We start from the raw sequence: 57,671 nt of genomic DNA on the forward strand, positions 1-57,671 counted from the left end.
GCGGCAGTCGTACCGACGCTCGAGAACGGCGGTATCAGTCGCGACGGCTTGACGCTAACGTATCATCTGCGCCGGAACGTGCGCTGGCACGACGGCGCCCCGTTTACCAGTCACGACGTGGTGTTCACCTGGCACGCGATCATGAACTCGCGCAACAACGTGGTAGATCGCCGCGGGTTCGACCTCGTAGCTTCGATGGACGCACCCGACGCGTACACGGTCGTGATGCATATGAAAAAGCGCTTCGCGCCGGCCATCGACACGATCTTTGGCGAGAGCGACATGCCGGCACGTATATTGCCGGCGCATCTGCTCGAGAAATATCCCGATCTTAATCACGTCGCATTCGACGCAGCTCCGGTCGGCACGGGGCCGTACCGATTCGTGCGCTGGCTGCGCAGCGACCACATCGAGCTCGAAGCCAATCCGCAATATTTCCGCGGCGCTCCACACATCCAACATCTCACGCTGGCGATCGTTCCCGACGACGCGACGGTCGGCGCAGAATTACGGTCGCACGAAACCGACTTAGGCCTCGAGATATCGGCGCCCGTGTATCAGGCCTTAGCCAACGCCGACGGTATCACGCGCCAGTTGGCTCAGACTCCAGTCTATACTGCGGCCGACTTCAATACCCAACAACCGATAATGCAAGACGTGCGCGTCCGGCGCGCACTGGCGCTTGGGATGGATCGAGCGACGATCGTGCGCGACGACACCTACGGAACGTCGATGCTGGCGGTCGCGGATCTGTCGCCATATTACTATTGGGCGTTCGACCGTTCGCTCAAACCGATTCCCTACGATCCGGTTCAAGCCAAGGCGCTTCTGGATGCCGCCGGCTGGCATCCCGGCCCCGACGGAGTTCGCTCGCGCAACGGTAAGCGTCTATCGTTGTTACTCGTGTACGGCATTGGAAGCCAACTGATACGCAACATCGTTACGCAAATTCAACAAATGTACCGGCCGCTCGGCGTCGAGGTCGAGCTGAAGGGCTACGATTACGCCAATCTCTACGCGGCGGCCGAAAGCGGCGGAATCATCAACGGCGGCAAGTTCGACATCGCGATGTACTCGTGGATCTCCGGCGCCGACCCCGACAACTCATCGCAGTGGACGTGCAACGCCATACCACCGGCCGGCAACAACGTGGCGCGCTACTGTTCGCCCGCGATGGATGCGCTGCAACGCATCGCGACCAGTAGCTTCGATCGATCCGTGAGAGCGCACGCCTACGCCGGCATCGAAGCGCTCTTATTGCGAGATGCGCCGGCGGCTTTTCTGTACTACCAGCCGCTGCGCTATGCCCGTGTCTCCGACTTACGTAACTTTGCACCCAACGGCACCAGTGAAGCCTGGAACGCCCAGGAGTGGGCCCGCTAAGGGCCGTCGAAGCGTCGAGCATGACGACTTTGACGACTCCCACGGCGACTACAAAGAAAGTGCCGGTAACCGTCGCATACGGCGACGGCATCGGACCGGAAATCATGGACGCGACGCTGCGAATCATCGACGCGGCCGGTGCGCAACTCGATCTCGAACGCATCGAGATCGGTGAAAGCGTCTATAACAAAGGGTTGAGTAACGGCATCGAGCCGTCGTCGTGGGATTCGTTGCGCCGCACAAAAGTATTCTTGAAGGCGCCGATCACGACGCCGCAAGGCGGCGGGTTCAAAAGCCTTAACGTCACCGTTCGCAAAACGCTCGGCATGTATGCCAACGTACGGCCGTGCGCGTCGTTGCATCCGTACGTTTCGACCAAGCATCCGAATATGGACCTCGTGATCGTTCGCGAGAACGAGGAAGACGTCTATGGCGGCATCGAGCACCGCCAGACCGAGCAGGTCACGCAATGTCTTAAATTGATTTCGCGCCCGGGCTGCGAGCGAATCATTCGCTACGCGTTCGAATATGCGCGCGCCAACAAGCGCAAAAAAGTTACGTGCTTCACCAAAGACAACATCATGAAGATCACGGACGGATTGTTCCACCGGACCTTCGACGACATCGCGCGCGAGTACCCGGACCTTGAGAACGAGCACTGGATCGTCGATATCGGCGCTGCGAAGATGGCCGATACCCCCGAAGTCTTCGACGTCATCGTCATGCCGAATCTGTATGGCGACGTGCTGTCCGACGTCGCAGCGCAGATCACCGGATCGGTTGGACTCGCCGGTTCGGCCAACATCGGCGATCACTGCTCGATGTTCGAAGCGATTCACGGATCGGCACCGCGCCGCGCCGGACAGAATATGGCGAATCCGTCGGGCTTGTTCCACGGGGCGCTCTTGATGCTCGTGCACATCGGTCAAAGCGAAGCGGCCGAACGCGCGCACAATGCCTGGCTACGAACTATTGAAGACGGCATCCACACCTACGATATCCATGCCGACGGCGTCTCGAAGAAGAAAGTCGGAACGCGCGAGTTTGCCGACGCCATCATCGAACGCATGGGTCAACGTCCGCAGCATCTGCACCCCGCCGTGTATGCCAAAGACGCGACGATGGATATTTCCGCTCGTCCGGCCGGCAAACGTGCTGAAAAGCGCCACGTCGGCGTCGACGTCTTCATCGATCGTCCGGACGGTAATCCCGACGAGCTCGCGGCCGCGCTCGAAAAGCTCAGAGTCGATGGGACGAAGCTGTCGGTCATCAGTAATCGCGGCACCAAAGTATGGCCGAATGGAAATCCCGACACGTTCTGGAGCGACCATTGGAGCTGCCGTTTCGAAGCGCCCCACGGCGGTTCGTTCGGATCCAAACAGGTCGCGGACTTAATCGCCGCGATTGGCGGCGCGGGATTCGACGTCGTCAAAACCGAGGGACTGTATACCTTCGACGGCGAGCGCGGCTACTCGCTCGCTCAGGGAGAGTAAGACCGCAAAGATCGATCGTGCGTATCGTAAGCCTATTGCCCAGCGTCACCGAGATTCTCTTTGGAATCGGTGCCGGGCCCGAGGTGGTCGGCGTTACGCACGAATGCGATTTCCCGCCTGAAGCGCTCGTTTTGCCGCGGCTAACGGCATCGGCGATTCCGGCGTCCTCGTCACCGGCAGAGATCGATCGGCACGTGCGCGCCGGACTGCACTCTGGATCGAGTCTGTACTCGCTAGATGACGTCGCGCTAGCGCGGCTCGAGCCCGACTTGATCGTCACCCAAGAATTGTGCGACGTCTGCTCGGTGTCCTACGAGCAGGTCGCGACGGCGGTGCGCCGTCTCGGCAACGATCCGCGCGTGGTTTCGTTGGAGCCGTCGTCGCTCGAACAAGTGTTGGGCACGATCGTGACGCTCGGAGAACTCACCAATCACGCGGACGGCGCGCAAACGCTCCTTGCGTCGCTACGTCGGCGCATCGAAGGGCTGCGCGAATCCAATCAAGTGATGAAGAGTCACTTGGTCGAGCGCGTATTGTTCTTAGAGTGGACCGATCCACCGATGAGCGCGGGACATTGGATCCCCGAACTCGTCGAGCTTGCCGGCGGTGACCCGGTGCTAGCCGATCCATTGCGCAACTCGCGCCGTTTGCAATGGGACGAGATCGCCGCGAGCGACCCAGACGCGATCGTCGTAGCCCCGTGCGGTTTCGGTATAGAACAAACGCGCGAAGCGATCGCGCTACTGAATGGAAATGCAACGTGGCGCGGATTGCGGGCCGTTCGCGAAGGTCGCGTCCTCGCCATGGACGGAAACGCCTACGCGAGCCGGCCCGGACCTCGTTTGGTCGACACCGCAGAAATTATGGCGGGCTGGATTGAGGAGTTGCGGGCCTAGGGATAGGCTGCGACTCCGACCGGTTCGTTTACTCCGTTTCCGCGCAGGGCCTTTACGAACGTGCCCTTTGGATAATTGTCAACGCGAACTTCGCGCGCGCATGCGACGTACAGCAACGTATTCTTTTTATTCAATGCGACGCCAAACGGACCGCGACAGCCGGGGATCGTTCTCGTAATCGACGAGTATGGCGGGGCTATAATATCGACGGTGCTCGATTCTTGATCCGCGACGACAAGGTTCTCTTGTAGGTCCACCTGCAGTTTACCGGTGTACGGCCCCTTGAGGGTCGCCTTGAGCACTTCTTCCTTGCAACTGTTCAAGCCATGTTCGAACTCAACGATTCCGCCTCGTCCGCTCGAAAAACCATTGAATGAGACGAAGACGTGATCGGCATTGGCGACAGACACTCCGACCGCGTAGCCTGGAATCGTGCACGCGTGAATCGGAATGTTTTGCTGTTGCCGATACTCCGTTATCCCCTTAAGGTAATTAGCGACGTACACATCATCATGCGAGTCGGTGGTAACGCCGACCGGGCCGCTAACAAGCGTGGTGTACTCAAACGTCGGGGCCGTTTGCCCTTTGGCGTATTCATTGACGACCGCATTGTCCATATCGGTGACATACAGGTTTCCGTGGCGATCGTACCGGTCGTCGTAGATGGCTCCAGTGGCGTAGCCGGTAATGGTTTCGACCGGCTTATAGGCACCGTCGTAAACCACTATGGATCCGCTTTTTTGTCCCGCAACCGCGAGCAGCGACGAGGCCCCGGCGTCACTCGAGTCTGGTTGTCGTACCGCCGGCCCGGTGGCCCCCGGCGGAACGGAGGCTGAAGTCGTTCCCGAGCAACCGCCGATTAGAAATAAAGCGCAAATCATAAGAATACTGTTTCCGATTTTTCCGAACGTTCGCATCTAGCCGCTCCCTTCTTCAAAGCATTGAGCCGCGCGAAGTAGTCCGGTAAAGCCATTCTCCTACGGCTGCGCACCGCACCTGGGGCGCAGCCCCTCGTTTGCTCGATATCCAGAAAGGCTACAGTCGCGTCGCTTGTCGGCTCGCCTCGTGCCAATGCGAAGAATCCGAATCGAGATGGCTTGCGTTGCTCAGAGATGTCACCCGGCCCGAGCCGTCCGCATCGAACACGACGCGCGTTAGAGAAGTCGGCGCAAATCGAAAACGCCCGGCGGTTACCGCTTCGGAACCGTGAGGTGCCATCGCGCGCATCGCAGCGTGCAGCATTCCCGCGTGTGTTACGACGAGCACGCGGCCGGAGCGCTCGCTCAACACATCTCGTTGAAAAGAGCTCCAGCGCGCGATCACATCGGCGAGTGTTTCGCCGCCGGGCGGAGCGTAGGCCGCAACGATATCGGATCTTGAGTTCAGGTCGGGATGCAACGCCGTGATTTCCGGCCACGTTAGGCCTTCCCAATCGCCGAAGTGAAACTCGCGAAGACGAGCGTCCGTGGTAACTTGCAACCTGCGAGGTAATGCGATTGTTTCGGCGGTCTCGCGCGCGCGTTGTAAATCGCTCGCATAGATGCGATCGAAAAGATCGGACCGCAGGCGATCGGCGATTGCGCGCGCTTGCCGGCGGCCGAGCTCGGAGAGTTCCACGTCGCTCTGCCCTTGGTAACGCCCGGAGGCGTTCCATTCGGTGGCCCCGTGGCGGACCAACGTCAGTTCGATCGGTTAGCTAACTTTTTCCAGCAGGTCGTGCATGTCGTTGGCGTGCTCTTCTTCCACCGCCAAGATTTGTTCCATCAAGCGACGCGACGTAACGTCCTTGTCGCCGAGATAGCGGATGATCTCGGTGTACGACTCGATCGCGATGCGTTCTGCGATCAAATCTTCTTTGATCATGTCCCGCAGCGACGAGCCTTCTTTGTACTCCGAGTGGCTACGCGACGCCATTCCCTCGGGATTGAGGTTCGGCGAACCACCGAGCTGCGTAATGCGCTCGGCAATACTGTCGGCATGCCCCTGCTCGTCGTTGGCATGCTCGAGGAATTCGGCCGCAACCGCATCCTTATTCAAACCGGTGGCCATGAAATAATGACGTTTATACCGTAGGACGCAGATGATTTCGGTTGCGAGGGCTTGGTTGAGGATTTCGCAGACCGTGTCGACATCGAGCGCGTAACCTTCGGTAATCGCGCCCTTGTCGATGTTTTCGCGCGCGCGACGGCGCAGCTCCTGAACGTCGGTCAAAAACGGCTTATCGGTTTTGGAAGAAGTATCTTTGCTCACGTCGCTCCTTTTCTAGCAAACGGCGCCGTAGGCCCGTCCCCTGGCCTTCCTATCCGGGACCCGCGAGGAAGCGCGGACGGCCCCTCGAAAACGGCCCGCCGGTCGCGGAGAGGTGGCAGAGTGGTCGAATGCACTCGCTTGGAAAGCGAGCATACCGCAAGGTATCGGGAGTTCGAATCTCCCCCTCTCCGAAGCCCTATGCGCCGCCGGGCCGGAAGACCATCAGCGCCAGGATGACGAGCGCGATCAGGAACAACACTCCCCCAACGATATTTTGCCGCTTATCCAGTGCGACGTATGCCGGATCGTCCGGGGTGCCGGTCTCGAGCATTTTGATTTGCTTACGTAGGCCCGGTGAATACATTCCGTAGGCGAGCGCGGCCAACACGACCCACAGCAGAATCGCCCATTCCAGCCACGTTTGATGAAACGTTCGACCGGAGATCAGCACCTGCGCGATGCCGGTGATCAGCAGCAGACCATATGCGGGATTTGCTACCCGTCCGTCGATCAGTTTTATGCCGCGCAACACGAACAATAACTGATCGCGCTGCATTTTTCCGCGCGCCAGCCAAACGGGATACGTGCAGTTCGCGCCGACCGCAATGACGGCGCACAAGACGTGGATGAAGACGAGCCCTTGATACATGTTCAACTCCAAGATGCGCGGGCGCCTATTCGACAGCTCCTCGCATCGACGTTAGCCAGAAATCGAAACTCGCGTGCGCTTGCGCGCGCAACATCGCTCTGCCGTCGAACACTTCGCGGTTGAGGCGCGCACCCATCGTGGCACGCTCGCCGTAGTTTACATCGAGAATCGAATCCGACGAACGTAGCTGTTCGGCTAGCCGGTCGGGAATTTGCGCCTCCGGCGGAAGCGTGCTAATCACGAACTCGGGCGACTCATCGCGCGGCCACGGCGCAGCTTCGTAGTCGGCGCACACCGCCGCTACCCGCTGTGGGTCGCGACCCCAAACAAACGTGTAGACATCGTTATCGTGTAGTTCGACTAAGATCGCGCGCGCGGTCGCGCCGTATCCCAATATACCGACGCGTTTCAGCGCCAGCGGCTGATCGACCGCGGCCTCGAAGGCGACTCGCGCTCCAATTCCATCGGTGTTCGTGCCAACGATTCGCCGCCCAAACGCGATCGTGTTAACTGCGCGGGCGCGCCGGGCTTCCTCAGTAAGCTGGTCGCATGCCGACAGCGCTTCTTCTTTAAGAGGGAACGTAACGTTGCAGCCTACGTAACCCTCAGCCGCCAGGCGGCGGATCGCAGCCGCACCCTCGCCTTTTTGAACCCGCAACGCCGAATAGCTGCCTTCGATTTCGGCTCGCTCGAGAAACTCGCCCTGCAACAGCGGGCTTGCGCTATGGGCGACCGGATCGCCGATTAGTGCGAGTTTCACGGTCGCATGTTGCGCAACATAATCCGTTCGAAAAATCGGAAGAACGACGTCAGCGGCAGATCTTTCGCTTCGATCGGCTCGGTCAAAATGGTGTACAGACCGCAAAACTTGGCCCCGAGGACATCGGTGAACAACTGGTCGCCCACGACGGCGATCTGACTACGATGCAGATTCAGCCCTCGCATCGCCCGCATGAAGCCGAACGGCAACGGCTTGAGGGCATTGGGGATGCACCGGACGTTCAGCTGGGCGGCGATACTGGTGACCCGCTCGCTGAAGTTGTTCGACAGCATGATGATCTGGAAGCCGCGGTCGTGCGCCCGCTCGACCCAGGCGATGTGCTCCTGGGCCAATTCCGTCTCTCGATAGCCCAGCAGGGTGTTGTCGAGGTCCACGATGAGCCCCCGAATGCCGGCGGCTTCGAGATCCTCATGCGCGACGTCGTGCAGGCGCGGAGCGAAGCGGTCGGGTCCGATCATCTAGGTCCCCCTTGCACCGGTTATCCCCGGTATCCTCGGGTCTGTCCACATGTTGCTCTGCTCGGAGACGACTATCCGCAGCTTATCCGCCGGCCGTCGAGGTTGTTCGCAGCTCTCCCCACAAGGAATATTGACTTTACCCCAATATCTTGTGGTTCCCGGCCAAACGTGGCACAATAGATACTCCAAGGAGCGACCGACCATGAAGTTTGAGCGCACGTATTCCTCCGTCGACAACGCATATGCCGGCGTCGATTTCAGTCCCCGGACCTCGCGGATCGTCAATCCCGATGGCTCGGTGATTTTCGAAGCCAAGGACGTCATGGTCCCCTCCGTTTGGAGCCAGGTCGCCGTCGATGTGCTGGCCCAGAAGTACTTTCGGAAGGCCGGCGTGCCGAGTGCCACCTCCCGGGTGGCCGAGGAGGGCGTGCCCGAGTGGCTGTGGCGTTCCATCCCCGATGAGGCCGCTTTAAGCGAAGTCTCGCGCAACGATCAGTTCGGCCCCGAACGTGATGCTCGGCAGGTGTTCGAGCGACTAGCCGGTTGCTGGACCTACTGGGGCTGGAAGAACGGCTATTTCGACTCCGAGACCGACGCGAAAGTCTATTTCGACGAGATGCGCGCCATGTTGGCGCGCCAGGTGGGCGCTCCGAACTCTCCGCAGTGGTTTAACACGGGCTTGCACTGGGCGTACGGGATCGCCGGCCCGTCGCAGGGTCATTTTTACGTCGACCCGGCCAGCGGCAACACGAAACGCTCCACAAGCACCTACGAGCACCCGCAAGTATCGGCGTGTTACATTTTGTCGATCGAGGACGACCTCGTTAACGAAGGCGGCATCTTCGATGGCGTTCTTCGCGAAGCACGCATTTTTAAGGGCGGCTCCGGATCGGGCGCCAACTTTTCCCGACTTCGCGGCTCCGGCGAAAAACTGACCGGCGGCGGCACTAGCTCCGGCTTGATGTCGTTTTTGAAGATTTTCGACCGCGCGGCCGGTGCGATCAAATCGGGCGGTACCACGCGCCGCGCGGCCAAGATGGTCGTGCTCGACGCCGATCACCCCGACATCGAAGACTTCGTCAATTGGAAAGTTCGCGAGGAGCGCAAGGTTGCCGATCTCGTTCTCGGATCGCGCATTTTCGAACAGCAGATCAACGCAATCGTTTCGGCCGCCCACGACACGCGCGTTCCCGAACATGCGCGAATGGATCCCGCGCTCAATTCGAATCTGCGCCGCACGATCCGCGAAGCGATCGCATTAGGCGTCCCGAGCGGCGCGACGCAGAACGCGCTCGACTATGCGAAACAGGGTTATACACGCGTCGAAATCGAGCAATACGACACGGCCTGGGATTCCGAGGCATACATCACGGTTTCCGGCCAAAATTCGAACAATTCGGTGCGGTTGACGAACGAGTTCTTCCGCAAACTCGACGCGGATGAAGATTGGAATCTCACTGCGCGCACGACCGGTGACACGATCAAGCGCCTCAAAGCCAGCGACCTGTGGGAGCAGATCGCGCTCGCTGCCTGGCAGTGCGCCGATCCCGGTCTGCAATTTGACGACACAATTCAAGACTGGCACACATGCGCCAACGACGACCGCATTAATGCAACGAACCCGTGCGTCACGGGCGAGACGCTCGTTGCGACTGCCGACGGCCCGAAACGCATCGCTGACATGGTTGGTAAAGCTGCGTTCGTCATGGGCGGCGACGGCCAGCCGCACTTTGTTTCGCGCATTTTCAAGACGGGCACCAAGCCGGCATATCGCCTTCGCACGAAAGCCGGCTACGAGCTGAATGTGACTGCGGATCACCGCATCTGGACCGAAAATCGCGGCGACGTTCCGGCAAGCGAACTTCGCGCCGGCGATCGCATCGGACTAGGCGGCTCCGGCTTTGGTTCGCGTACGCTCGATGAGCGGATTGCGCTCGGTATCGGTGTCGCAGTTGGAGACGGCTGCGTAACGAACGGTCCTCGCCCCGGACTCATCCTGACCATGGCTCACCACGAAGCGCCCGTTTTAGAATCGATTGCCGATGGAATCAACGATTCAAAGTCGACCGCACTAGATGGGCGAGGTAGACGTGTCACGTCCGTCACACACCCGCCGAGTGCGTCTTGCGCTCGTATCTCTGTTGGGAATCGCTCCGTTATCGAGACCTTCTCTCGATATGTGGTGCTTGATCAAGGAAGCGCCGAGAAACGCTTTACCGAAGCGATCTTCGAGCTCGATCGCGTTAGCACCGCGCACATTCTTCGAGGTCTATTTACCGCCGATGGAACGGTCGCAAACTACGGTTCGAAGTCGCAGTACGTATCGCTCGATTCGTGTTCGCTCGACCTTCTCAAACAGACGCAGCATCTTCTTCTGTCCTTTGGCATCAAGGCGAAGCTGTACCAAAATCGTCGCGTGGAGCTAACCAGCCAATGCCCCGACGGAATGGGCGGCGTGGCCACATATAATGTTGCCCAGATGCACTCGTTGCGAATTTCGCGGTCCTCTCGTCTTCGGTTCGAGCAAGAAATTGGATTCGACATCGGATCGCCGAAGGTTCAGGCACTTCGCGAACTTAACGCGACAGTGGCGTGCTACGCCGACGCATTCTCCGATGAGTTTACGTCGCTCGAACTCATTGGTGATCGCGATGTTTTCGATCTTACAGAGCAGGATACAAATCACTTTGTCGCGAATGGATTAAAAGTCCATAATTGCTCCGAGTATGTATTTATAGATGATACAGCTTGCAACCTGAGTAGCCTAAATCTCGTTAAATTTCTCAACGATGATGGAAACTTTGATGCTAAACGCTTCGCAGCAGCATCACGTATTTGGACGACCACTCTTGAGATCTCCGTGACGATGGGGCAGATGCCGTCGCAGCAGATTGCTGAAAAGAATCACGGCTATCGCACGCTTGGCCTCGGCTACGCAAATATGGGCACCTTATTAATGCGTATGGGTCTGCCGTATGATTCCGAGGAAGGCTACGGTTGGTGCGCTGCTATTTCCGCGCTTATGACGGGCGCCGCATATCGCGCATCGGCTGAGATGGCGCAGCAGCTTGGGCCGTTCGCTCGGTTCGAAGCGAATCGCGACTCGATGCTTCGGGTTATCCGCAATCATCGCCGCGCTGCGTACAACGCGCCCAATGCCGAATACGAAGCGCTTGGTGCCAAACCGGTAACGCACGCGCCGACGTTGTTCACGCAAGAAACGTGGGCGCTCGCTCGGCGTATGTGGGACGATGCGTTGTCAATCGGTGAAGTTGCAGGCTACCGAAATGCACAAACCGTTGTGATCGCGCCGACTGGATGTTTAACGGGCAATACGCTGGTTGCGACCGACCGTGGACTCGCGCGCTTAAACCGTTTGGGCAACCCGGACGGCAACCAATGGCAGGATGTCGACTTCCGCGTGCTCACCGACGACGGCGAGCAACACGCGACCAAGTTCTTCATCAATGGCATCGAACCGACGCGTCGGATCACGACGAAGAGCGGTTATGTGATTCAGGGTACGCCGACGCACCGCATCAAAGTCGTCGATCCCGAATCGGGGGACCTGGTCTGGAAGCGCATGGCTGACGTCGCTCCGCACGATCGCGTAGCGCTGTCGATGGGTAAGTTCGTGGGACAACTCCGTTCCGTTACGCTGCCCGCACTTGGCGAAGCGTACTGGACAGGCGACTACACGACCGTCGTCCCGCGAATGATGACGCCCGATCTGGCCGAACTCGTTGGATACTTCATGGGCGACGGTTCGTTCCATAGCAAGGGTCTACGTTTCTGCGTTGCACAACCCGACGAAGACGTTGCGAACCGCCTGTGCGACCTCGCTAGGACACTCTTCAACCTCGACGCAACTCGCACGCAGAAGACCGGCTACGTCGAAGTCGCGATTAACTCGGTACCGCTCGTCCTCTGGTGGGAAGCGTGCGGCTTTAGAAAGCTGCCCCCGTCGGTGGGCCATCGTGGAAAGGGCTACATTCCGCGCATCCCGGATGCGCTGTTAGCGACGAACGACCCGGCGATCTACGGTGCGTTCCTTCGTGGGCTGTACGAAGCCGACGGAACCGTCACGAACGAAGTTCCCACTTGGTCGTCGGCATCGGCTGATTTCTCGGAAGAAGTCAAGACGCTGATGCTCATGCTCGGCCTTCCCACGACGACTAAAATCGATATCTCGGGCTGGGGGCAATCGAACCTGTACTGCTCGCGGCTACTCAACCTCTCATACGGCCGCCGGTTTGTCGAAGCGGTCGGTTTCATCGGTGCGCGTAAAGCGAATGCAGTGGGCGCACGCGACGGTTGGCAAGCCCGCCGTCACGACAATGTGTACGTGGGCGAGATCGCATGCCGCGAGCTCGTTTCTGCAGGCGCGATCGCCAAAACCGATCTCCACAACGCTCATTCGCGCAATCCCGGCGCGCTTTCTCGGCAGCTCGTTCAAAGGGCACTCGACGCCAACTGGCAATCTCGCCTGGCGTCGTCGCTCGAGTTCTATTACGACAGCGTTTCCGCAAACGAAGACGGCGGCGAGCAACTCACCTACGATTTGTCCGTACCGGCTAACGTGACGTACGTTGCCAACGGCTTCATCTCGCACAACACGATCGGCCTGGTTATGGATTGCGATACTACCGGTATCGAGCCCGACTTCGCGCTCGTGAAGTTCAAGAAACTCGCCGGTGGTGGTTACTTCAAGATCGTCAACCAGTCGGTCGAGGCTGCGCTGCGCAAGCTGGGATACTCCGACGAACACATCGACGCGATCGAGACGTATGCCAAGGGAACCGGAACGCTCGAAGGCGCGCCGCACATTAATCGTGCGACCCTGAAAGCCAAAGGCTTCGACGATGCCGCGCTCGCCAAGATTGAAGCGTCGTTACTCGGTGCGTTCGAGTTGCCGTTTGTTTTTAACAAGTTCGTTCTCGGAGAAGAGTTCTGCACACAAAACCTCGGTATTCCGGCCGACAAGCTGAATGACTGGAGCTTCTCCCTTCTTCGTGACGGATTGGGCTTCACGAACCAGCAGATCGAAGAATCATCGGCGCATATTTGCGGCCGCATGACCGTCGAAGGCGCGCCGTACCTCAAGGACGAGCATCTCGCGGTGTTCGACTGTGCGACACCGTGTGGACGCTACGGTGAGCGGTACATCCGACCGCTGGCACACGTCGACATGATGGCAGCGGCTCAACCCTTCGTCAGCGGCGCAATTTCAAAAACGATAAACCTTCCGCAGAGTGCGACGATCGCCGACGTCAAGGAAGCCTATCGCTATTCGTGGGAGCGAATGATCAAAGCGGTGGCACTCTACCGCGACGGATCGAAGCTATCGCAACCGCTAGCTGGTAGCTACGACCTCGGCGGAAACGACGACGAAGCGTCGCCGGCTGTTGCCAACACCGATTTCGCCACGCCGATGCAAATCGCCGAGAAGATCGTGTATCGTTACATCGCCAAGCGCCGGCGCATGCCGGAGCGCCGCAGCGGCTACACGCAGAAGGCGATCATCGGCGGACACAAAGTCTACCTGCGGACCGGCGAGTACGAAGGCGGACAGCTCGGCGAGATCTTCATCGACATGCATAAGGAAGGCGCCGCCTTCCGATCGTTGATGAACAACTTCGCGATTGCGATTTCGCTGGGCTTACAGCACGGCGTTCCGCTCGAGGAGTTCGTCGAAGCCTTTACCTTCACGCGTTTCGAGCCCAACGGTCCGGTGACGGGTCACGACCACATCAAGATGGCGACCTCGTTACTCGACTACATCTTCCGCGAGTTGGCCGTGAGTTATCTCGGCCGCTACGATCTCGCGCACGTACAACCTTCGATGCACGTCGATGCGATGGGTCCCGAACCCCACGACGAGTATCTGTCTGAGGAGGACGGCGGTACGAACGTCCGGCCGGTAGGAGTCGACGAGAAGCTGCATCCCGTCAGCTCGCACTTCCGGCCAGGACAATCTACCCCGTCGGATGCCGGAATGGCAGGCGCGCACGCCGTCTCAACCGTTGTTTCCCTGACGGCTACAGGCGGCGTGCAGGCTTCCGTCGCGACGGCCACCGTAACGCTGTCGCGCACCGAAGCCGTCAACGCGTCGAAGGCCAAAGGCTACACCGGTAACGCCTGCTCCGAATGCGGACAGCTCACGATGGTACGCAACGGGGCGTGCGAGAAATGTGACTCGTGCGGATCCACGAGCGGCTGCTCGTAAAATGGCCTCTCGATAGCTCGCTCCTCTTGAAAGGCTCCTAGCTCGCGCTAAACAACATTGCGAGGGTTATGAAGCGAACGCCGCTGCTTGCCGCAGTCCTTTGGACGCTGAGTGCTTGCAGCGGCGGTTCTTTTGTGGGCGGCGCGTCGAATGCGGCCGAAGAGGTCGCGCACGGCCTAGGCCACGCAGTCTCGCCGATTCAACACGTCATCATCATTGTCCAAGAGAATCGAACGCCGGACAATCTTTTCCAGGGTCTGCCGGGCGCCAACATTTCGAAGACCGGATTGGATTCGGAAGGTGAAACCGTTACGCTAAAACCGGTCTCATTGGCTGCGTCGTTCGACCTCGGTCATAACCGCGCATCATTCCTGACCGATTACGACGATGGAAAGATGGACGGTTTCGATCGAAACCTTCCGGAGAAGTTTCATCTCCGACCGTTCAGCTACGCCCCGGCTTCCGAGGTGCAACCGTACCTCGATATGGCGAGCCAATATACGTTCGCAGATAACATGTTTCAGACGCAGCAAGCCGGCAGTTTTCCGGCGCACCAATATTTGGTCAGCGGAACGTCATCGGCTCTACCGGCGACGACGTACAGCGCTGCGGATAATCCGTACGACGAACGCCAACCGACGAAAACGGCTCCGGCCGGTTGTGACGCCCCCGATTACTCGCTAGTCGCGACGTTAAGCCGGGGCAACGGAGACTCCGGAGCGGGCGTCTTTCCATGCTTCGATCGCCCGGCGTTGTCCGATCTATTGGATTCTGCGCATCTAACCTGGCGCTACTATCAGCATCTATACGGTACCGGGCTTTGGCACGCATTCGATGCAATCCAGCACGTCCGCTACGGTCCAGATTATGCGAATGTCGTTTCTCCGTCGCAAACGATATTGGCCGACATCTCGGCGGGACAGTTACCAGCAGTGTCGTGGGTCATGCCCGCGTCCGACGCGTACTCGGACCATCCGGGTAGTCGAAGCGCGAAAGGGCCGTCATGGGTCGCGGCAGTCGTGAATGCGGTCGGGGAAAGTCAATATTGGAACTCGACGGCGGTCTTCATTACGTGGGATGACTGGGGAGGCTGGTACGATCACGTCCCGCCGAAAATGTACAACCATTTCGAACTAGGATTTCGCGTCCCATTAGTTATCGTTTCGCCGTATGCCAAGGCCGGCTTCGTTTCGCATCGACGGCACGAGTTCGGAAGCATCCTCCGGTTTGCAGAAACCGCATTCGATCTCGGTTCGCTCGACACGACCGACAAGCGATCCGACGACCTCGCCGATGCTTTTAACTTCAAGAAACCGCCGCGCCAGTTCGTGCCGATTCAAGCGCCGCCGTTTAATCCCAGTAGCGATACGACCTCCGGTCCCGACATCGAGGATCGGGAATAGCCGACGTAACCCCTACGCCTTCGGCGGCTGCCAGAGCTCGATCGGATTTCCTTCGGGATCGTGGAGCCGTGCGAATGCCCCGATGGAATGAACCTGTCCATCGAAGTCCACGGGAATTCCCGAGGCGCGCAACTGTTCGACCATCTTTTCCATGTCGCGCACGCGAAAGTTGATCATCCACACTTTGCTCGCGTCGCCAAAATAATCGCTCGAGTCGGGAAATGGACTGAACACCGTCTGGCCCGCCTCTTGCTCCCAAACCGTTTCGCCCTCATTCGTCGGCGCGGGTGAGATCCCAAGATGTTGCTCGTACCATTTCGTCAACGATTCCGGATCGCGCGCGCGAAAAAACAGGCCGCCAATTCCCGTAACTTTTTCCATGTCGCCCTTCTTCTGCTCGGCCTGCCATCACCCGCCTTGCGCCCCAGGGCGGAAAGAGCCAGTCAAGCGGCGTAGCGACCCGTGTGGGCCCTTCCGCCTCGCGCTTTTTCTGCATCTTAGTAGCGCTCGTCACGAGCGGCTGCAACCTGGATGTCACCCAAACGATCGACGCGACGTCACCGAATCGCGAAACGATCACCTATCAAGAAACGTTCGACGACGAGGCGTACTCGCACGCGCCGGATCTCGGCGCTCCGGCCGCGTTCGGCCTCACTTCCGCGAAAGCTGACGGATGGAGCGTCACACACACGGACGCTCCGGATAAACACATCCTCACGTTCACCAAATCGATGGCTCCCAACGACGCGCCCGCGCAACTAACGAAAGTCGCTACTGACGCCACCGCCGAAGCCTCAAAAGGCGGCGGCTTTTTGCTCGGGCCGACGGCGTTCATCGGATTGCCGCTCGTGCGAGCCGGCGCAAACGGCCCGATTCTGCGGTCGGTTCCAGCGCTGCTCCGGCCATCGGAATCTATCCCCTTAACCACGAAACCCGACCCTGCATTTCAACTCGCAAATGCGCGCGTCAACGCCGCTGCCGTGAACACCATCGTAACGGTTGCCGTCATCGTGCGAGACGCGAGCGGCGAACATCGCCTGCCCCTTGACTTCGCACATGCCGTGACGGTACCGAGCGCGCTGCGCATCTATGCCGGCCATCTTTGGCGCCTGTCGAGTATCCTCGCGACGTGGCAAGCCGTCGGCGACTACGGCCTCTTCGATTACGAGCATTCCGCACCACCGCTGTGCAGCGCGCAACCGCAATATCGCAAGTCACGAATGTTCGGGGCCGGCGTGTACGCCGAAGGCGCGCGGATGCCCCCAGACCTCATGCGCAACGCCTTTACGCTCGCCGACGAATGGTTGAGTACACACCCGGTGCAATGCACGCCATCGCAGCCCTCGTAACGCTCGTAGGCGTGCTTGCAACCGCCGCGCCGACATCGGCGAGCGAAACTGTTGCGCCGCACATTCTCGAGCACTTCGTCGATCAACAGTTCGTACCGCCATTGCGCTCGTACGACCAGCACTTGACGATCGGCGATGCTCGATGCCCGCGTGGGCTCGACCGGCGCGCAGCGCAAAAAGTATACTGCACCATAACCGTCGACGGCGTTCCGGTCTCCGTCGGCGTTATCTCGAATGACGCCTCGCATCTGGCCTTGGTGCAGTCATCATTTTTCGATTTTCTAGGGGTCGCGAGCCTCGAAAAGACGGAGTTGCTCGAACAATGCGATGTAACAGCGAGCGATGTGCGTTGTCCTGGTCCACGCTTTCGCAATCTTGACGTCGGCGCTACCGTATCGTGTTACGCCGACGGTTCCTTTGGCCGCAAGCCGCTCAGCCTGACCGTCTACGCGAACGGCGTAATCTACATGCAAAAACCGGCCGGATCGCTCGCTCCCGCGTGGATGAGGTCCGCAATCGACGCGCACGCTGCCGGCAAACGAACGATCGTCGATGGTCCCACGCTCGCGCTGTGGCAGCAACAGGCCAATGAAGCGGCCTTAGCAGCCCGGCATCAAGCCGGGAGCATCAGCGTGCAATGCCCGCCAACGGTCGACCTCAGCGGCTCAAAGCACGCGATCTGCAGGTACCGGTTTCACGGATCCTCGATAAGGCTCGACGTACATATCGATCCGGTTCGCGGAGTCTCCAGCATCCCACTCGACGCGATCCTCGATTGGGATAAGCTCGAGAGGACCGCGCGCGAATCGATCGATTCTAGCCTGCGTGCTAACGGCCGGACTCCCGATGCGTCGGTTCGTTGCGACCGGACTGCGCTCGTGGCGACACCACCGGCAATCTTCTACTGCAGCATCGTCGCCGGCGGGAAGAGTTATAAGGCCCAGGTCACGCTCAAAGACGGCCTCGGCAACGCACAATTCACGATCGTACCGTAGCGCTGCGAAGTTACTCGTCGTCCATCGGCTGGTTGTCTATGTGATGGCTATGCTCGATAAAGTAGTCTTTCTTGAGGTCCGACTGGATCGTCGTAAATTTGCGCGGCTTTTGCGTGAAGTTGAACATGTCGACCATCGATGTCGAACGCGCATCGGTGGTATTCATTGACGGTAAGCCGAAGTTCTGCTCCACGAATTTGAGGATGCTGCCGAACTCGTATTGCGTGTGCGTGACCTCGCCCTTCGGAACGTACGGCGAGATGACCAGCATCGGAACGCGGAAACCGAGACCGCCCATATTGTCGAACAGCGGCGGCGGCTCGTGATCGAAGAACCCGCCGAAATCGTCCCACGTGACGATCACGGCAGTCGAGTTCCAATCGTTGCTTTGACCGATCGCGTTCACGACCGATGCAACCCACGACGGGCCGGTGTCTGCCTTGCCCTTACCCCAGGGGTGATCCGAAGCGTACGTCTCGGGAACGATCCACGAAACCGCCGGCAACGTGTTATTCGTGATGTCGTTAAAGATATTCGTCTCCGGCCACGAAACGTTGGAGCCCCACTCGTTCGGGTCGCTATACACGTTTTTGATTGCGGCAAACGCGTTCCATAGCGCTCCGGCGCTACCCGGCGCGTACGTGGGCGTATAGTACTTCCACGAGATACCGGCCGTATCGAGCAAATCGCGCATAGTTTTCGTCGGGAACGTCAGGCATGGAAACGGACCCTTCTTCGGCTCGTATTTACCGGCCGTCGTTAGGAGCGACGTGTACGTGCCGGCCGGAGCCCCGCAACCCCAATCCGTAAAATTGGACGGATAGTCGATCAGCGTCGACGAGCTCTTAATCTGGCTCCCACCGGCGACCAGATCGAGATGGGCGGTGAAACTGCCGCTGCCTTGCGTCGTGAACAGATGATCGCTCAGGCCATATTGCTTGGCCATCGTCCAGTACGGTTGAATGTCAGCCGGGTTGACGTACATGTAGGCGTAATTGTGGGATGGGTTGTTACCGTCAACGCCGATGAAGTTAAAGCCGTCCATATCGCACGAGGTTTTCGGATATTTGTCGTTACCGTCGCACGCGAGATTGTACGCCACCGAATTATGATTCAAATCTTCCTCGCCCGCTAAATCGCGCATCACGAGGTTGATCGGCGTCTTGACGTATTTCTTACCAACCGGCTTCAAGTAGTATCCCGACGTCGCGCCATCGGCTCCCGGGTACGTTGCGAATAAATTGTCGAACGTCCGGTTCTCTTGAACGATGATAACGACGTGTTTGATATACTGGCCGCTCGTCGCATTCATCGACTGGGGACCGGAAGGTGCGAACGAAGACTCTCCGCTGCCCGGCTGAGAGCAGGCGCTCAGCGCGGCGATCGTGCCGGCAATAACGAATGGTCGCAAACGCAACATACGAGTGAACGTTCCTCCGGGCAAAGTCTCGTTGCGCTTAGTCGCTCGCTGTTGCGGCACCTCCCTTCTACGAATTAAGCAACCTACGTCAGTGAAGCGACGGCGTCTTCGAGTATTGATAATCCACGCTCGACGTTTGCGCTCGATACGATTAGCGGCGGTGCGACGCGGATCGTGTTGCCGCCGGCGGTGCCGATCAGCAATCCAAGTTCGCGCGCTCGCGTCACGACATCGCTCGCTACAAACGGTCCTCGGACGTCGACTCCAAGCAGTAAACCAACTCCGCGAACTTCGCCCAGCAAGCGAGCGTTACGCAGCGCGATAGCTTCGAGTCCGGCGCGCAGCTGATGCGACCGCTGGGTAACGGCGTTCTCGAGCGCGAGTTCGTCGCGTACGCGCAGATGGGCCAACGCCGCTGCGCACGGAATCGGCGAGCCGCCGAACGTCGAACCGTGGTCGCCCGGAGCGAATCCCGCGGCCGCACGACCGCTCGCCAAAACCGCGCCGATTGGGAGCCCATTGGCCAGAGCTTTTGCCATCGTCACGACGTCGGGCACGACGCCGAAATGTTGAAACGCAAACGTCGGTCCGATCCGTCCCATGCCGCATTGCACTTCGTCGAATATCAATAACGCGCCGCGTTCGTCACACAGGTGGCGTGCGCGTTCTAAGAATGTACGGTTCGCGACGTGCACGCCGCTCTCGCCTTGCACCGGCTCGACGATGAATGCTGCGACCGAAGCGTCGATCGCGCTATCTAGCGCGTCGACGTCGTTAAACGGCGTAAACGCAAAACCACCCGGCAACGGGTCGAACCCTTCGCGGTACGCCGCGTTGGCGGTTGCCGCCAGCGCGCCCATCGTGCGTCCGTGGAAGGATCCCGTACAGGCTAGGATGGTGCGCCGCTTCGGTTCGCCGTTGCGGAAGGCGCGCTTGCGCGCGAGTTTGATGGCCGCTTCGTTGGCCTCGGTCCCCGAGTTGCAAAAGAACGCGCCCGATAGGCCCGATCGCCGCACCAACTCGCGTGCTAGCGTGCCGGCCGGCTCGTGGTGGTACAGGTTGCTGGCATGCACCAGCCGCCGCGCTTGCTCCGAAACCGCGTCCGCGATCGCCGGATGCGCGTGACCCAGCGCGCACACCGCGATACCCGCCAAGAGATCGAGATACCGGCGTCCGGTATCGTCGATCAACTCACAGCCTTCGCCCGCAACGAACGTCACCGGCGCGCGATTGTAAGTCAGCAGCAACGCCGCCGGCTGGGTGGCGGCCGTCACGTGCGGTAGCTCGCATTAATCCGCACGTAGTCGCGCGAGAGATCGCAACCCCATGCCGTCGCGCTCGCAGAGCCGAGGCCGAGCTGCAGTTCGATATAAATGTTGGCGAGTTCCAGCTCGCGCCGGGCGTGCTCTTCCGACAGCGCTTCGGCCGCGCCGGCCGTCACCCACGCGCGCCCGTTCAGCGACAGCGACCAACTGCCCGGAACCAATCCGGCCCGCGCAGATCCGGCCGACGAGATAATTCGTCCCCAGTTTGGATCTTCACCGTACAGCGCCGTCTTCACGAGATTGCTGTTGACAACCGCGCGCGCGATCGAGCGTGCCTGCGCGCCGTCGATGGCGCCCGTCACGCGCATCTCGAGCTTCTTCGTGGCACCCTCGCCATCCGCGACCATGGCTTGCGCCAAGTCGAGGCACACGCGCCGTAACGCTTCACGCACGACGTGCGGCGCGGCGTTGCCGCCGTCCGGCGCGAACGCATACACCGCATCGTTGGTCGACATGTCGCCGTCGACCGAAATCATGTTGAAGCTCTCGTCGACGCTCTCCGACAACGCCGCCTGAAGTGCGCCCCGATCCAGCGGGAAGTCGCTCGCGATAAACGCGAGCATCGTCGCCATATTGGGAGCGATCATCCCGGAGCCTTTGGCGATCCCGCCGATCGCGTACCGGCGCTCCTCGTGATAGAACGTGTAGGCCGAAAGCTTCGGTACCCGATCGGTGGTCATGATCGCTTCGGCAGCATCGTTGGCGGCCTTGCCGCCGCCCTCCAACTGCTGCGCGGCCCGATCGAGCCCCTCGAGCAAGACCTCCATCGGCAGCGGCACCCCGATCACCCCGGTCGATGCGACGATCACTTGCGATGGGCGCACGTCGAGTAAGCGCGCGACGCGACCGGCCGTCACGGCCGCGTCGGCCATGCCCGCGTCGCCGGTGCAGGCGTTCGCGCAGCCCGAGTTGCACGCCAACGCTCGCATCGGTACGCACGCCTCGAGATGCGCCCTACTCAGCAACACCGGAGCCGCCTTTTCATCGTTGGTCGTGATCACCGACGCGCACGCTTGCGGCTGCTCGAATGCGATCAGCGCGAGATCGCGCTTGCGCGGCTTGATGCCGGCGTGCACGCCCGCCAGCAACACGCCCGGAACGGCGCCCAGCCCTCCGCGCTGCGCGATCAGCCGCAGGGATTCGTCAACAGAGTACGGTGCGAGCGTCAAGACCGGTTGCCTCCGAAAAGCCGAGCATAATGTTGAGATTTTGCACGGCTTGTCCGGCCGCGCCCTTACCGAGATTGTCGATGGCGCAAACCGCCCGCACGACGTTCTCGCAAACATCGACGTGCAGTTCCGCCTCGTTCGTGCCGACGACCGATGGAACGCTCGGTACGCGCCCGCCCGAAACGAACCTTACGAACGCGCTGCCGCTGTAGGCGCGCACGTACGTGTCCCGCACGAGCTCGCGATCGACGGTGCCGTCGAAGATGGCATACGCATCGACCAGCATGCCGCGCACGATCGGCACAACGTGCGGCGTAAACACGACCGAAGCATCGATGCCCGCGAGGGCCAGCGTACGCTCGATTTCCGGTTGATGCCGGTGGCCGTCTAAACCGTACGGTCGAACGTCGCCGCTTACTTCGGCGAACAACGTGTCCACGCGCGGCGTCCGGCCGGCGCCGCTCACGCCGCTCTTCGCGTCGATCACCACGGTGTGCGGCCGTCCCGCCGACGCCAACGGCAACAATGCGAGGGCTGCTGCCGTCGGATAACACCCCGGGTTCGCAACGACCGCCGCGCTCGCGATTCGCGCGCGATTCCATTCCGAAAGTCCGTAGACGGCCGAGGAGTCGAAACGATAATCCGATGACAAGTCGATGACCCGCGCGTTGCGTTCCAGCAACGCCGGCACCAGCGCGCGCGCATCGCCCGAATTGCCGGCCGTGACGACGATGTCGCCGGGGCGAAGCTGTTCGAGCACGCTGCCGGGCGCATCGAAGCGCAACGAACTGTTACGCAATGCCGAGAAATGGTCGCCCGCCGCTTCGCGCGCATGCGTGCGGCTCTCGAGCACGCCGAGTTCGAGCGCCGGATGCCGGCTGAGAATACGAATGACTTCGGCCGCCGCGTATCCACTCGCGCCCCACACGTGAACGCGGGTCACGCGCCCGCCGATAAATGCGTTAACTCATCCTGCAGCGACGCGATCTGATCGCCGACCATCGCCCATCCCGTCGAACCCGCGGTTTGCTTTGCGGCGATCGACGCCTCCGGCGTTAGCGGCGCATGGATGTCGCTTGCGCCGAGCTGCACGGCGGCCTCTGCAACGTCCGATTCGTCCAACGCGCGCCCCAACGACTCGGCACGCACGACGGCCGCGCCGGCCAGCATGTGCGCGACGCGGGCTGTCGCGCCGTTCGCGATCAGCGCGTCGGCCACGTCGGTCGCGATGGTATATCCGTCCCCTGCCGTCGACGACATCCGCTGGCGATCGAACGTCACCGCATCGAACGCTCTACCGAACGCATCGAGCGCGCTCGACGAACGCTCGACGATCGAGATAACCGCCGCTTTGGTTTCTTGTAGATCGCGCTGATATGATGTCGCCAACCCGCACAACGTGGCGAGCGCGCCGGCGTACGCTCCAACCATCGACGATGCGCGCGCGCGCACCAGCTCGAACGGATCGGGGTTACGCTTCTGCGGCATCAAGCTCGAGCCGGTCGACGCCCGATCGGCCAAGCGCACGAATCCGTAGGCCGGCGCGCTCCACGCGATGAGTTCTTCGCAGATACGCGACGCATCGACCAGCGCTCGTACGTACGAGTGTGCCAGATCGAGGGCAGCGTCGCGATTGCCGACGGCGTCCAGCGCGTTGCGCGACGGCGCTGTAAAGCCTAGCGCTGCGGCGGCACCGGCGCGGTCCAGGGGTAACGTCGAGCCCGCCAATGCACCGCTGCCCAGCGGACACACTTCCGCCGCGATCGACCCAACGGCCGCAAAGCGGCGTGCCGCCCGGACGAACTGTTCCGCCCATGCGATCAACACGAATGCAAGCAACACCGGTTGGGCGGGTTGTCGATGCGTACAGCCTGCCAGCATCGTCCCGGCATCGCGCTCCTCGCGGGCACGCTGCACGATCGAAGCGGCGGTCGCGCGGGCCGTCGCGCCGGCGCTCGAAGCACGGTCGCGCGTATACAGCAGCAGCGTCGTCGCAACCTGATCGTTACGGCTCCTTCCGGCATGCAGTAGTTCACCCGCCGCGCCGGCCAACTCACGAACTCGTGCGTCGATCGCTCCATGCACGTCCTCCGCACCGGCGGCGCGCGCACGCGCGGCAAACGCACCGGAGTCAATCTCGCGGGCAACCACCTCTAACGCACCGATCAGCCGCGCCGCATGTTCGTCGGAGATCACGCCGCCGCGCAACGCGCGCACGTGCGCCATCGAGCACGTTACGTCGAACGGCGCGAGCACCAGATCTTCTTCTAACGACGAGCCGAAAGCGAGCAGCGACTCGTCCGGAGGTGCCGTGAAGCGTCCGCCCCATTGCAGTTGCGCCACCGTCAGGTCGGCGCCAAAGCGCCGTTCGCGCGCCGTGCGCTGGCCGCCACCGGCAAGCCGTGCAAGGCGATGAATCCGGTTGCGGCCGAGTGATCGAACGCGTCACCTTCACCGTACGTGGCGAGCGACGCATCGTAGAGCGCGTGCGGCGACGCAACTCCCGTGACGGTCGCGACTCCCTGATGTAACCGAACGCGCACCCGTCCCGACATGCGAGACGAGCCGGCCGCGTTGAATCCGTTCAGCGCGACACGCAACGGATGCATCCACAGACCGTCGTAAATCAATTCCGCATAGCGCTGATCGCAGCCGGCTTTAAAGCGTAGTTCGTCGCGTGTTAATACCAAACGCTCCAGCGCTCGATGGACGGTCAGCAGCACGGTCGCGCCCGGACACTCGTAGATTTCGCGCGACTTCATGCCGATCACGCGATCCTCGACCAGATCGATCCGTCCGACGCCGTGTTTACCGGCAATCGCGTTCAGCCACGCGACGAGCGCAAAGCCCGCTCGTCCGTCGCACCTCGGTTCGTTACGCTCGAACTCGATCGTTACGTCATCCGGAACGGATGGTCGTTCCGCCGGCGCCGCCGTCCACGCATACGCATCTTCGGGTGGCGCGTTCCACGGATCTTCCAGCACGCCGGCCTCGATCGAGCGGCCCCACACGTTCGCGTCGATCGAGTACGGTTTAGCGACGGTGTGAGCGACCGGAATGCCGTGCTCGCGCGCGAACGCGATGGCGTCCGGCCGCGACAACGGCCGATCGCGCAACGGTGCCAGACAGGTTATCGATGGGTCGACGGCGCGCGCGCTTACCTCAATGCGCACTTGGTCGTTGCCTTTGCCGGTGCAGCCGTGCGCGACCGCCGTCGCCGAATAGTGCGCCGCCGTTTCGACCAGCAACTGCGCGATCAACGGACGCGAAAGCGCCGCCGAGAGCGGATAGATGTTTTGATACATCGCGTTGGCGCGCATCGCCGGGAAGGCGAACTGCTCGACGAACCGCTCCTTGACGTCGATCACGATCGCGTCGTACGCACCGAGCGCCAGCGCCTTCTGCCGTACGCCCTCGAGCGCGGCGGTGGCCTGGGCGCCGGCTAACGCATCGCTTTCGCCGAGATCGACCGTCATCGCGACGACCTCGTGCCCATCCAGCAGCAGTTGCTTCAACAACACCGATGTATCCAGACCGCCGGAGTACGCGAGAACGATCCGGCTCATGCGGCGTCGGCGTTCTTCAGATCGAGAAACCGCTGCTTGACGTGCGGAACGTCTTCGATCGATCGCACGATCGCGAGCACCGTGTCGTCTCCGCCGATGGTGCCGATCACTTCCGGCCACGCGGCTTCGTCCAGCGCCGACGCGATCATCATGCCGCTGCCGGGCGCCGAGTGCAATACGATCAAATTGACGCTTTCTTGTATCGAGATGACCAATTCCGAAACCGCGCGGTGCAGACGGCTCACGTAGTTGACCGTTGCCGCCGGAACGACGTATTTGAAGATATCTTCACCGCGTTCGGATTTGATCGGCACCTTTGCCAAACCCAATTCCTTGACGTCGCGCGACACGGTGGCTTGCGTGACGACGAAACCCTGACTGCGTAATAGCGCGACGAGTTCGTCTTGCGAGTGAATTGGGCGGGTCGCCACCAGCGTTAGAATCGCTCTCTGCCGACGGTCCTTCATACCGGAAACCCCCTGCGATCGGTTAACAGCGCCACCAGTAGCGCTTTTTGTGCGTGCATTCGATTCTCGGCTTGATCGAAGACGGCGCTCCGTTCGCCGTCGATAACGGCGGCGGCGACTTCTTCTCCGCGATGCGCCGGCAAGCAGTGCAAAAAGATTGCGTGCGGCGCTGCGTTAGCCAACAGTTCTTCGGTGACCGCGTACGGGCGTAGCAACGCCTCGTTCCGCTCCCGGTACCGTTCCTCGCCCATGGACGTCCACACATCGGTGTACACCGCGTCCGCATCGCGCACGGCCCGCGCCGCGTTCGCGAACGTGCGTGCCGTTCCGCCGCTTCGCCGTCCAAGATTCCCAAGGTGGGCCAGCAGTTGCTCGGGCGGCCGGTGCGACGGCGGCGCAGCGAAGTGTACGGCGCCGCCCATCATCACCACCGCTTCCGCGAACGAAACCGCAACGTTGTTTCCCGCATCGCCCACGTAGGCGACACGCAAGCCGGCGATCTCGCCGAAACGCTCCTGTAACGTCAAGGCATCGGCCAGACCCTGACACGGATGTGATGCCGCCGACAAACCGTTGACAACCGGCACCGTACTCGACCGGGCGAACCGTTCGAGCGGTTCGTGCGCGTGGGTACGAACCACGATCGCATCGACGTAGCGCGAGAGCACGCGCGCTGCGTCTTCAGGTGTCTCGCGCGATCCGATCGCGAACTCCGCGCCGTGCGCGAACAACGCCTGGCCACCCAGTTGATTCACCGCGACTTCGAACGAAACGCGCGTGCGCAAGCTCGGCTTCTCAAACAGCAGCGCAACGGTGCGACCACGCAGCGGACTATGCTGAACGCTCGAGGGCCGAGCTTTGAGAAACCCGGCCAGGCGCAGGACGTCGGCCAGTTGGTCCGGCCGCAGGTCGCTGACGTTGAGCAAATTACGCCCCTGGAGGCCACTATTGGGGATGGGGGCTAGCGCGAGGCTGGTCATCTCTTGTATATTTATGCATATGACGCATAAACTTGCAAGTGGAGATCGGCCACTCGTCGTGAAATACGGCGGAAACGGGATGGGCGCCGATCCCGACGCACTCGATCCGGTGATCGACGAACTAGCCGGTCTCCAGCGCGCGGGACAAGCGGTCGTCCTGGTGCACGGCGGCGGACCGGATATCGACCGTGCGCTGCTGCGTCAAGGCGTCCAGACAAGCCGCATCGCCGGGCTGCGCGTCACGGATGCGGAGACGCTCGAAGTGACCGAAGCCGTGTTGTGTGCCACCTTGAACAAGCGTCTGGTGCGCGCGCTCACGCGCTCGGGATCGCGGGTCGCCGGTGTCAGCGGGCAAGACGGCGGAACGTTAGTCGCAACAAAAACGCAAGCGTCCGACGGAAGCGACCTCGGCTTTGTCGGGACGGTGATCGAAACGGATCCGGCGCTGCTGTTCGCGTTGTTACACGCCGGCTTTCTGCCGGTCGTCGCGCCGCTAGCGCTTTCGAACGGCGCATCGCACGCATATAACGTTAATGCCGACGCAGCTGCTGCCGCGATTGCCGACGCCCTCGATGCGAGCGCGCTGGTGATGCTGACCGGCGTACCGCGCGTCTTGCGCGATCCAAGCGATCCGTTATCGTCGATACATCGTCTTTCGCTGCACGACGCGATCGCATTCGTGGACGGGCCGGCCTGTCGCGACGGCATGCGTCCGAAACTCAACGCCGCTATTACCTACGTGTCGGCGAGAAGCGGTTCGGCCTACATCTGCGCCACCAAGCCCGGCGCCATCGCCGCCGCGCTCGATGGCGACGCGACGATCGTCGCCAATGCCTCTTAGGCTGCCGCCGATCGCCGGCGCACGCCATCGCGTCGTACCACGTGCGTTGTACCGGTGCGAAAATCGTAGGTTACGACGCCGGAAATCCGTTCGCCGCGCCCGGTGGTGCGTTCGGGAGTCACGGTCGGAAGCGCGGCCAGGCGCTCCGGGCCAGACGGCAAACGGCGCAGCGACAACCCGTATGGGGAGCCGTCCCGCCCGCGAACGATGGCATCGAATGGTCGCGCCTGCGCGCCCGCGGCGAGAACGTTCCGGCGAGCGATTCCGAAGCACCGCGACGCTAACCGCGACGACGCGAAACGGCGCAGCTCCGAGACGATTCGGTCGCGTTCGGCAAAGAGCGCGGCGGGCCGCACGCCTTCGGCTGCGGCTGCCTGCACCAGCGACTCGAAGCGCACCAGAGCCTCGTTGGCCAGCGCGCTGACCGTCGGCGGGCGGTTGCGATGCAAAAGTACGTGGCGCACGGCGTCACGCATGGCCGTTTCACCCAGCTGCGGAAGCGTTTTGGCGAGCAGAACCGGATCGTTCACCATCACACTATCGGGGTTTCTTGTGCCATACGCCTGGCACTATCGCTAAAATAGAACTCCGGTCATTTATAGATTTCGTGCCGGCGCCTACGAGCGACAGGTTCGGGCGGTCGAAGTTGGCAAATTCGAAACCCACCTATTTCGGAGGCCAGTTCGTGCAATTATTGTACGCGAGATCTATCGCCTTGGCTGCTTGCATCGCATTTCTAGCAGCTTGTGCGGGTGGCGCCGGGACCTCCCCAATGCCGGGTTCGCCGGCGCACCGGGCGGCCGGCTCGAAGGCGCACACCATCGATCACATCGTCATCATCGTTCAAGAAAATCGCAGCTTCGATAACCTCTTCGCCACATTTCCGGGCGCCGATGGAGCGACCTCGGGATATTACCTCAAGAAGAACGTTCCGACGCTCGTTCAACTCGTCGCAAGACCCCTGGACGACGGCCGCGACATCAATCATGCATCGCAAGCGTACAACGATGCCTGCGACGGCGAAAACACCTATCCGAAGACGGCCTGTGCGATGGATGGATTCAACCTCGAGGGGATCGACGGCAACAGCCCAGCCGGTACGTATCCGTACCAATACATCAAACCGTCCGACATCAAAGCATATTGGTCCTTAGCCAAGCATTTCGGACTCGGCGATCATATGTTTCAGACGCAAGGCAGCGGCAGCTTCACCGCGCATCAAGATCTCATCGCCGGCGGGAGCACCATCGACGACGCAAACTGCGGCAGTTCGCAAGCGACCTGTGCGATTATCGACTATCCGGGTCCGAAGAAATTTATCAACTGGGGATGCGCCGCGCCGGCTGGAACGACGACGTCGCTGCTAACCCAGCAGGGCCAATATCTTACGGGTGCGGGGCCGTTCCCGTGCTTGACGTATCCAACGCCGACGATGCGCGACCTCCTCGATGGAGCCGGCGTGACGTGGAAATACTACACGCCCCCATACGTTAGCAAGACGAGCGGCGCGCTGTGGAATGCCTTCGCTGCAATCTCGGCCGTGTACAACGGGCCGGAATGGCAGACCAACGTCTCGATTCCGGAATGCAACGTCTTTGCAGATATTTCAGCCGGCACGTTACCGCAAGTTTCATGGGTGATCCCAGAAGAGGAAGACTCCGACCATCCGCGTGGCCCGGGTAAGCCCGATTACGGGCCGCAGTGGGTCGGAGCGGTCGTAAATGCGATTGGGAAGAGTGCGTATTGGAAGTCGACTGCGGTGATCGTTACGTGGGATGATTGGGGTGGCTTTTACGATCACGAACCGCCGGCATTCTTCGACGACATGGGCGGACTCGGATTTCGCGTACCGTTGCTCGTCGTTTCACCGTACGTTCCAAAGAACGAAATCTCGCACACGCAGTACGAGTTCGCAAGCATCCTGAAGTTCGTCGAAGAAACGTTCGCGTTGGGATCTATGGGTACGACCGACGTGCGCGCGACGTCGATCTCCGACATGTTCGATCTCAATCAGAAACTGCGACGGTACGTCGCGGTGCCCGCCCCGCCGTCCAATACGTTCTGCACCAGCCCCCAATCGCTTAAGGAGCCCGTCGACCGCGAATGACCGCTCGTTTCATCCGATCGCTTGCCTTTATCGCTTGCGTTGCAACCGCCGCTTGCGGAGGAGGTACCGGAACGGCTCCGCCGCTTTCCGGCGGTCTCATGCCGGCGGCCGCAGCGTCGCCCGGCCCGATCCAACACATCGTGATGATCGTGCAAGAGAATCGCAGCATCGATAATCTCTTTGCAACATTTCCTGGGGTAGACGGAGCGACATACGGCTATTACCTCAAACCCAGCGGTAAGACGTACGTCAAAACCAAGGTGAATCTGAAAGAGCGGCCGCTCAACGGCGGCCTCGACATCAATCACGCATCGCAAGCTTACAACGACGCGTGCGACGGCAAAGACACGTATCCCAAAAAGTCGTGCGACATGGACGGCTTCAACCTCGAAGGCATCGATGGCGCGAACTACGCCGGTACGTATCCGTACCAGTACATCAATCCAAACGACATCAAACAGTATTGGGCGTTCGCGAGAAACTACGGTATCGGCGATCATCTCTTTCAGACGCAGGGCAGCGGCAGTTTCACCGCCCATCAAGATCTCGTCGCCGGCGGTTCCAACATCGACGACACACATTGCGGATCGACCAAAGCCTGCGCGGTGATCGATTACCCGTCGAACTTTGCCAACTGGGGCTGCGGTGCGACGTCCGTAACCGTTACCTCGCTGCTAACCAAAGCCGGAAAGTACGAGCCCAACCTCGGACCCTTTCCGTGCCTGACGTACCCGACGCCGACCATGCGCGACTTGATGGACGCGAAAAACGTCACCTGGAAATACTACTCGCCGCCGTATTCCGGTGATACCGCCGGTGCGATGTGGAACGCCTTCGCGGCGATTTCGGCCGTATACAATGGCCCGGAATGGAAAACCAACGTCTCGATGCCGGAATGCAATATATTTTCGGACCTTTCGGGCGGCACACTCCCCAACGTTTCGTGGGTGGTTCCCGAACAGCAAAACTCCGACCACCCCAGTGGTCCGAGATCGATCGATCACGGGCCGCAGTGGGTCGGCGCCGTGATCAACGCGATCGGAAAAAGCCGGTATTGGAAGTCGACTGCCGTGATCGTTGTGTGGGACGACTGGGGCGGCTTTTACGATCACGAACCGCCGCCATTCTTCGATGAGATGGGTGGCCTCGGGTTCCGCGTTCCGCTGTTGGCGGTTTCGCCGTATGTCGCGAAAGGCACGATCTCGCACACGCAATACGAGTTCGGCAGCGTCTTAAAATTCGTCGAGTCGACCTTCAACCTCGGTTCGATGGGAACGACCGACGCGCGCGCCACGTCGATTGCAGATATGTTTAACGTCAAGCAAACGCCGCGCTCGTATATCAAGGTTGCGGCCCCTGCGTCGGATACGTTCTGCACCAGCAAACAACAAGAGCAGATTCCGGTCGACCGCGAATAGCGGCGCATTGCTATTCGCGCGACTCGGCAGGCTGGCCGAGCGCGAACAGGTACACGGTCGAGTGGTTGACGCCATCGATCTGCAGCAACTCGTCGATCGCATAATCGAAGAAGCCACCAATAGGCGTTCCCGCCAACCCGAGCGCGGCCGTGCACAGCGCCATATTCTGAGCCGCGTGCCCGGCCTCGATCAGCGCAAATCTGTATCCGCGTTCGCCGTATTTTCCAATCGTTCGCTCGAAGAGCACCGTCGTGAACACGGTCGCAGCCGCTCGCGCCAATTCCGGCTGTGCGAGCGAAGACGCGAGTCGATCGCTACAATCGCGATCGACGAAGCGTCGTAGTACGCCGAGCGCCGGCTCGAAATGATAGATGCCGGGGGCGAGGCCGGCCACCGAAGCGGCGTGTACGTACAATTCCAGCGGGTACAGCGCTCCCGCAGAAGGCACGCTTCTGGATCCAAACGGAAACTCGCCGGACGTCGACGACGGCCGGACGATTCCATACGCATGATGTAAGATCGTCGCGAGATTTTCGAGCGATACGTTCGACTCCGCGAACGCGGCGGACGTCGCTCGTTCGGCCAAGGCCCGGTCGAGCGGGCACGTTAATGCTCGCGGCGGCGGCAACGTTGCGACCGGGTGCCCATCGTACGATAGCGACGGCGCCAATCTCGATTGCCATTCTAATAGCGTGGCCTCGGCGACGGGCCTGCGAAAACGCGTACCTTTAGAGTTTTCGTGGTACAGCTGCCAAACGGAATTCGCAGCGGGGATCCGGTGTCGATCCCATACTTCTCGACTCATGCGTAATCCTTAGGGAAACGGGTGCGGATTTGTCGGATCGTCGAGTGGAAACTCCGGCGTGTCATAACCGAGGCGCGCGGGGACCTCGTACAAGCGGTGGCCGCCCAGTGCCCGGCGTCGATGTCCGATAACCAATGGATGCAAACCCGGAACGATTGCGCGAACCACGTGAAGCCCGAGTGCCCGGACCTCCGGCGTCGTTACGTCGGCGCACAACATACGGAGACCGGCGCGTTGGAGTGACTCGCGCACCGAGCGCAACATTGCGGTCGCATCGTCGGAACTCCGTACGGCGGCCGATAGCGGCCGTTCCAACTTCGACTCAAACAACCAGCCGGCTCGATGGCGGTTAGAGAGCTCGGCCCAAAAACGAATATGCTGTTCTTGCTCGTAGATCTGGTCGACTCGATTTGGGTCGATCGGTGCTACCGTCGCTTTCACGCGCCTGGCGTAGAATCTGGTGTGCTCGAGTTCCTCGAGACATTTTCGCACGGCGACGTCTGCAACCGGATGCGATGCTGCCGCGACCGTCAGCGCTGGTTGACTGGGATCGTCGTGGCATGCGACCGCCATGGCGCTCGGAACGGATAGATCGGTTGTGATATTCAACAGCGCGATGTCGAAGCGCGCGCGTTCGAATCGATCGAGCAGTTCGCGATTCTCCGCATCCAGCGAAGCCCGCGGGATGCGTGGCGGCGGTAACTTCGCCTGCCAAAAAATGGTAAACGCATCCCGTTCGATCGCCTCGCATACCGCCGAGAGCAGTGCCATGTCGAAATCCTCACCGCACGCAAGTCCGGTCGATATGGGCTGCATGAACGGCTCCTCGGCCCCTCGATATACGTAGGGCAGATACACGGCTGCGGCGGGGACGTACGACGTTTCCGTGGTCGTACAATCGATCGCTTGGGTCCAGCGCACGGGTAATTCGTCGGTGAAGGGAACGAATTCGGTCGTACCGGCGGCATATTGATCGGGGCGATTGAGTGCAAACGAGCTGGGATCCACGTGCGCGAATGTGGCGTCTGCAGCGCTTACCAGCGGCAGATCGGCACGACGAAAAAATGCTGCGCAGTAGCGCTCGACGACTTCTCCAACCGCCTTGGCCATGGCGCGGTCACGATCCAGGGACGCTCCGCCTCCCAGATCGAATCCACCCTCCGCACCGAGCGCCGCAGTGTTGGTGCCGCGGGCGAAATAGTGGAACAGCTGCGGCATGCCCGGCTCGTGCGGAGTTTCCGCTAACTCCGTGATGATCCCAAAACGCGGGTCCAACAGCCGGGCGAGTATATCTTCCAGCACGCGGCGGCGTTAGGCCGGTTCCGATGCGCGTAACGGCGTAAAGCGGCCGCGCGAGTTGAGCGTGCTACAAACGCGGCAGTTCGGCACTTTCAGAATGGGACGCGTAACGGTGCTGCCGGCAAGTAGGTTTATCTCGATGACGTTGTCGATTGCAGCCGACGTCCAACCATATGCATACTGTTTGGTCAACTCGATCGCGGCAACGTCTCCCGTCGCCGACGCCATCGACGGATGGTACGCCGCCACAAGCTGACCCTCGAACGCAAAGTTCTCCAGCGCCCTGCGAATGGGAACCGTCGCCGAGTTCGCCTCTTCGCGCGAAAGGAGACATTGAAAGCATGCCGTCTCGCCCGGGATAGCTAGCGGGCCAACCAGGCCGACGGCGTTCTGCAGAACGGCCGGCAGAAAGTGCCAACCGCGCCGGTTCGCCAAGCTATTCCATTCGGCGAGTCGCTGCAAGCCGCCGAAATCCGAACACACGACCAGGCATGACGCTGCGGTTTCCTGCGCCGAGCTATTCCATACGTCATACGGCGTGGGATACGGTAAGCGCCAAAGATCGCCGTCGAGACGTTCGTTTGTGTCGAAGAATCGAACGTTGCGAAAGCCCGGATGGTCGATCGCGCGAGCGCGCGCTCCAACTTGCAGTAAGCTTTCAACGAGTCGTTGCGATACCGCGTTAACGCCGATGACGTCGATTGCGACCGAAGCGAACGCATCGCGCATCGCGTTCGGGCTACGGCCCATTCCCCAGCCGAGCAACTCCGCCGGAGTTTCCGCGCCGGCACTTACGTCCGCCGGGTCGACGAGCATCCGCTTCTTGCGAAGTTCCTGGATCAGTCCGTCGGCCTCTCCGTCTGCGTCCGTTTGCAGCATCGCCAACAACTCGGCATACGGTGCGCCACCGGGTGCTCCGGCGCGCGCCAACGCCGCCGCAATAGCGGCGGCGCTTCGCACTGGGACGACGAGTTCGTCGACTCCCCGCTTGATGATGATGCCGCCCGGTATTTCGAGCAGCTGCACCGGTTGGGCAGCGAGGCGTTTGTCGAGCGAGCGATCGAGCGTAGACACGAGGGAGAATCCGTTCTACGCCGAGCTAGGACTTAAAATTCACCTCTTTGCAGCAGCAGCAACAACAACAGCCGAACATCAGCGACTGGCCGCTGGCCTCACCGAACAGTGTCTGTTTTGCGCCGAACTGATTGATGGCGTACTGCACGCACTCGCCGATATCGCCGAGGGTCACGGTAGGAAACTTGCGGGAGACTTTGGTCAGCACTTTGGTGTTAAATTCTGCCAAGCCCGCGAAATCTGCGAGGGTCAGTTCCCCCGTATTGTCCGGAAGGTACGAGCCGGGGATGAACGCCTGGATCTGCGTGGATTTCGGAAAGAGAAAGCTGTTGGGTTGCATTTCCGAATCGAAGAGGTGCCCGCCGCTTCTCGCCAGCGCGGCCGTTGGGTCGGCGTACATCGCGCCACCCACGAGAAGACCCGCCTTGAGAAACGAGCTGCGAGAATTTTTCTGTTGCTCCATTTCGAACACGCTTTCTTAAAATCTGGTTAAAAACCAGGCAGGTCACCTTCCATTGCAAACAAGCAGGCCCCTCCTATACAAAATGGGCCGGCGGGCGCCTAGCCATTCGGCTAGATGCTCACCGGCCCACTTGCCGATCGGAGGTTTAGAGACTAGAGGTCTTCGGGGTTGATGCCCTTCAGGCGATCGTATTGCGTCTTCTTCGGCGGAGCTTGTACCGCGACGTTCTCGTCGTAGTTGCCTTCGTATTGCACGGCCAGCGGTTCGCGGCTACGCTCGTAGGCGCTCACCAATCGGCTCATGCCGTCTCCGTTACCGCCCATGACTTCGGCCAGGGCGGCGTCGTCGGCCGTCATGCCGGCGTACGCCATCTCGTAGTCCTGACGCGGACGGCCTTCCTCGTCGATGTCCTGGCCTTCCGGCACGATATCGACGTTGCGATAGCGTGACATACCGGTTCCGGCCGGGATCAACTTACCGATGATCACGTTTTCCTTGAGGCCGAGCAGCGGATCGTACTTGCCCTTGATCGCTGCGTCGGTCAAGACGCGCGTGGTCTCTTGGAAGCTTGCCGCCGAGAGGAACGATTCGGTCGCCAGAGATGCTTTGGTGACACCCAACAGCACCTTATTGGCGGTCGCGACGTCCTTGCCGTCGGCCTTGATCTTCTCGTTTGCCTCGGCGAACGCCGCGCCTTCGATGACCTGGCCCGGCAACAGCAGCGTGTCGCCGCCTTCGACGATCTTCACCTTACGCAGCATCGCGCGAACGATGACTTCGATGTGCTTGTCGTTGATGTCGACGCCCTGCGAACGGTAGACCTTTTGCACTTCTTGCACGAGGTAGTTCTGCAACGCCGTCTCGCCCAAGATCCGCAGGATGTCGTGCGGATTGCGCGAGCCTTCGTTGAGCTGGTCGCCCGGCTTGACCTGCGATCCCTCGGACACCGTCAAGTGCGTTCCGAAAGCAACCTCGTAGTCGTGCTCTTCACCGGTTTCCTCGACGACCGTTAGGATGCGTTTGTTGCGGTCTTCGCCGATCCGGATCGTGCCGGCCACTTCGGTGGTGACGGCTTGGCCCTTGGGCTTGCGCGCTTCGAAGATTTCTTCGACACGCGGGAGACCGGTGATGATGTCTTCAGTAGCGACGCCGCCGGTGTGGAAGGTACGCAGTGTTAACTGCGTGCCCGGTTCGCCGATCGACTGCGCGGCGATGATACCAACCGCCGTTCCGATGTCGACCTTGTTGCCGGTGGCTAAATCGCGGCCGTAGCACAACGAACACACGCCGTATTTCGACTTGCACGTTAGCACCGAGCGGATCTTAACCGACTGGATGCCGGCATCGATCAACTCGCGCGCCTTTTCTTCGTCGATCTCGTCGCCGCGGCCGACGATCGCCGTCGTCGGACGCTTGGGCTCCAAGCGGATCTCTTCGCAGGCGCGCCGCCCGACGATGCGGTCGATCAGCGGTTCGATGATTTCCTTACCCACGCGGATATCGCTGACGGTGATACCGTCGCTGGTTCCGCAGTCTTCCTCGCGCACGATGACGTCCTGCGCGACGTCGACCAGGCGCCGGGTGAGATAGCCCGAGTCGGCCGTACGCAACGCGGTGTCTGCGAGACCCTTACGCGCGCCGTGCGTTGAGATGAAGTACTCGAGAACGGTCAGGCCTTCTTTGAGTGACGCCTTGACCGGGATCTCGAGAATCCGGCCTGACGGGTCGGACATCAGTCCGCGCATACCGCCCAGCTGTTTTACCTGGGCGATCGAACCACGAGCGCCGGACGTCGCCATCATGAACACCGGGTTGAGCGGATTTTGCGCCGCCTGCATCGCGCCGGTAACGTCTTCGGACGCCTTCGACCAGATCTCGATCGTTTTGTTGTACTGTTCGTCGTCGGAGATGAAGCCTTGGTCGAACAAGCGATGGAGCTCGTCTACTTCGTGCTGCGCCTTATCGACGATCTCGTATTTCTTCTCGGGAACGATGATGTCGCTGATCGACACCGTGGTGCCCGACAGCGTCGCGAAGTGGAAGCCGAGGTCTTTGATGGCGTCCAAGAAGCGCGCCGTTTCGGCGTTACCGTACTTGCGGTAACAATCGGTGATGATTTTCTTCAGCGCGCCCTTATCGACGATGCGATTGACGAACGCGTGGTTCCACTTCTCCGGAAACGCCATGTTGAAGATAATGCGACCAGGCGTGGTTCGGATTAGTTCGCCGAGCCAGCGCACGTAGACCCACTCTTGCAAACCGACGCTGCGGGTCTCGTACGCGATGACCGCTTCGCTCGGACCGTAGAAGGTCGGGATCGAACCCGGGCCACCCTCGGGCGGCGCGTTTGCGTTCTTCGCATGCGGAACGATCGCATCGTAGTCGTCGATTACCGCGGCTTTTGCCGGGCCGACGTACTCGTCGCGATTGAACGTGATGTAGTACAGACCCAACACCATGTCTTGCGTCGGGATCGACACCGGATTACCATACGCCGGCAGCAAGATGTTGTTCGACGACAGCATCAGGATGCGGGCCTCGGCTTGCGCGCCGGCCGACAGCGGCAAATGGACCGCCATCTGGTCGCCGTCGAAGTCGGCGTTATACGGCGTACATACCAACGGATGCAGATGGATCGCCTTACCCTCGACCAACACCGGCTCGAAGGCTTGAATGCCCAGACGATGCAGCGTGGGTGCGCGGTTCAGCAGCACCGGATGTTCTTTGATGACTTCTTCGAGAACGTCCCAGACTTCCGGGCGCACGCGCTCGACCATTCGCTTCGCACTCTTGATGTTGTGCGCCAGCGCGCGGTCGACGAGCTTCTTCATGACGAACGGCTTGAACAGCTCGAGCGCCATCTCTTTGGGAAGGCCGCATTGATGCAGCTTGAGCGACGGACCGACGACGATGACCGAACGGCCGGAGTAATCGACGCGCTTACCCAGCAAGTTCTGCCGGAAACGGCCTTGCTTGCCCTTGAGAATATCCGACAACGACTTGAGCGGCCGGTTGTTCGGACCGGTGACCGGACGCCCACGGCGGCCGTTGTCGACCAACGCGTCGACGGCCTCTTGCAGCATCCGCTTCTCGTTCTTGATGATAATTTCGGGCGCGTTCAACTCGAGCAACCGCTTGAGACGGTTGTTGCGATTGATTACGCGACGATACAGATCGTTTAAGTCGGACGTAGCGAAACGGCCGCCATCGAGCTGCACCATCGGACGCAGTTCGGGAGCGATCACCGGCACGGCGGCGAGCACCATCCATTCGGGCTTATTGCCGCTGGCTAAAAACGCTTCGACGACTTCGAGTCGCTTGATCGCCTTGAGACGCTTCTGTCCGGTCGTCTCTTTGAATTCCTTACGCAGATCCTCTTGATTGCGGCGCAGGTTCAGGTCGCGCAGCAGTTCGCGGATGGCTTCCGCGCCCATGCCGGCCTTAAAGCGATTACCATACTTCTCGCGCGCTTCGCGATACTTTTGCTCCGACAACACTTCGCGCTTGGTCAGCGTGGTGTCGCCCGGATCGATCACGACGTACGCGGCGAAATAAATGACCTTCTCGAGCTGGCGCGGCGACATGTCGAGCAAAATACCGATGCGGCTCGGAACGCCTTTGAGATACCAAATGTGGCTAACGGGCGTCGCAAGTTCGATGTGGCCCATTCGCTCGCGGCGCACTTTGGCGCGCGTGATCTCAACGCCGCAGCGATCGCAGATCATGCCCTTGAAGCGAATGCGCTTGTATTTGCCGCAGTGGCATTCCCAATCTTTGGTCGGCCCAAAGATCTTTTCGCAAAACAAACCGTCGCGCTCGGGCTTGAGCGTGCGGTAGTTGATGGTCTCGGGCTTTTTAACTTCGCCGAACGACCAGGCGCGAATTTGCTCGGGCGAAGCCAGCCCGATGCGCATGGCGTCGAAGTTGTTGACGTCGATGAGGTTCAAGAAGAGACTCCGTTATGTGCCGGGCCGCCGATCGGTCGTCGCTGACGCAGGGGGCCCATCTCACGTTGTCTCGTAAGGGACACCCACCGTTGCGGCTGACACAGGCCTCAAGGCACAGACTCTCATCATACTCCTGCCGCCCCCCTGGGCGCAAGAGGCTAGTTGAGCCCGAAAAAGGCCTCGAGCGCGGCGGCAACCGCCGGGAAATCGGTCCGATGCAAATTGTGGCCGGCGTCCGCGATTTCGACCAACTCGACTCCTCCGGCACGGTCCCGCCGCACCGAGTCGACGACCTTCGGATCGTTGATGCCTTCTCCCGGAGCGGCCAGCAGCACCAACAACGGCTTGGGATAGTCGGCAACGACCGGGCGCAGGTCCCAAACCAGTGGCGGGTTCTCACGAAACAGGCGCTCGATGGGTTCCGCGGTCATCGCGTGCACCGCGTGCACCTTGCCCTCCACATCGAGGCGATCCCAGTGCGCGACGCCCTCGCGCGTTTTCTCGTCGCGTTCCTCGCCGTGCAGGGCAAAGTGCTCGCGAAGTTCCTCGACGTACTCGTCGTACCACCCGCGCTCGACTTGATGTAGCATCGGGTCGATCGCGGCGATTCGCGCGATCTGAAGGCGGGCGCCGCCGAGGATCGCGACGGCGCCACCCCACGAATGTCCGATCGAACCGCCCGGCGGCTCGTCGAGCGATTCCACGACCGCGGCCAGATCGGCGACGCCGCGCTCCAACGCCATCGGACCGGTAATAGCGGCGCTATCGCCGTGCCCGCGCTGATCGTAGGCGGCGACACGAGCCCGTCCGTCCCAGTGCTCGGCCAGTCGCTGCCACGACTTGCGCGAGCTAGTCATGCCATGAACGGCAACGATGAATGGGCCGCGATCGCCCCAGATTTGCAACGTCGTTTCGGCGCCGTCGCCGAGCGCCACGCGGCGCTCGATGGACGTCACCCGGCGTGGACTTGTTTGTGCAGTTCGTGCAAGTCGTCGAGCGAGTTGAGCGTTACCGCGTCGTTCACGTTTTCGTCTTTGAGGCCTAGCGACTTTCGCATAGAGCTTGCGGTTTCCGGCGAATGGTCGTAGCCCGCAATCGCGCTGTTATGTTTGTCGATCGTGACTTTATCGGTCTTACCGTTGGCTTTCACCCACTCTTCGAATTGCACGTAAGTCGGTTTGTGCGTGCGGATGAAGCCGAGAACTTTCTCGCGTTCGAGGCCCAGATTATCGATCGTCATCTGATCGAAACCGTCGCCGCATTCGTCCCAGCCGTCGGCCAATTTGCCCTTGCTACCTAACGTGAGTTTGGTCCACAGGCGCGGAAGATGTACGGCCCCGAGCGGACCGGTCGTTTGCGAACTAATATAGGGAATGTGTTTGCTATCCGGCATTCGATAACGCTTCCTTTCCATGACGGTCGATGAACGTGAGTTCGGATACTCCGGACTTGTCGAGCTGTCCTAAATCGAGCGCTTTCATGCGTTCGAATTGTCGGTACGTCGCCTGCGCGAGCGGCAGCGATAATCCCGTTCCGGCGGCCATGCCCAGCGCGATCCCCGAATCTTTCGCGGCGTGCTCGGCTGAGAAGTAGACGTCGTGATCGCGATGTTGCATGTCGGCGCCGTCGGTCTCGAGCACGCGCGAGTTCGCGCCCGTCTGCGAAAAGATTTCGCGAACGACGTCGAGATCGAGGCCTAATGCGTCGGCTAAGCCGAGCCCTTCGGCCAAACCGGCCGTGTTGATATTCATGACCATGTTGACGAGCGCTTTCACTTGCGCCGCTCGGCCGGCCTCGCCGACGTACTTCAACGACGCGCTCATTTGTTCGAGCAGCGGTTTGACGTCCTCGAACGCTTCTTTGCGGCCGCCGATCATCAAATACAACGAACCGTTGCGAGCTTGCGGAATCGAGCTCGCCATGCACGCTTCGAGCGCTTTCGCACCGGCAAGCTCGGCGCGCCGTTCGATTTCGACGTGCACCTGGGGCGAAACGGTCGCGCAGTTGATAAAGATCGTGCCCGCGGCGTCTCGCAATAAGCTATCGGCGTTTGGGTCTTCGCTAAAAATCTGCTCCATGGCAGCGTCGTCGACGACGACGGTGATCACGATGTCGGACAACGCCGTAACGTTTGCCAACGTCGTGACCACCTCACCGCCTGTGTCCCGAGCCGTTTCGCGCGCCGCTTCGGGACGAGTATCGTATAACGCCTCGATGGCGTATCCGACGTCGTTCAGGCGCCGGGCGATATTCGCACCCATGCGCCCGGTGCCGACGATCCCGATGTGCGGCGCGTCAACCATCGACTAGTATTCGTCCTCGTCCTTGCCGTTTTCGATGAATGGCGTTTCTTCTTCATCGCCGTCGGCCGAGGGTTTTTCCTCATCGTAGGTTTCTTCGTCTTCCTCCTCGAGTTCGTAGCCTTGGCGCCCTTCCTCGACCTCTTCTTCGGGCGCTTCCTCTTCCTCGAATTCCTCGGATTCGGCGTGGGCTGCGGCCGGCGGAGGCGCCGGCAACGGAGCGGCGGTGTCGATCGGCTTGCTGTCGTCGATCTCTTCCTCTTCCTCCTCTTCCACTTCAACGGCCTGACCCGGACCCTCAGCCGCGCCGGCTTCGGCAATGGCTTCGCTGGCCGCGACGGCGGTCTGCGAAACCAGAGGCTGTTCGTCGCCCATCAACAGACCGTACTCGCGGCGCTCGCTTTCGCCCATGTCGTCTTCGGGCGAACGAATCTCCACCTCTTCGCGATTTTCCGTCAATACTTTGACGTCGAGCGCGAGCGATTGGAGTTCCTTGATGAGCACCTTGAACGATTCCGGAACGCCCGGTTCCATGACGTTCTCGCCTTTGACGATCGCTTCGTACGTCTTGACGCGACCGACGACGTCGTCGGACTTGACCGTCAAGAGTTCTTGCAGCGTGTACGCCGCGCCGTACGCTTCGAGCGCCCAGACTTCCATTTCGCCGAAACGCTGGCCGCCGAACTGCGCTTTACCACCCAACGGCTGTTGCGTGATCATCGAGTACGGACCGGTCGAACGCGCGTGGATCTTATCGTCGACCAAGTGAGCCAGCTTGAGCATGTAGATCAATCCAACCGCGATCGGACGCGAGAAGCGTTCGCCCGAACGTCCGTCGCGCAGCCACGTTTTGCCGTCGGCCGGTAAGCCGGCGTCTTGCAGCCACTCGGCGATGTCCTCGGCGTGCGCGCCGTCGAACACCGGCGTCGCAACGCTCATGCCAAGCATGCGCGCCGCCCAACCGAGATGCGTCTCCATGATCTGTCCGAGGTTCATGCGCGAAGGTACCCCCAGCGGGTTCAGAACGATGTCGACCGGCGAGCCGTCTTCCATATACGGCATATCTTCTTCCGGCAGCACCTTGGCGATGACGCCCTTGTTACCGTGCCGTCCGGCCATTTTGTCGCCTTGCAGAATCTTACGTTTCTGCGCGACGTAGACGCGTACCAAGTGGTTCACGCCCGGCGACAGCTCGTCGCCATTTTCACGCGAGAACACCTTGACGTCGATAATCTTGCCTTTTTCGCCGTGCGGTACTTTCAAGCTGGTGTCGCGTACTTCACGCGACTTTTCGCCGAAGATGGCCCGTAACAGACGTTCCTCGGCCGTAAGCTCGGTCTCGCCCTTGGGCGTAACTTTGCCGACCAGAATGTCTTCCGGACGCACTTCGGCGCCGACGCGAATGATGCCACGCTCGTCGAGATCCTTGAGCGCGTCTTCACCGACGTTGGGAATATCGCGCGTGATCTCTTCCGGCCCGAGTTTGGTATCGCGGGCTTCGCACTCGTACTCCTCGATGTGAATCGAGGTGAAGCGATCTTCCTTGACCATGCGTTCGCTGATCAGGATCGCGTCTTCGTAGTTGTAGCCTTCCCACGGCATGAACGCCACCAGCACGTTTTGTCCGAGCGCCAGCTCGCCTTCATCCGACGACGGGCCATCGGCCAGAATTTGGCCGGCTACGACCGCATCGCCGAGTCCGACGATCGGACGCTGGTTAATGCACGTTCCGGCGTTGCTGCGAACGAACTTCAGCAACTCGTAGCGCGTTTCGACGCCGTCGGCGCCGGCCAACACGATGGCTTTGGCATCGACCGACGTCACCGTGCCCGCAGCATCGGCTACGATAAGGCTTCCAGAATCCTTGGCTGAGCGATATTCCATGCCGGTGCCGACGATCGGCGTTTCCGGACGCAGCAGCGGCACCGCTTGCCGTTGCATGTTGGCACCCATCAACGCGCGGTTGGCGTCGTCATGTTCCAAGAACGGAATCAACGCAGTCGCCACCGAGACGATCTGTTTCGGCGAAACGTCCATCAAATGCACGCGCGCTGCCGGTTCTTCGATATACTTTTCGGCATAGCGGCACACGACCGAATCGGTCATGATGTGGCCGTTCCCGGCGTCGACCGGCGTGTTGGCCTGTGCGATGATGTATTCGTCTTCACGATCGGCCGTGAGGTACACGATTTCGTCGGTTACGACGCCTTCTTTCACCACGCGGTACGGCGTCTCGATGAACCCGAAGCGATTGACGCGTCCGTAGGTCGCGAGCGAGCCGATCAGACCGATGTTCGGGCCTTCCGGCGTTTCGATCGGGCAGATCCGTCCGTAGTGCGAATGGTGAACGTCGCGAACTTCGAAGCCCGCGCGTTCGCGCGACAGACCACCCGGTCCGAGTGCCGACAAACGACGTTTGTGCGTGAGTTCGGCCAACGAGTTGGTCTGATCCATGAACTGCGACAACTGCGAGGATCCGAAGAACTCCTTGACGGCTGCCACGACCGGGCGAATGTTGATCAGCGCTTGCGGCGTTACCGTTTCAATGTCTTGAACGGTCATGCGTTCGCGCACGACGCGTTCGAGACGCAGCAAACCAACGCGGAACTGATTTTGCAGCAGTTCGCCGACCGACCGCACCCGGCGATTGCCGAGATGGTCGATGTCGTCTTTTTGCACGATGCCGGTGCCCACTTTGATCAATCGGCGAATGACGGCGATCATGTCGGCGCGCGTCAAACAGCGCGTTTCGATCGCCGGCATTTCGAGGCCGGCATCGGTGTACTCGTCGATCACGACGTTCGGCGTTTCGAGACGCGCGTCGACGTCCGGATTCTCGATACGGTAGTGGAACTTCGCGTTCAGCTTGTAGCGGCCGACGCCCGCCAAGTCGTAGCGCTTCTCATCGAAGAACAACGACTCGAGCAGTTTCTCCGCGTTTTCGGCGTTTTCGGGCTCGCCGGGACGCAGCTTCTTGTAGATTTCTTTGAGCGCGTCCTCGCGCGTCTTGACGTCCTTGTCCTTCTCGATCGAGTTGCGGACGAGCGGACTGTCGCCGAACAGTTTGAGGATGGCCTCGTCGGTTTCCCAATTAAAGCCGAGATCCGGGCGCGACAGCGCACGGATGAACGTCGACACGTAGATCTTCCGGTTCTTGTCGATGCGGACGCCGATCGTACCCTCGGTCTCGTCGTTCTTGGTACCGTTATCGGTTTCGAACTCGATCCAAGCGCCGCGGTTCGGGATGATCGTGGCGTTGAAGGTCGGGCGCGAGTTGGTATCCGCGTCTTGGCTGTAATACACGCCCGGCGAGCGCACCAGTTGGCTCACGATCACGCGCTCGGCGCCGTTGATCATGAAGGTGCCCTTGTCGGTCATGAGCGGGAAGTCGCCCATGAAGATCTCTTGGTCGGGGATACCCTTGATTTCGCCGGATTCAGCGGTAATGAGACGTACGCGGACGCGCAGCGGGGCGCTGTAGGTCATATCCCGCTCGCGGCACTCTTCGATCGTATACTTCGGCTCGCCGAGGCTGTGTTCGCCGAACTCGAGGATCAGGTTACCGGTAAAATCCTTGATGGGCGATATCGACGAAAATGCTTCCGCTAGGCCCTCGGTCTTGAACCAATCGAAGGAAGCCTTTTGCAGCTCGATCAGGTTCGGGATTTCGAGGACGTCGGAAATCTTCGCGAAGGTGTAGCGTTCGCGCTTGGGTCCCGGGTCGGGCGGTTGCGCGACCGTGAAGGCGCCGGTCGGCATCGGGAAGGTCGCCGGCATGACCCTGGAAGCACTATTGGCGACGGCCGTCATGGCCGCGCGTTTCGACTTGCCCTTGCCGCCTGCGGTGGATTTCGCAGGAGCTTTTTGAGCTGTCGTCTTCGCCATTATTCTCTTTCTCTGTTGGACGATTTTAAAAGGAAATGCGTTCGTTCTGGGCGGAAGTTGACGCACGCGAAATAGACGAGCTCACGCTCTACTGGCTGCAGAGGTGGACCCGCCTGGCTTCTTATTGTGGACTATTCGCCCCGGGGCATAGACGCACAGTCTAACACCGCGTCGCGGAAAGCGCAAGGAACCCTGCCCCCCGACCCGACGTTGGTCGGACGTATCCACACTCGCACCGAGCGGGGACCCGACTGCTCGCCACCAGAATCCGGCGTACATGCGATGGTTTGCGGGCATAGCGATCGGCTACGTGGCCCTCATGCTGATTGCCTTAGGTGCGATCCAATTGCTGGCGCGGGCCAACCGCGACCCGGCAGTCGAGTACATCGCCCCGACCGGCGAGTACACGCTGCGCATCTACCGAGACGCCCCCATTCCAGCATTTTTCGGAGCGCATGGTGACGCGCCGGGAGAACTCGAGGTGGACGACTCGGCCGGCCGCGTGATGGACTCCGAGCACGTGCCAGACGTCGAGAGCATCACCGAAATTCAGTGGGAGCGCTACAGGGTGGACTTCCGGTACCGGGATGGCGCCGGCATCTATCGGGGCGCCCTTAACCTGGCGCAGTAGGGCCTAAACGGCCACCGGGATCCCGACGACGCGGCCGATCCGTTCGGCCAGCGACTGCGGCGTGAGCCCAAAGAGAACGCGCTGTTTATCTTGCGAATCGTGCTGCACGAGCGTGTTTCCGACGCCCACACGTTCCACCGCGATCGGCAGGCAGCGGTCTGAAACGAACTCGGCGACGGCCGAGCCGAAACCGCCGTCCAGCGAATGTTCTTCCAGCGTGATCAGCAGATCGTGATCGCGCGCTAACTCGACGATCAAATCGCCGTCGAGCGGCTTCGCAAACCGCGCGTTGACGATCGTCGGCAGCGAACTCGTATTTCCGCCGGCTTTCAAGAGCGCGTGTGCGGCTAACGCGATATCGCAGGTCGTGCCGTATGCGAACACGGCCACGCCCGTGCCGCGACGAAGCACTTCGGCCTTGCCCTGCACGATCGGCGCGTGTTCCGCTTCGTCAACACAGCTGCTCGAACCGCGCGGATACCGAATGGCAGCCGGAGCGGCAATCGAGAGCGCGTGCTCCAGCATGGGCTGCAACTCGGCCTCGCAGCGCGGCGCCATCAGCGTAATATTGGGAAGCGTGCGCAGATAGGCGACGTCGTATAAGCCCATGTGCGTCGGGCCGTCGTCGCCGACGAAGCCTGCGCGGTCCATGCAAAACACGACCGGCAGTTCTTGCACGACAACGTCGTGGACGATCTGGTCGTAGGCGCGTTGCAGGAACGTCGAGTAGATCGCGCAGACCGGGCGCAAGCCGCTGGCGGCCAAACCGGCAGCGAAACACACCGCGTGTGCCTCGGCGATACCCACGTCGAAATAGCGCTCGGGAAAGCGCTTTCCGAACTTCGAGAGACCGGTGCCGTCGGGCATTGCGGCGGTGATACCGACGACGCGGTGATCCTTTTCGGCGATTGCGATCATCGCGTCGCCGAACACGTCTTGGAACTTCGGACGCGCCCCAGGCGCGCTCTTTTTCGAACCATCGCTCGGTTCGAACGCATTAGCTCCAACGCCGTGAAACGAGCGCGAATCCCGCTCGGCAGGCTCGTAGCCTTTGCCTTTGATCGTGCGAACGTGCACGAGCACCGGGTGTTTAAAATCTTGCGCCGTGCGCAGTGCGTCGACCACCACATCGTAGTTGTGGCCGTCGATCGGGCCCATATAGCGGAAACCTAGCTCTTCGAAGATGACCGCGGCCTTCTCGGTGGGCGAGATGAATCGCATTGCGCCGAGCTCGGCCGACTCGATCGCCTTTTTGGCTGCGCCGCCGAGCGGAATGCGATCCAGCACCATCTTGCCGGTCTTGCGCGCCAACTTGGCAAACGGTTTCGAACGTAAGACCGAGAGATACGCCGCGATCGATCCGACGTTGGGCGCGATCGACATCTCGTTGTCGTTCAGCACTACTATGAACGGGCCACCTGAGGCTCCAGCGTTGTTGAGCGCTTCGTAGGCTAATCCACCGGTCAGCGCGCCATCGCCGATGACCGCGACGACCGTCTCGCTGCCGCCCATGAGATCGCGCGCCTGGGCCATGCCCAGCGCCGCCGACACCGACGTGCTCGCGTGACCGGCACCGAATGCATCGTACGGCGATTCGGATCGCATCGAGAAACCAGAAAGACCGCCGCCTTTACGAATCGAGCCGAAACGATCGCGACGACCGGTGAGGATTTTGTGGACGTACGTCTGGTGGCTGACGTCCCAGACAAGCTTATCGTTCGGTAGATCGAGCACCGTGTGGAGCGCCAGCGTGAGTTCGACGACGCCGAGGTTGGGCGCGAGGTGCCCGCCGTTAACGGCGCACGTTTGCACCAGCATCTCTCGAATCTCGGCGGCAAGGAGGTCGATATCTTCGCGATCCAGGCGTCGTACGTCGGCGGGTGACTCGATTTTCTCTACGATCATGTCGATTGGGCGCGCTTCGGCGAAGCCAAACCTATCTCCCCGGCCAGCGCGTAGCGTACTATTTGCGCCGCCCGGCGCGCGTACGACGGCGCAAATCGCGCCAGCCAAAGGGCCTGCGGCCAATTCCAGGGGCGCAGCATTGCCGTAGTGGGCCGAATCCAATCCGCCGAGAGTTCCCGCTCGGGCGTATCGAGGACGACGCGAACCGCGGCGACTGCGTCCGAACGAAGCAACGCCGTTTCCATATCGACGCCCGCGAAACCGCAGCGCGCCCATCGCGCTCGTTCGGATCCTCGAACGATCGCATCCGACGTGAGCATCGGGTCGGTAATGGGTTCGAAGCCGAGCGCACGTGCCGCAGCAATCAGCGCGCCCACCCATTGCGGATCGCACGCACGACGCGTTCCGTCGGCGAGCCCAGTTTCGGTTGGAATCAACACCGTGCCGCTTGGAACGTCCTCGCGCAATCCGCCGGCGATACCGCAACTGATTGCCGTCGCGATGCCGTGGCCGTCGAATTCGACGAGTGCGATGCCGGTTTCGTAAACGCGAACGCCGTCGACCTCCTTACGCGCGGCGTTCGCTTCTAAACGCGTCGCCGCAACCACGGCGACGCGATCGATTGCAGGATCTACGATGACTTCAGCTTGTGCAGGACGACCTTATTGCCTTCGGTATCGTCGATCATTACCATGAAACAGCTCGGGCTTTCGTGCTGCATGACGATCTCGATCTTGTTTGCTTTCAAGCTCTCGACCGTCTTGTCGAAGTCGTCGACCGCAAACAAAATGCAGTTGCTCGGCTGAAACGGCATCATGTCGTTGCCGCTCCACAATCCGAACGTGCTGCCGTCGGAAAGTTCGAACTCCGCGCCGGCATCGCCGTCGAAGATCTTCGTGGGCTTCATCCCGATCACGTCGCGATAGAACGCGATCGCGCGCGGCACGTCTTTGGCCATATATCCGACGAGGTCCATGCCCGTCACGTGAAATGTATTACTCATGGCGATGTTCGTTAAGGCCTACCGGCGAACGTTCCTACGGCAATGAAGCGGGCTCGAAGCGGATGGATCGCCGCATGCGGAGCGATCGTCGCGAGCGCATCGCTGGCGGCGGCGCCGATCGCCAACGATTCGGCTGGAAGTCCGATCACCGTCATCGCCGCGCGCGACCACCCGTTTACCGCGCTGCCGTCAAAAGACGGTTCGACGCTCTTCATATCGATCGTGCGGGACCGCGGCCCGAACGGGATCCTCGTCGTCCATCGATCCAACGGTGCGTATCGCGCCGGAGCGTTCGTGCCGGTCGATGGCGCTCCCACCGGACTTGCCCTGACGCCCGACGGACGGACGCTGCTCGTCGGAGCCGACGATCGCTACGCGGCGCTGTCGGCAACGGCCGCCGAACGCGACGAAATCCCGCCCATTTCGTACCTCCGCAACCATTTCACCAACGCCGCGATCGAGGTCGTTCCATCGATCGACGGCACGCATGCGTTTTTTTCGAACGAGCATGATGACAGCGTCGGGATCGTCGCGCTCGGGGCGACGGCCGGCGGGAATCCATCGCTTACGTTCACCGGTCGGATCGCGACCGAGCACCTACCCGTTGGAATGGCGCTTTCGCCCGACGGCGCGCGGCTGTACGTCACGAGCGAAATTGGATTCGGGCGCCCGGCGGTCTGCGAGAAGGGACGGCACGCCGGCAGCGTGGCCGTCATCGACGTCGCGGCAGCCACCTCGAATCTGCCCAAACACGCCGTTCTTTCGACGGCGACGGCCGGCTGCGGGGCGGTCCGCATTGCGATCGATCCCGACGGGCGGACCGCGTGGGTGACGTTGCGCGGCGAGAATTCCCTGGCAGCGTTCGATGCAAACAAGCTCGTCTCTGACCCAGCGCATGCGCTGCTGCGAAAGGTGCGCGTCGGAGCGTTCCCGGTCGGTTTAGCGCTCGTACGAAACGGCGCCGTCGCGTTCGTGGCAAACTCCAACCGCTTCGATAAAAGCGCCACGAACTCGACGGTGGATGCGGTCGACACTGCTGCCGCGCTATCGGGCGGCGACGCAATCGTACGATCGTATCCGACCGGGGCTTTCCCGCGCGAGCTTCGCGAAGCGCCGCAGCACGACGTCGTCTACCTTACAAACTACAACGGCGGAACCGTCGAGGTTATTCCGATCCAGTAATCGACCGGGTTGCCAGTCGCGCCGCGTGCCGGTCGAGCGTTGCGCGTAGATCGTCGGCCAGATCGTCGATTTCGGCTCGTATCGAATCCGCAGTTTGTCGCGCCACTCGCACGCCGGCCTCGATTGCGGTGAAGTTACGCTTGAGTTCGCCGAACCGTTTCGCTGCGATATCCAAGCGTTCGACGTGTTCGCCCACGACGGCGGCGTCGAGCGTTTCCGCCGGTAGCGACTGCATGAGCGCGGCGGCCTGTATACGCGCCGCCGAATACGCCAGCTCGAGCAGCGTTCGGTGGTATTCAACGTCGGCCGCCGGGTCTCCAAACGACGGGAGGTAGACGACGATTCGCGACGGTCCGTACAATGCGATCGGCCGGGTCGTGACTCTTGGGTTCGTTAGCACGCCGATTCCGACGATCGCTTCGCGATTTTCCATCGCAACGTCGAGTTGGTCGCACAGTTTCTTCACGGTGATCGCGGCCGTCTTCGCCTCGATCACGATGCGAGCGTCGGCACCGCGCGTGACGCTGCCGTCGACGATCGACACGAAATCACCGACTTTGGAATTGAGCAACGCTCCGGTTTCGCAAGAACAGTTTTCGAACCGGTCGCCCAGGCGGCCGGCCAGTTCGCCCACGCACGTTTCCACCACGTCTTCTAAGTCGTATCCTTTATGCACTGAAATGCTCCGTTGACGCTGCGCGGCGAACGCGCCCTCGATCGACGCACGCAATTCGATTTGACCGCACCGCACCTCGTGTAACGCACTCGCGATCGCGCCAAGTGGCCCGGCTGCATCGTTGACGTTGAGCGCGCGGACGATCGGTTCGAGCGCATCGGTGACGCGCCGGCGCACGTCGATGCCGACGGTGTCGCGCAGCGACTCGCCGAGTTCGGATGCCACGCGGCCGTCGCGTCCGAAGTACTGCTCGCACAGACCGTCGACATGCCGTCCGATGAGGACCGGAACGTCGGTCAAACGAGCCGCCGCCGAAGCAACCGCAGCCTGCAAGCGCTCGTCGAGTGCGAACATCGTGGCCGAACCGCAGGCCGCGGCCAGCGCGCGCGATCCGAGAACGAAGGCCTGCTCGGCGGCGGCCGGCCGATTGTGCGCGTCCATCGCGGCGAAGTAGTCGACCACCGCGGCATCGACGGCGCGAAGCCGGTCGACGTAGACCGCGTCGTCTTGACAGCGAACGTGTGCGCTAGGGAGTGGGGTCGGTTCTCCCAGCTGTTGCGGTGCGGCGTTCATGCTCCGACGTTACCGGTTCGGAGTGCCAACTGGGTGGCCGCTTTGCACGATACAAGACGTGCCGCTGCAAACGATGTCCGGATTCTAACCTGGGATGGTCGAAATCGTCTGCCGGATCGTAGGTCATCTCGAGACGTTCCATCACGGCGCGCGAGCGTCGATTGATCGATGCCGTGATCGCTGCGATTTCGGGAAGATGGAGCCGCTCGAACGCAAACTGCATGGCTGCAGCAGCGCCCTCGCTCGCGTATCCATGCCCCCAGGCTTCGACCGGCAGACGCCAGCCGATTTCGTGGACCGGCGTAAAGTGCGCTTCGAACGGAATGGGCTGCAGTGCGATGATGCCGGCAAAGCCGGCGTCCTGTTTGCGTTCCAGAACCCACCAGCCGTACCCATCGCGCTCGAATGCGGTCCGCAGCCGTCCGCCACCTCCAGCGATTCTTCCCGGCTCGCGACATCCTGGAAAAATTCCCGCACGCGAGGATCGGCATTCATAGCGATCCACGCCTCGACGTCGTCGTCACGCCAGCCGCGCAAACGAAGACGCGGCGTTTCCAAAACCGGTGGTTGCTGCACGCCGCATGATTCGTGAACGGGCCGCACGATTCGTTCTCGTGCGGCCCGCAAAGGAGTGGCTTAGCTGGCGGATCCGCCTTTGCCGTTGATTCGGATCTCCGGGTGATATCCGCTCCAGCACGGCGTGTCGAGCTGCAGGCCCTGCGTCCCGTTGCCGGTTCCGTTGCAATAGAAACTCGGGTTCGTGTAATACACGAACACACCGTTGGGATCGAGCGGCGTGCCGTCGAAGCCGCCGTCGCCCCACGCCGAAACGTTCAGCGCGTCGTAACCGCAACCACCCGGCCCGGTGAAGCACTGGGTGCCCTGTCCGTACGGCTGGTAGCCCGAGTCGCTCGTGTTGTAGGCGACCGTCGCAATCACTTGTTGCGGCAGGTCCGTCTTCGGAATGCTAACGTTGAAAACGATCTTGTTAGCGAAGCCGTTGTCGCACTCTTTATCGACCTTTCCGACGAACTTGCCGGCGTTCGGGCCCTGGCAACGCGGATCGGACGACGGCCGGAACGGAATGTTGAACGTTTGGGTGTCTTGCACTAGCACGTCGCCCGGCGCAGGATTACCGCTCTGATCGGTGGTCAGGCTGTAAATCTTGAGCGTGACCGGTTCCGAGAACGTCGCGCCAGGTGTCGTGCTGCACTCGGTATTCCAGAATCCGCTTTCGCAGCCCCACGAATCGAGAATCACCGAAACTTGCGTCGGGCGCGCGTTATCTTCGGCGAGATTCATTCCGTCGCCAAACTCGTCGACGCTGCAGCACTCGAAGCCTTCGCTCGCGATGTCGCTGCTGGTTTTGCCGTTCTTGTTTGCGATGATACTGTCGTACAACGCCTCGGCCGCATCCGGGCGAACCGGCTGAAAAAGCTTAGCGATTCCAACCGGCGTTCCGATCACCGCATGATTCCGGCCGTGCCGAAGCGCGAGCATCGCTTTCGCCTGCGGTGCGATGTGGGTGGTAACCGCGGGATGCGACGCCTGCTGCGTTGCGGTCGCCGGCAACGCCGATCCGGTATTGGTCTGGGAACACGCAGTCAGCAACGCTGCAACGGACAGAGCGGCATACGGAAATGCACGCCGGCTCAGACGGGTAAACATAGAAAAGCCTCCGCATGAAAAGACGGTGGATAGAAGGCCGGTCCCTTCCCACCGCAAGAGTCTAGTCCCTTTAGACTAGGCGTTTGCTTGCTAGGTAGGCTTACGCCGCCCCATTTTCTCGATACCAGATGGTGCTGCGTTCCAGCGCGTCGCGCACCGGCGACGCCTGAAACCCGAGCTCTCGACTCGCCTTCGAGGAGTCGGCGTACATTCGCTCGCGCGACATCCGTACGCCCTCCAGCGGTGCGAACGGGACCGCGCCCACGTCGATGCGGCAACGCAGCTCGTCGACCGCGGCCACCGCATACGCCAAGGCGTACGGCGCGCGGAACCCCGGCAGCGGACGGCCCGTGACCTCGGCCAATAGGCGCCACACTGCGTCCATCTCCAAATTCTCACCGCCCAGCACGTACCGTTCGCCCGGCCGGCCTCGCTCGAGTGCGGCCACGTGGCCGCCGGCGACGTCCTCCACAGCCACCAGATTCATGCCGCCTCCCAGTGGCGGCATCGCTGCGATCTTACCGCGCGCGAAGTCGCGCACCAATTTTCCGGTTGGGGTCGGTTTCCAATCGCCCGGCCCGACCGGCGCCGTCGGCAACACGGCCACGACCGGTAGTCGCGAGGCAAATGCCGCTCGCTCTTGTTCGACCTTCGATGCGTGATAGTCGCCTCGCCGGGCCGCAAACGGCCGGTCGAGCGGGTAGCAGCTCTCGTCGGCAGGTTCGGAACCGCGAGCATGTCCGATCGTCGCCGAACTCGAGGTGAGCACGGCGCGCTCCACTCCGGCTAAATGCGCGGCCGCGAGGAGGCTGGCAGTGCCACCGACGTTCACATCGTAAATGCCGGCCCGTTCGTAGGGTGAGAACGAATATAACGCGGCGGTGTGCACCACATAGCGGCAACCGTCCAAGGCGTGGGCGAAATCGCCGGTTCGCACCAAATCGCCGTTGATCCACTCGACGTCGTCGTCGAATGCGATACGCGATTGGTCGCGCACCAGCGCGCGGACGTGATACCCGGCCGCCAGCAACGCGCGCAGAACGTGCGCGCCGACGAACCCGGAAGCGCCGGTTAAAAAGACTCGATCAGGTGCCAACGGCCGCGCGGAGCGATTCGCGCAGGGATCCCGTCGTGCGGATCACGGCGGTCGGCTCGTAGCCGCAGTGCGCCATGCAATTATTGCACGATTCGTGCTTGCCACGGCCGTATTTGGACCAGTCGGTTTCGTCGAGAAGCTCTTGGTAGGTCTTGGCGTAGCCTTCTTTGCTCATCAAATAGCACGGGCGCTGCCATCCGAAGACCGTGTAGCACGGAATGCCCCAAGGCGTGCACTCGAAGTCGACCTTGCCTTCGAGAAAGTCGAGGTACAAGGGGCTGTGGTTGAGGCGCCACTTCTTACGCTTGCCGCCCGCGAAGGCTTCCTTGAACACTTCGTGCGTCCGCGTCACGCCCAAGAAATTCCCTTGATCCGGCGCCTTCTCGTAGGCGTACGCCGGGGAAATTTGCATCATGTCGACCTTCAGATCGTCGTTGAGATAGTCGAGCACCGCACGGACCGACTCCGGACCGTCCTTGTCGAAGAACGTCGTGTTGGTGTACACGCGAAAGCCGCGCGCCTTAGCTTCTTTGATGGCCTCGACGGCTTTGTCGAACACACCGTCCCGGCACACCGACTCGTCGTGGCGTTCGCGCGTGCCGTCGATGTGGATCATCCATGCGAAATAGGTGGACGGCTTGAACTTATCGATCTTCTTTTTGAGCAGCAACGCGTTGGTGCACAAGAACACGAATTTCTTGCGCTTTACCAGCTCTTCGACGATCTGCGGCATTTGATCGTGGACCAACGGCTCGCCGCCGGCGATCGAGATCATCGGTGCGCCGCACTCTTCGACCGCGGCAATGCACTCCTCGACGCTCAGCCGGCGACGCAGAATGTCGTCGGGGTGCTGGATCTTTCCGCAGCCGGCGCAGGCCAGATTGCATTGCAGCAGCGGCTCGAGCTCGAGAACGAGCGGATAGCGCTTCTCGCCTTTGATCTTTTTTGTCGCGATATACTTCGCGACTGCAACGGATTGTTGCCACGGCATCGACATGGTGTGCGAAATTACCCTCTTACGGTGTCGAGGCCTGCCCAGAGGCCATTGGCTCGAGCAAAGCCTGTGTCCGGGTCTGCCGGTCGGCGAACGCCAATGCGATCGTCGGAAACAGATGCCGGTATAGGTGATAGTTGATGTAAAAGTCTCGCGGAAAGCCGGTTCCGGTCGCTTCGCGTTCGTCCCACGAACCGTCCGCGCGTTGGCGTTCGCACAAGTAGGCTAAACCCCGGCCAACGGCATTATGTTGCGCGTATCCAGCAATTTGTAGTGCATTCACGGCCCAGCCGGTCTGCGAGGGCGTACTGGCGCCAACGCCGGCAAATGACGGATCGGCGTAGGAATGACAGCTTTCCCCCCAGCCGCCGTCCGGGTTTTGCACCTGCAGGAGCCACTCGACCGCCCGCTCGATCATGTCGCGTCCTTGACCGATCGCGACCAACGCCGAGATGACGCACCACGTACCGTAAATGTAGTTCACGCCCCATCGGCCGAACCACGAGCCATCGGGCTTTTGTTCCCGGCGCAAATACTCCAAGGCGCCCGCGACGTAGGCGTCGTCCGGCGCGTATTGCATCGCAGCCAACATCTCCAGGACATGCGCCGTGACGTCTTCGGTCGGAGGATCGATCATCGCGCCGAAATCCGAAAACGGCATGTGATAGAGCATCTCGCGCGTGTTGTCGCGGTCGAACGCCGCCCACGCACCGTTGCGCGAGCGCATGGCCAGCGTCCAAATGCGCGCGCGATCGACTGCATCGGCAACCGCCGAAGGCTCGCCGCCTTCGAGCAACGCCAGCACCACGATGGTCGTGTCGTCGACATCGGGATATGCGTCGTTGTCGAACTCGAACGCCCAGCCGTTGCCACGCGTTTCATCGCAGTGAACGCGCCAATCTCCGGCCGCGTCGTTCGGAATTTGTTCGGCCAGCATCCACTCGACGGCGCGTCGCACGGCCGGATGCTGCGCGTCGAGTCCGGCCCACACTAGCGCGCGCGCGGCCCACGCCGTATCCCACACGGGCGACATGCAGGCTTGAAATCGCCAGCCGCGTTCGTCGTCGATCACGAAGCGTTCGCACCCCGCCAGTCCGCGCCGCATCGATTCGTCCTCCATCGGATATCCCATGACGGACAACGCGATCAACGAGTACACCCACGGAGGCTGAATGCCGCCCCAACTGCCATCGGCTTCTTGGCGTTCGACGATCCACTTCGCGACCGCGCGTTGCGCGTGCGCGCGCAAGGGTTGCCAAGGGAGGCGTTCGTACCACTTGAGAAGCTTTTCTACGGCCATCATCCAGCCCGAGCCGCGTACCTTGTGCAGTTCCGGTTCGCTGCCGGGGACAACGATTTCGGAGATGTCTACGCCCAGCTCGCGCACCGGTCGCATCGATACCACGATGGTCAGCGGTGCCACGGTCCCACGCGCCCAGCACGCAAAATCGTATAAATTGAACGGCATCCACGGCGGAAAATAGACCAACTCGGGGGGCAGCGACGGTACGCCCTCCCACGGATATTTACCGAACAGTGCCAGCCAGATTTTCGTGAAAACGCGCGCGTTGGTGACACCGCCGAGACGCAAGATCGTGGCGAGCGCCTTGGTCATTTCGGGTCGAGCGACGTCGACGCCCAGCACTTTGAGCGCGATGTAGGCTTCGATCGTCGTACTCACGTCCGCCGGCCCGTCGTAATACAGCGCCCACGAACCGTCGGAACGCTGATGGTCGAGCAAATGCACGACCGCGCGCTGCGCGATTCCGTTGACCGAGATGCCGAGAAAGCGATACAACAAGACCTGTTCGGCCGTCATCGTCACGTTGGTCTCTAATTCGCCCGACCACCAGCCTTCGGGCGACTGACGTTCCAGCAACCATCCGACGGCTTTGTCGAGCGCGCTTCGCGAACCGTTCATGCGGGGGCTCCAGCGGTTTCGCGCACTAACGCGGGCGACAGGCCGTCGAGAACGGCGCGCGCCGCGATACGGCCGCTCCGCACGGCCGATTCCATCGTGTCCGGCCAGCCGGTTTCGGTCCAAGCGCCGGCGATGGCGATGGCGGGATCGGACGTACGTTGTACGGGACGCTTCGACCCAGGACGCGGAAGATAGGTCGCCTCGGGATTACGCGTAACGGCCGAATCGATCAAATGCACGCGGTCGGGAAGCCGCAAGAACGCGCGTACTTCATCCCACGCCAGCGCTTCGAGCCGTTGCGTCGGAAGCCGCAAGTACTCTTCGGCTGCGCTACAACTGCAACACAGATATCCGGGCGCCTTTTCGAAAATCCACTGCAGCGGCGAGTCGAGCGCGGCCGCAAAATCGTACCCGATGCTGGGACCGTCGTGCCACAGGTGGATGTCGACGATCGGGAACGGTACGAACGCGTCGAGTCCTTCGATACCGTATCGTTCGGGAGTTTCGAGCATGCTGGTGAGCCCGCGCGGCGTCACCGCCAGCACGGCAGCATCGAACGTCCGCGTCTCGCCGCCAAGCAACTGCAACTCTACGCCTGCGTCACCCGTCCGCACGCGGGTTACCGCGGTCGACGTATGCACCGCCTCCGCGCGTCGCGCCGCCGATGCGGCAATATGGGCGAGCGGAACGTTGGAAAAACCGAAACGCGCCGCCGAGGAATCGCGCAAAAACGCGGTCGTCAACACGAACATGGCGTCGGCGTTGTCGACACGGTCGAACGGAGCGTTGAGCGCCGGAATAAAAAACGGATCCCAAAAACCGCGTCGCGCGCCTTCGCCCTGGCCGGTCGACTTCAGCCATGCCTCGAACGTTCCCGAAGCGGGCTTGCGTGTTAGGAGCGCGGATGCCAACGCCCGCGCGACTTGCAACTTACCCGCGATGTCGAGATGCGGGTAGCGCACGAACGAGGCCAGCAAGTGGAACGGAGCCGGTACATTCGCCGCGCGCAGCCGGCCGGTGGTGCCGTTTCGCGCCAAGACCATCGCGTCGAACCGCTCCTGCACGTGAAGTGC

The 57,671-nt window shown here is 61.2% G+C and carries 46 protein-coding genes, 1 tRNA gene and 1 pseudogene (2 of these 48 running past the window's edge); 13 read left to right on the forward strand and 35 right to left on the reverse strand.

The window, feature by feature from the left end; all coding sequences use genetic code 11:
* The 3 genes in view from VGF98_04520 to VGF98_04530 are tightly spaced (at most 20 nt apart) and all read left to right on the forward strand, a layout consistent with a single transcriptional unit that may run on beyond the window.
* Positions 1–1,383, forward strand: partial view of a peptide ABC transporter substrate-binding protein gene (locus VGF98_04520; GenBank protein HEY1680878.1) — the 3' portion only. 237 nt of this gene lie to the left of the window's left edge; only the last 1,383 of its 1,620 coding nucleotides appear in the window; its start codon lies off the left edge, out of view; it ends in the stop codon at positions 1,381–1,383.
* Positions 1,384–1,403: 20 nt separating this feature from the next.
* Positions 1,404–2,876: an NADP-dependent isocitrate dehydrogenase gene (locus VGF98_04525; GenBank protein HEY1680879.1), complete on the forward strand. Its 1,473-nt coding sequence runs from the start codon at positions 1,404–1,406 to the stop codon at positions 2,874–2,876.
* 17 nt (positions 2,877–2,893) lie between these two features.
* Positions 2,894–3,772 (forward strand): cobalamin-binding protein, encoded by an 879-nt coding sequence (locus tag VGF98_04530; GenBank protein HEY1680880.1) that lies wholly within the window; start codon positions 2,894–2,896, stop codon positions 3,770–3,772.
* Here the strand turns inward: VGF98_04530 and VGF98_04535 are convergent.
* The 3 genes from VGF98_04535 to VGF98_04545 form a co-directional block, all read right to left on the reverse strand.
* The gene (locus tag VGF98_04535) at positions 3,769–4,497 is read right to left on the reverse strand and encodes a hypothetical protein (GenBank protein ID HEY1680881.1); all 729 of its coding nucleotides are present in this window, start codon (positions 4,495–4,497) and stop codon (positions 3,769–3,771) included. The two genes, VGF98_04530 and VGF98_04535, sit on opposite strands and share 4 nt — an antisense overlap.
* Positions 4,498–4,807: 310 nt before the next feature.
* A complete protein-coding gene (locus VGF98_04540; GenBank protein ID HEY1680882.1) occupies positions 4,808–5,449 on the reverse strand; it encodes a histidine phosphatase family protein in 642 nt (213 codons plus the stop codon).
* A 15-nt stretch (positions 5,450–5,464) separates the two neighbouring features.
* Positions 5,465–6,022, reverse strand: a complete 558-nt coding sequence (locus VGF98_04545; protein HEY1680883.1) for a ferritin-like domain-containing protein — start codon at positions 6,020–6,022, stop codon at positions 5,465–5,467.
* A gap of 106 nt (positions 6,023–6,128) precedes the next feature.
* On the opposite strand from VGF98_04545, the gene VGF98_04550 reads away from it, so the two are divergent.
* Positions 6,129–6,213: transfer RNA gene (locus VGF98_04550), tRNA-Ser, on the forward strand.
* A 5-nt stretch (positions 6,214–6,218) separates the two neighbouring features.
* Here the strand turns inward: VGF98_04550 and VGF98_04555 are convergent.
* Genes VGF98_04555 through VGF98_04565 form a run of 3 tightly spaced genes read right to left on the reverse strand, consistent with a single transcriptional unit; the run spans position 6,219 to position 7,910 of the window.
* Positions 6,219–6,671 carry a DUF2269 family protein gene (locus VGF98_04555; protein HEY1680884.1) on the reverse strand — a complete coding sequence of 151 codons (453 nt, stop codon included), beginning with the start codon at positions 6,669–6,671 and terminating at the stop codon, positions 6,219–6,221.
* Between the two features lie 25 nt (positions 6,672–6,696).
* Entirely contained in the window at positions 6,697–7,431 is a 735-nt protein-coding gene (locus tag VGF98_04560; GenBank protein HEY1680885.1) for a hypothetical protein, read from the reverse strand.
* Positions 7,428–7,910: a YqeG family HAD IIIA-type phosphatase gene (locus VGF98_04565; protein HEY1680886.1), complete on the reverse strand. Its 483-nt coding sequence runs from the start codon at positions 7,908–7,910 to the stop codon at positions 7,428–7,430. Before VGF98_04565 ends, VGF98_04560 begins: the two co-directional genes overlap by 4 nt.
* A gap of 202 nt (positions 7,911–8,112) precedes the next feature.
* On the opposite strand from VGF98_04565, the gene VGF98_04570 reads away from it, so the two are divergent.
* Both VGF98_04570 and VGF98_04575 read left to right on the forward strand, forming a co-directional pair.
* The gene (locus VGF98_04570; protein ID HEY1680887.1) at positions 8,113–14,136 is read left to right on the forward strand and encodes an LAGLIDADG family homing endonuclease; all 6,024 of its coding nucleotides are present in this window, start codon (positions 8,113–8,115) and stop codon (positions 14,134–14,136) included.
* A 68-nt stretch (positions 14,137–14,204) separates the two neighbouring features.
* Complete coding sequence (locus VGF98_04575) at positions 14,205–15,539, forward strand: alkaline phosphatase family protein (GenBank protein ID HEY1680888.1); 1,335 nt, start codon at positions 14,205–14,207, stop codon at positions 15,537–15,539.
* A gap of 12 nt (positions 15,540–15,551) precedes the next feature.
* Here the strand turns inward: VGF98_04575 and VGF98_04580 are convergent, their stop codons facing one another.
* Entirely contained in the window at positions 15,552–15,920 is a 369-nt protein-coding gene (locus tag VGF98_04580) for a VOC family protein (protein ID HEY1680889.1), read from the reverse strand.
* A gap of 83 nt (positions 15,921–16,003) precedes the next feature.
* Here VGF98_04580 and VGF98_04585 point away from each other — a divergent pair, with 83 nt between their 5' ends.
* A complete protein-coding gene (locus VGF98_04585; protein HEY1680890.1) occupies positions 16,004–16,888 on the forward strand; it encodes a hypothetical protein in 885 nt (294 codons plus the stop codon).
* Entirely contained in the window at positions 16,864–17,883 is a 1,020-nt protein-coding gene (locus VGF98_04590) for a hypothetical protein (GenBank protein HEY1680891.1), read from the forward strand. The genes VGF98_04585 and VGF98_04590 overlap by 25 nt, the downstream gene beginning before the upstream one ends.
* A 10-nt stretch (positions 17,884–17,893) precedes the next feature.
* Here the strand turns inward: VGF98_04590 and VGF98_04595 are convergent, their stop codons facing one another.
* The 8 genes from VGF98_04595 to argF form a co-directional block, all read right to left on the reverse strand.
* Positions 17,894–19,303, reverse strand: coding sequence for an alkaline phosphatase family protein (locus VGF98_04595; protein HEY1680892.1), 1,410 nt, complete (start codon positions 19,301–19,303; stop codon positions 17,894–17,896).
* A gap of 83 nt (positions 19,304–19,386) precedes the next feature.
* Complete coding sequence (locus VGF98_04600; protein HEY1680893.1) at positions 19,387–20,577, reverse strand: acetylornithine/succinylornithine family transaminase; 1,191 nt, start codon at positions 20,575–20,577, stop codon at positions 19,387–19,389.
* Positions 20,574–21,797 carry a bifunctional glutamate N-acetyltransferase/amino-acid acetyltransferase ArgJ gene (gene argJ / locus VGF98_04605; GenBank protein HEY1680894.1) on the reverse strand — a complete coding sequence of 408 codons (1,224 nt, stop codon included), beginning with the start codon at positions 21,795–21,797 and terminating at the stop codon, positions 20,574–20,576. The genes VGF98_04600 and argJ overlap by 4 nt, the downstream gene beginning before the upstream one ends.
* Positions 21,772–22,740: an N-acetyl-gamma-glutamyl-phosphate reductase gene (gene argC, locus VGF98_04610; GenBank protein HEY1680895.1), complete on the reverse strand. Its 969-nt coding sequence runs from the start codon at positions 22,738–22,740 to the stop codon at positions 21,772–21,774. Before argC ends, argJ begins: the two co-directional genes overlap by 26 nt.
* Entirely contained in the window at positions 22,737–24,140 is a 1,404-nt protein-coding gene (gene argH, locus VGF98_04615) for an argininosuccinate lyase (GenBank protein ID HEY1680896.1), read from the reverse strand. The genes argC and argH overlap by 4 nt, the downstream gene beginning before the upstream one ends.
* A 2-nt stretch (positions 24,141–24,142) precedes the next feature.
* On the reverse strand, positions 24,143–25,363 hold the full coding sequence (locus tag VGF98_04620) for an argininosuccinate synthase (protein HEY1680897.1): 1,221 nt from the start codon (positions 25,361–25,363) through the stop codon (positions 24,143–24,145).
* Positions 25,360–25,830, reverse strand: a complete 471-nt coding sequence (locus VGF98_04625) for a hypothetical protein (protein HEY1680898.1) — start codon at positions 25,828–25,830, stop codon at positions 25,360–25,362. Before VGF98_04625 ends, VGF98_04620 begins: the two co-directional genes overlap by 4 nt.
* Positions 25,827–26,810: an ornithine carbamoyltransferase gene (argF, locus tag VGF98_04630; protein HEY1680899.1), complete on the reverse strand. Its 984-nt coding sequence runs from the start codon at positions 26,808–26,810 to the stop codon at positions 25,827–25,829. Before argF ends, VGF98_04625 begins: the two co-directional genes overlap by 4 nt.
* Before the next feature lie 19 nt (positions 26,811–26,829).
* Here argF and argB point away from each other — a divergent pair, with 19 nt between their 5' ends.
* Positions 26,830–27,651, forward strand: a complete 822-nt coding sequence (gene argB, locus VGF98_04635; GenBank protein ID HEY1680900.1) for an acetylglutamate kinase — start codon at positions 26,830–26,832, stop codon at positions 27,649–27,651.
* On the opposite strand, the gene VGF98_04640 is transcribed toward argB, so the two are convergent.
* Positions 27,648–28,187: a hypothetical protein gene (locus VGF98_04640; GenBank protein HEY1680901.1), complete on the reverse strand. Its 540-nt coding sequence runs from the start codon at positions 28,185–28,187 to the stop codon at positions 27,648–27,650. The genes argB and VGF98_04640 overlap by 4 nt on opposite strands.
* A gap of 149 nt (positions 28,188–28,336) precedes the next feature.
* On the opposite strand from VGF98_04640, the gene VGF98_04645 reads away from it, so the two are divergent.
* Together VGF98_04645 and VGF98_04650 are read left to right on the forward strand one after the other, a co-directional pair.
* Positions 28,337–29,758 (forward strand): alkaline phosphatase family protein, encoded by a 1,422-nt coding sequence (locus VGF98_04645; protein ID HEY1680902.1) that lies wholly within the window; start codon positions 28,337–28,339, stop codon positions 29,756–29,758.
* Complete coding sequence (locus tag VGF98_04650) at positions 29,755–31,176, forward strand: alkaline phosphatase family protein (protein ID HEY1680903.1); 1,422 nt, start codon at positions 29,755–29,757, stop codon at positions 31,174–31,176. Before VGF98_04645 ends, VGF98_04650 begins: the two co-directional genes overlap by 4 nt.
* Before the next feature lie 10 nt (positions 31,177–31,186).
* On the opposite strand, the gene VGF98_04655 is transcribed toward VGF98_04650, so the two are convergent.
* The 9 genes and pseudogenes from VGF98_04655 to rpoB all read right to left on the reverse strand — a co-directional run bounded on the left by VGF98_04655 (position 31,187) and on the right by rpoB (position 44,874).
* A complete protein-coding gene (locus VGF98_04655) occupies positions 31,187–31,846 on the reverse strand; it encodes a SagB/ThcOx family dehydrogenase (protein HEY1680904.1) in 660 nt (219 codons plus the stop codon).
* Between the two features lie 144 nt (positions 31,847–31,990).
* Positions 31,991–33,283 carry a YcaO-like family protein gene (locus VGF98_04660; protein HEY1680905.1) on the reverse strand — a complete coding sequence of 431 codons (1,293 nt, stop codon included), beginning with the start codon at positions 33,281–33,283 and terminating at the stop codon, positions 31,991–31,993.
* 9 nt (positions 33,284–33,292) lie between these two features.
* Positions 33,293–34,354 (reverse strand): TOMM precursor leader peptide-binding protein, encoded by a 1,062-nt coding sequence (locus tag VGF98_04665; protein HEY1680906.1) that lies wholly within the window; start codon positions 34,352–34,354, stop codon positions 33,293–33,295.
* 25 nt (positions 34,355–34,379) lie between these two features.
* Positions 34,380–34,817, reverse strand: a complete 438-nt coding sequence (locus VGF98_04670) for a hypothetical protein (protein ID HEY1680907.1) — start codon at positions 34,815–34,817, stop codon at positions 34,380–34,382.
* 431 nt (positions 34,818–35,248) lie between these two features.
* A pseudogene (rpoC, locus tag VGF98_04675) lies at positions 35,249–38,731 on the reverse strand (DNA-directed RNA polymerase subunit beta').
* Between the two features lie 191 nt (positions 38,732–38,922).
* Complete coding sequence (locus VGF98_04680; protein ID HEY1680908.1) at positions 38,923–39,720, reverse strand: alpha/beta hydrolase; 798 nt, start codon at positions 39,718–39,720, stop codon at positions 38,923–38,925.
* The gene (locus tag VGF98_04685; GenBank protein ID HEY1680909.1) at positions 39,717–40,157 is read right to left on the reverse strand and encodes a hypothetical protein; all 441 of its coding nucleotides are present in this window, start codon (positions 40,155–40,157) and stop codon (positions 39,717–39,719) included. Before VGF98_04685 ends, VGF98_04680 begins: the two co-directional genes overlap by 4 nt.
* Entirely contained in the window at positions 40,147–41,067 is a 921-nt protein-coding gene (locus tag VGF98_04690; GenBank protein HEY1680910.1) for an NAD(P)-dependent oxidoreductase, read from the reverse strand. Before VGF98_04690 ends, VGF98_04685 begins: the two co-directional genes overlap by 11 nt.
* Before the next feature lie 3 nt (positions 41,068–41,070).
* Entirely contained in the window at positions 41,071–44,874 is a 3,804-nt protein-coding gene (gene rpoB, locus VGF98_04695) for a DNA-directed RNA polymerase subunit beta (protein ID HEY1680911.1), read from the reverse strand.
* 352 nt (positions 44,875–45,226) lie between these two features.
* On the opposite strand from rpoB, the gene VGF98_04700 reads away from it, so the two are divergent.
* The gene (locus VGF98_04700; protein ID HEY1680912.1) at positions 45,227–45,580 is read left to right on the forward strand and encodes a hypothetical protein; all 354 of its coding nucleotides are present in this window, start codon (positions 45,227–45,229) and stop codon (positions 45,578–45,580) included.
* Positions 45,581–45,583: 3 nt separating this feature from the next.
* Here VGF98_04700 and dxs read toward each other — a convergent pair whose 3' ends face one another.
* From dxs to VGF98_04715, 3 genes are read right to left on the reverse strand one after another with little or no spacing between them, the layout of a single operon-like run.
* The gene (gene dxs, locus VGF98_04705; GenBank protein ID HEY1680913.1) at positions 45,584–47,485 is read right to left on the reverse strand and encodes a 1-deoxy-D-xylulose-5-phosphate synthase; all 1,902 of its coding nucleotides are present in this window, start codon (positions 47,483–47,485) and stop codon (positions 45,584–45,586) included.
* Positions 47,482–48,093: a hypothetical protein gene (locus tag VGF98_04710; GenBank protein HEY1680914.1), complete on the reverse strand. Its 612-nt coding sequence runs from the start codon at positions 48,091–48,093 to the stop codon at positions 47,482–47,484. Before VGF98_04710 ends, dxs begins: the two co-directional genes overlap by 4 nt.
* Positions 48,094–48,116: 23 nt before the next feature.
* A complete protein-coding gene (locus tag VGF98_04715) occupies positions 48,117–48,488 on the reverse strand; it encodes a VOC family protein (protein ID HEY1680915.1) in 372 nt (123 codons plus the stop codon).
* A gap of 42 nt (positions 48,489–48,530) precedes the next feature.
* Here VGF98_04715 and VGF98_04720 point away from each other — a divergent pair, with 42 nt between their 5' ends.
* Positions 48,531–49,670 carry a YncE family protein gene (locus VGF98_04720; protein HEY1680916.1) on the forward strand — a complete coding sequence of 380 codons (1,140 nt, stop codon included), beginning with the start codon at positions 48,531–48,533 and terminating at the stop codon, positions 49,668–49,670.
* Here the strand turns inward: VGF98_04720 and VGF98_04725 are convergent.
* From VGF98_04725 to hpnE, 7 genes are all read right to left on the reverse strand, one after another.
* Positions 49,654–50,919, reverse strand: a complete 1,266-nt coding sequence (locus VGF98_04725; GenBank protein ID HEY1680917.1) for a hypothetical protein — start codon at positions 50,917–50,919, stop codon at positions 49,654–49,656. The genes VGF98_04720 and VGF98_04725 overlap by 17 nt on opposite strands.
* Positions 50,873–51,424, reverse strand: a complete 552-nt coding sequence (locus VGF98_04730; GenBank protein ID HEY1680918.1) for a GNAT family N-acetyltransferase — start codon at positions 51,422–51,424, stop codon at positions 50,873–50,875. Before VGF98_04730 ends, VGF98_04725 begins: the two co-directional genes overlap by 47 nt.
* Before the next feature lie 131 nt (positions 51,425–51,555).
* On the reverse strand, positions 51,556–52,587 hold the full coding sequence (locus VGF98_04735) for a hypothetical protein (protein HEY1680919.1): 1,032 nt from the start codon (positions 52,585–52,587) through the stop codon (positions 51,556–51,558).
* 100 nt (positions 52,588–52,687) lie between these two features.
* Positions 52,688–53,683: an NAD-dependent epimerase/dehydratase family protein gene (locus VGF98_04740; GenBank protein HEY1680920.1), complete on the reverse strand. Its 996-nt coding sequence runs from the start codon at positions 53,681–53,683 to the stop codon at positions 52,688–52,690.
* A complete protein-coding gene (gene hpnH, locus VGF98_04745; GenBank protein HEY1680921.1) occupies positions 53,673–54,674 on the reverse strand; it encodes an adenosyl-hopene transferase HpnH in 1,002 nt (333 codons plus the stop codon). The genes VGF98_04740 and hpnH overlap by 11 nt, the downstream gene beginning before the upstream one ends.
* A 25-nt stretch (positions 54,675–54,699) precedes the next feature.
* Positions 54,700–56,598: a squalene--hopene cyclase gene (gene shc / locus VGF98_04750; GenBank protein HEY1680922.1), complete on the reverse strand. Its 1,899-nt coding sequence runs from the start codon at positions 56,596–56,598 to the stop codon at positions 54,700–54,702.
* Positions 56,595–57,671: the 3' portion of a hydroxysqualene dehydroxylase HpnE gene (gene hpnE, locus VGF98_04755; GenBank protein ID HEY1680923.1), read on the reverse strand. It continues 231 nt past the right edge of the window; the window shows 1,077 of its 1,308 coding nt (coding positions 232–1,308); its start codon lies off the right edge, out of view; its stop codon occupies positions 56,595–56,597. Before hpnE ends, shc begins: the two co-directional genes overlap by 4 nt.

Source organism: Candidatus Tumulicola sp., from assembly GCA_036490475.1.
Taxonomy (GTDB): Bacteria; Vulcanimicrobiota; Vulcanimicrobiia; order Vulcanimicrobiales; family Vulcanimicrobiaceae; genus Tumulicola.

Excerpts from the sequence above, each read along its gene's own strand:
- VGF98_04525 (HEY1680879.1), top strand. The coding sequence starts at position 1,404 with ATGACGACTTTGACGACTCCCACGGCGACTACAAAGAAAGTGCCGGTA.
- VGF98_04555 (HEY1680884.1), bottom strand. The coding sequence starts at position 6,671 with ATGTATCAAGGGCTCGTCTTCATCCACGTCTTGTGCGCCGTCATTGCG.
- VGF98_04565 (HEY1680886.1), bottom strand. The coding sequence starts at position 7,910 with ATGATCGGACCCGACCGCTTCGCTCCGCGCCTGCACGACGTCGCGCAT.
- VGF98_04570 (HEY1680887.1), top strand. The coding sequence starts at position 8,113 with ATGAAGTTTGAGCGCACGTATTCCTCCGTCGACAACGCATATGCCGGC.
- VGF98_04575 (HEY1680888.1), top strand. The coding sequence starts at position 14,205 with ATGAAGCGAACGCCGCTGCTTGCCGCAGTCCTTTGGACGCTGAGTGCT.
- VGF98_04580 (HEY1680889.1), bottom strand. The coding sequence starts at position 15,920 with ATGGAAAAAGTTACGGGAATTGGCGGCCTGTTTTTTCGCGCGCGCGAT.
- VGF98_04590 (HEY1680891.1), top strand. The coding sequence starts at position 16,864 with ATGCACGCCATCGCAGCCCTCGTAACGCTCGTAGGCGTGCTTGCAACC.
- VGF98_04595 (HEY1680892.1), bottom strand. The coding sequence starts at position 19,303 with ATGTTGCGTTTGCGACCATTCGTTATTGCCGGCACGATCGCCGCGCTG.
- VGF98_04620 (HEY1680897.1), bottom strand. The coding sequence starts at position 25,363 with ATGAGCCGGATCGTTCTCGCGTACTCCGGCGGTCTGGATACATCGGTG.
- VGF98_04625 (HEY1680898.1), bottom strand. The coding sequence starts at position 25,830 with ATGAAGGACCGTCGGCAGAGAGCGATTCTAACGCTGGTGGCGACCCGC.
- argF (HEY1680899.1), bottom strand. The coding sequence starts at position 26,810 with ATGACCAGCCTCGCGCTAGCCCCCATCCCCAATAGTGGCCTCCAGGGG.
- argB (HEY1680900.1), top strand. The coding sequence starts at position 26,830 with ATGACGCATAAACTTGCAAGTGGAGATCGGCCACTCGTCGTGAAATAC.
- VGF98_04650 (HEY1680903.1), top strand. The coding sequence starts at position 29,755 with ATGACCGCTCGTTTCATCCGATCGCTTGCCTTTATCGCTTGCGTTGCA.
- VGF98_04670 (HEY1680907.1), bottom strand. The coding sequence starts at position 34,817 with ATGGAGCAACAGAAAAATTCTCGCAGCTCGTTTCTCAAGGCGGGTCTT.
- VGF98_04685 (HEY1680909.1), bottom strand. The coding sequence starts at position 40,157 with ATGCCGGATAGCAAACACATTCCCTATATTAGTTCGCAAACGACCGGT.
- VGF98_04690 (HEY1680910.1), bottom strand. The coding sequence starts at position 41,067 with ATGGTTGACGCGCCGCACATCGGGATCGTCGGCACCGGGCGCATGGGT.
- rpoB (HEY1680911.1), bottom strand. The coding sequence starts at position 44,874 with ATGACGGCCGTCGCCAATAGTGCTTCCAGGGTCATGCCGGCGACCTTC.
- VGF98_04700 (HEY1680912.1), top strand. The coding sequence starts at position 45,227 with ATGCGATGGTTTGCGGGCATAGCGATCGGCTACGTGGCCCTCATGCTG.
- dxs (HEY1680913.1), bottom strand. The coding sequence starts at position 47,485 with ATGATCGTAGAGAAAATCGAGTCACCCGCCGACGTACGACGCCTGGAT.
- VGF98_04715 (HEY1680915.1), bottom strand. The coding sequence starts at position 48,488 with ATGAGTAATACATTTCACGTGACGGGCATGGACCTCGTCGGATATATG.
- VGF98_04720 (HEY1680916.1), top strand. The coding sequence starts at position 48,531 with ATGAAGCGGGCTCGAAGCGGATGGATCGCCGCATGCGGAGCGATCGTC.
- VGF98_04725 (HEY1680917.1), bottom strand. The coding sequence starts at position 50,919 with ATGAACGCCGCACCGCAACAGCTGGGAGAACCGACCCCACTCCCTAGC.
- VGF98_04735 (HEY1680919.1), bottom strand. The coding sequence starts at position 52,587 with ATGTTTACCCGTCTGAGCCGGCGTGCATTTCCGTATGCCGCTCTGTCC.
- hpnH (HEY1680921.1), bottom strand. The coding sequence starts at position 54,674 with ATGCCGTGGCAACAATCCGTTGCAGTCGCGAAGTATATCGCGACAAAA.
- shc (HEY1680922.1), bottom strand. The coding sequence starts at position 56,598 with ATGAACGGTTCGCGAAGCGCGCTCGACAAAGCCGTCGGATGGTTGCTG.